Here is a 57,671-nt window from a genome sequence, read left to right on the forward strand (position 1 = left end):
TCCGAAGTTTATCGTTCTTTTCACGGGTCTTTTCACGGGCAATGACGTAGATAGCATAAGCATTCGCTGCAAGCAGGGGTTGACGTTTAGAATTAACCGTTTTGTTGCCTTTTTCTAAAAATTTATCTAACTGATTAGCCACAGCTTGATCAGAATCAGATAAGTCTTCCCCATTTCTAATTTTTTGATACACTTCTAGATAGCTCGCGTTTTGTGTATCGGCAAACTGGTTGATATAATTAACAATCAACAAATCTGCCGTATAAGCCCTAGAGGTTGCGCTAGCTTGTGCATAGTTTTGTTTAACCGACATCGGTAAAGTTGAACCGAAAATAATTGTATCTAAATCGGTTAAATCATCCCAATTAGACACAGGTTCACTGGCACGAACAAAAGCAAACGTTTTTAATAACTCTCTCTGTTCTTCCCGATTTAACTCGGATTGCTCTAGAGCCTTTCTCAGAGATTGTTCAATTCCCACAATAGAATTATTTTCACTCGCAATTTTATAACGTGCTTTAATTTCTTCGCTCAGTTTAGAAGACTGAACAACATAATCTAATAACTCTAGGGCGGCTGTATCGTCACAGTATTGACAATCTCGGATATTTTTATAAACTTTTCTGAGGCGATTTATACTTGAATTTTTTTGATGTTTAATCCATTTCGCTTTTTCTATCTCTTGGAAGATTTTATTATGAATTTCTGAATCTGGATCATATAAAGTGTGAACCTCAAGCTTACCATCGTGTTGAGAGTTATCGAGGCTTGAAAAGCGAATTCTTTGATTTTCTGCTACCTGTTTAGGGATAAAAATAGAAATAATTTCACCCGAACGCAAGATCAGTTCTTGTGTCCCTCCCATTTTGGCAATTTTATAGGGAACAAAAACAGGATAAACGTCAGGTGTATTTTTGAGATTAGATGAGGGGAGATTCCCTGTTTCTCCCTCAGCTATAGCTAAAGGAAAAGCTGGCGACATTTGCCAGCTTAGAGAAATTAAGCCTATACCTGCTAAAAAACGACGACGATTCAGGAAAACTAGACTAGCTTGATTTTGCTGAGAATCTTGCATCATAAAACCTGCTCTCTTTCTTAGGGTTCTACATTCCTATCCAAAGATCCTAGCCCAGTTAATCGGGATTGAAAAGTCAAGAATTATCAAGTTTTATTTTTTTTTGATTACAAATATTTAGTTGTGTTAAGTGTTTTTTCGAGTTTGTAAAAAAACTCAGAAAGAGAAATAAGGTCTGATTTTATATCTTATTCCTCTTCTGTCACTCTGGAAGATTTTACCGAATCTTCACCATCACAGCCAACGAGAGAATCAGGGTTTGAACCTGATCTGACAGAAGAGGGATATACTGTATGTGATCGAGAAAAGGGAGTCAAAACCGTGATCATTAAAAGTAAAGATCCCATTGATGCTCAAATTCAACAACTCGAAAAAATCAAACAACAAACGAATCTCTCCCCAGAACAGCTAAAAAAAGTTGAGCGAGAATTAAAGTTTTTACGGTCAGGGAATCAGGGGGAACAAAACTCCGCTTATTTTATCGACTTTTATTATAAGGATAATCCCCACTGGCTTGTTATTCATGATCTTAGATTGGAATATGATGGGTTAGTCGCACAAATTGATCACCTCTTAATCAACCGTTTTCTAGATTTTTATGTCTTAGAAAGCAAAAACTATGCTCAGGGGATTAAAATTACAGAAGAGGGGGAATTTTTAGTCTGGTTCAATAATCACTACAACGCCATTGAATCACCCATTGAACAAAATGCCAGACATATTAAAGTCCTCGAAAAATTATTACGAGGGGAGGACTTATTACCCAAACGTCTAGGCTTTTCCTTGCCGCCTAACTTTTTATCCTATATCTTAGTTTCCCCAAAATCGAGGGTTATTCGACCTGATTCTACTGTTTTTAACACTGAATCCGTAATGAAGGCGGATGTTTTTCATCGTAGAGTTCAACAAGACATTGAACAGGAGAATCCGGTTGCTGCTTTGGGTTCATTAGCTAAGTTTTTGACCAAGGATATGATTGAAGAACTAGCCCATACTCTAGTTAATTATCATAAACCTTTTGTGATTAATTATTATCAAAAATTTGGTATTTCTGAGAAAAAAGAACGTCCGATTCCAAAGGTCATTCCATCTAAACCGAAACCTCTAGTTAAACCCCAAGTTAAAGCGAAAGTCAAACCTGAAGTCAAACCTAAAGTAGAACTTCATAAAACCATGCCAGATCATCTCGTACAATCTTCTTATTATTGCTATAATTGTAAGGCTACTATTTCAGAAAAAGTGGCGACTTTCTGTTTTAATAATAAGGATCGTTTTGGAGGGAAAGCCTATTGCTACACTTGTCAAAGAAAGCCACCGTTTAGTAAGAGTTAAGAAACTTCTAGCTAAAAGACTACTATCTGACCTTAAATAATTATCAATTTTTGATAATTAATGTTCATATTTGGTGTTCGAGTTTAAATTGACCTCAGCACCTCCTATAAGGGTTCCTGATTCATCTGTTTCCTTATCATCATGGCGATTTTTAGTTCAGATTAGGCACAAAATACCATGCAAAAACAGGGGAGTATTTCAACCCTTCAATTTAACCATGTTACCTATAGTTACCCCGGCAGTTTTACCACTGCTTTAGATGATGTATCTTTATCTATTGGGGGTGATCAAGTCTCTATTTTCATTGGACGGAATGGGTGCGGAAAAACGACTTTATTCTGTTTAGCTAATGGCTTATTTCGTCCCCAAAAGGGCAAGATTGAGGCTTTTGGGAAACCTTTGGGGTATGATCACCAGTCTTTAAACCAACTGCGGCAAAATGTGGGGTTTGTGTTCCAAAATCCTGAATATCAGTTAGTGGCGGCTACGGTGGAAGAGGATTTATCCTATGGATTGTTCAATTTTGGCTATAGTGAGGGGGAAGTGCGCGATCGCGTCCAACAAGCCCTAGTAGACTTTGATCTAGTCCAGTTAGCGGATACACCCATCCATCATCTCAGTTTAGGGCAGAAAAAAAGAGTTGCGATCGCCGATGTGATGATCCTACAGCCACAACTCCTCCTATTAGACGAACCGACAGCCTATCTCGATCCTTACCAAACCCGCAACCTTATCCATCTTTTACAACAAATTCGCGCCACCGGAACCGCGATTGCTATTGCCACCCACAACCTTGATTTTGCCTATACTTACGGTGACTGGTTATTTGTTTTAGATCAGGGAAAGTTAGTCACCCAAGGCACTCCCCAAACCGTGTTTAACGAGTCCCCAGTGATGGAGGGTTTAAAGTTAGGTCGTCCCCTAATTTTAGATGTATTAGACCTCCTAGAAGAACCGGAAAAATCCAGAATTATGAGACAATTTATTCAGGGTTGCCAGATAACAATATAAGCAAACTTTAAGGTTGTCCAGCAACCCTTAGAGTTATTGCCCTGCCCACTATCTACTGAAGAGCCATAAATATTGAACAGATCATCTCATCATTCTAGGTTAAAATAGCGATAACCCCGACAATCGCACATGAACTAACATGGACATTTATGGTGGTCAAGATCCTCGGAACATCCCCATCTATTCGGCTGGAGATGCAGGTCGCTATCTCAAAATTCCCCCCTCCACAGTTCGCGCTTGGACAGTGGGTTATCGTTATGCCGTTACGGCGGGTTCTCGGACATTCCAGCCTATCATAGAAACTCAGATGAAAAACCCCCTGCGGTTGAGTTTTATAAACTTAATTGAAATTCATGTTTTAAGGGCAATTCGTAAACATCATAAACTTGATTTAACAAAAGTTAGAACAGCATTAGACTATATTAATCAAGTCTTTGCAACCCCTCACCCCCTTGCCCAACGTGAATTTTATACGGATGGAGTGGATTTATTTATCAAACAATATGGTGTATCAATTAACGCATCAAGTCAGGGAAAAACAACTTTAAAAAATCTCTTAAATACCCACCTAGAACGAATAGAACCAGATGATAAAGGATTAGCATTAAAGCTCTATCCTTTTACTAGAAACCAAGAAGAAAATAACCCTCGTTTGGTAGTGGTTGATCCTTATGTTTCTTTTGGTCGTATGGTTATTACAGGAACAGGTATCCCCACATCAATTATTACCGAACGCTTCCACGCTGGAGATTCTCCTGAACAAATAGCTAAGGATTATGAATGTGATATTGAGAAGATACAGGAGGCTATTCGCTGTGAAACTCGTGCCATCATGTTATGAAGTTTAAGCGCTCTACAACAGTTTTTTTTCTGGATCGCTGTTTGGGAAAACATCCTATTATTGAAATACTCCGCTCAACAGGTGTTGCTGTTGAAGTTCATGATGATCATTTTCCTCAAAATGCCCAAGATGTAGAATGGATTCCAGAAATTGGGAGAAAAGGCTGGGTCGTTTTAACCAAAGATGAAAGAATTGCCCGAAACCTAATAGAAAGAAGGGCTATAGCTTATGCAAACATTAGAATGTTTACTCTTGTTTCTAAACAATTATCCGGTGAAGAAACAGCAATTGCATTCCAAGATGCTCTTCAATCTATGTTGAAATTTATTGAAAAAAATAAAGCCCCTTTTATTGCAAAAGTTTATAAAACTGGAAAAGTACAAGCTTGGAAAAAAGCAAAAGAACTACAAAAGGAAATCAGCCTATAGCTTAGTGAAGAGTAGCTTGAAGTTTTTACTATTTCCGAACTGAGGGGATTCATCCCATTGATACAGTTTAGGGGAGAAAACGCGGCCGCGTTTTCTCCCCGAATTGAACCCAATCCACCCCTTTCAAGAATCAGAAAGAATGCTCAAACGAACTGTTGAATTGTTTTGTAAAGGCCGTTCACTATTGACCACAAAGCGCTCCCCCGGTTGTAAACCGGAGAGAATTTCCACCTTGCCATCCCGGCGATCGCCTAAAAAGACCTGACGGGATTCTACCGTTGCCCGGTCATCTGTTCCCATGTCACGCAGAACAAATAATTCCCCCCGTTGCTCATCCTCTTGACCATTGCCTCCATTGCCTAACGCCCCTTCAGGAACAACCACCCGCGGGCGTTGGCTGGCTTCAAAGGTTACTCTTGCTAATAATCCACTACCAATTTGTCCCGAAGCATTGGGGATGATCACCTCCACCGGAACTTGACGGGAGGTGGGATCTGCCATAGGGGAAATCCGCCCCAAACGTCCCACAAACGGTTCATTGGGGAAAGCATCCAAACTCACTCGCACCAGTTGCCCCAGTTGCAATTTCCCTAAATCTAACTCTGAAACAGGGACAACAATCCTCACCTGACTAAAATCCCCCAACTTCAACACCTGACCTCCGGCTGAAACCAGATCCCCCGGTTCACTAATGCGTTCTAAAACTACCCCAGTAATGGGAGAAGTCAGTTGAGCAAAAGACTGTCTTTGCTGTTGTTGAGCTACAACCGAACGCTGGGCTCCCACCCGTCCTAGGGCAGATTCAACCGCCTTTTCCTCCGTGCGTATCCGTTCTTGAGCCGACCGTACCGCCTGCTGGGCTACTGCTACCGCCGTTTGGGCTGTTTCGGCCTCCCGTTGGGCGATCGCGCCCTCCTTGGCCAACCCGGCAAAACGTGCGGCATCATTTTCAGCCTGTTGCAGTTCGATTTTAGCCCGTTCCAGAGCGGTGCGCGCATCACCGACTTTTGACCGTTCGAGTTCAATTTGCGCCTCTAGAGAGGCTAACTCGGCTTGAGCTTGATTGACGCTAGTGATCAGGATACTATCATCCAATCGAACGAGGGGTTGGCCTTGAGTCACGCGATCGCCAACATCTGCATTGAGGCTTAACAGTCGTCCCTCCACTTGAGAACGCAGAGAAACCACCCTCAACGGTTGCGTCGTCCCCGTATATTCCACCGGAGTTTCCAGATTTCCCGTCCGTGCCGTAGCAATATTAACCGCAATGGGTTGATCTTGTCCCATCTGAGCAGAAGCCGGAGCAACAGACTGAGAGCGACTGTCACTGGAACTACATCCTACCGAGGGAATGACCAACAGAAGGGCGGTGAGAACAACGGGAACTCGCCAGTACCTTAAATAAGACATAACTCTTTGATGAATGGGCATTTAGAAAAGCATTCTAACGGGAGCGCTCTTGCTCTCCATTTTGGCTCAAGATGGGCAGATTTGGGTAATAGGGAACGGCGAACAGGGGGAGCAGGGGAGAGGCAATCTCCCGATTCCCGACTCCTGACTCCCGACTCCCAACTCCCGATTCCCTGTTCCCTGTTCCCTGTTCCCTGTTCCCTGTTCCCTCAACTTCTAGACTTTGGGTCTTAACTTGTCAAGATTGCCTCTTGCCTATTCCCTTCGATCCAGTGCCAAAGAAACTCGACTTCCCCCCACTTCCCCCATTTTTAATAATAATTGCGCCACTAAGCCATAATCCAATTGACGATCCGCCTTTAAAATCACCTCTCCCTCCGGGGCATTTTCTAGAAATACCCGCATTTCCTCCAACATTTCCCCCTCCGAGACAGGGCTTTGAGCGAGAATGATTTCCCCTTGCCGATTGAGGCCAATCACCAACTGAGTGGGATTTCCCGTCGTGATTTCCCCTCCTTCCCCCGTAGTGCTGGGTAACTCTACATTACTCACACGCTGGGCTGTAAAGGTCAACGACACCACAATAAAAAAGGTCAAAACCGACATCATAACATCCAACATCGGGACTAAATTCACCTCCGTTGAAGCCGTTGGTTTTTGTTGTTTAAAGCGCATTTCCTTCTCTCCTACCTCTGTTGTCGGAACGCTCCGTTATAGTCTCAACAGGTGGAAAAGAGGGAGAATAGACCTCCTGAGTGGGTTCGTACCAAATTTGACGATAAATTAACTCCAACTCGCTCCCCACTTGGGAAAAATAATCAATTTGCTGGGCTTGTAAAGTTACTGAAAGACGAAACACCAACAAGGCCATAATGGCCACAATCATCCCGGCCGCGGTGGTGATTAAGGCCTCACTAATCCCGGCTGCCGCTTGAGTTGCTTCGGCTGTAGTGCCACCACTGCCGATATTGAGATTATCAAAGGTTTGAATTAATCCGGTCACAGTGCCTAATAGTCCTAATAAGGGAGCCACAGCGACCACCGTTTCTAAGAATTTGTCCCCCTTGCGCATCTTGACAAATTCTTTATCTCCTGCTGCTTCTAATGCCAAGCGAAAGGTTTCCGGTGTAGCTTTTTTGAGGGATAAAGGGGCAAATAAAAAACGACCAATCGGTAAATAATTGGCAAACTGGGCAATTTCTGCGGCCTGTTGGAGATTGGTGCGGGCAGCTGCTAAAACATCATGGACAATCCGATCTTCTTGGGTTAATAAGCGCAGCCAAAACCAAGCCCGATCTAAGGTACAAGCCACGGTGAAAACAGAGAGTATGAGCAGGGGGTACATAATAAACCCCCCTTTCAAGAATAAATCGTAGAGACGAAGCATCTGGGCTGTTAGTAGGATAAAGAACAGGTGGGCGATTCAGTTATAACAGAAGACGCTCCTTTATTCTCACTAGGGACGAACTGGATCAGGAGAGAACAGAGATTCTTTTTTTATCTAGATGATTATATAGCAATCTAAATAGTGGTAGAGGGAATTGATGAATTCCTCCTACAACAGGGGTTATAGTTCCAGTCAACTGCCCCACTCCACTTGCGGGATGGGGCTTGTAACTAACCCACAAGGGCTGTCACATCTGGCAGATAAAACTGGCACAAGTGCCTATTCCCGACTCCCGACTCCTGATTACCGAATTCTTCGACTTATTCAGCAAACCTTACTTAGTTAGCAGTTCCCTGAAGCCTGTGTCAAGATAGTGTAGTGGAAATTGTTCAACGAGAGAATTTGTTGTGAGTTGTAACGCTCTGATGACTAGACATCTCCGATAATGAGGCTCAATTGCCTATTCTATCGTTCCGAAAAGGGGGTTTTAGGAGATGTTCACTAGAATCCTAAAAAATCATGGGTGCAATTCAAAAAGTCCTACTGTGGTTTTACCTATCCTTAACAATGGCAATCAACCAATCCAAGCCATTCGCATCCAGACATCGAGGTTTTATGAAATTCGGTGACAAAACTCGTATTGCTATTATTGCCATAGCTCTAGCCCTAACGCTGGGAATTATTACAGGGATTGTCTATAGTGTGCGCGGGGGGATGTTTGCGGCCTTTGCAACTCTGACTATGGTGTTGAGTTATAAGTATCCTCGTCTTGCCTTGTGGTCTTTTCTGATTTATCTCCCTTTTGGTGGGACGTTAACTTACTATTTGGGCGCTCATCCTCTCCTGCATTTAGTGAAGGATTTGTTCTATTTTCCGGCTTTGGTGGGATTAGTGAGACAACCATCTTTTCGCCGCCAAATTCGGCAGGATATTAGACCTCATCTAAAACGGCTGAAGATCCCCCTTTTGTTGGTGCTAGTGGTCAGTTTCGGGACTTTGCTGTTGGTGAATGGTTGGCAGGAGATTCAAAGTTCGGGGGGAGATAATCCTCTGTTAATTGGTTTGGTGGGTGTAAAGGTGTTATTCGGTTATATTCCTTTGGTGATCTGTGCGCCCTATTTAGTCCGCGATCGCAAAGATTTAGAATTTTTCCTCCGTCTCCATATCCTGATCATCATTATCTGCTGTAGTCTCTGCCTCCTTCAGTATGGCTTACTCGCTGCCCAATTTTGCCCCGGTAGTGAAGGACTCACTGGACTAGCTAACGATCGTGCTTCTTTGGATGCACGATGTTTTGTCGGTGGGGCATTACTCTACAATCCCTCCCGAGATCTAATCCGTCTGCCCGGTACTTTCGTTTCTCCTTGGCAATGGGCTTGGTTTTTGATTTCCGCTTCCTTTTTGGCGTACATCGGCTATATGAGCGACTCAGACAAACGCTGGCGCATGGGAGGATTAGTGGCGATCGCCTATATTTTTACGGCCGTTGTTCTTTCGGGTCAGCGCTTGGCGATGGCCTTAGTTCCCTTGATTATTTTCACTCTCGCTTTTCTAACCAAACGGCGTAAATTTTGGCTGTTTGTCGAAATGGGAGTTGGCGGATTTGTCAGTTTACTCTTGTTGGCCAACTTAATCGATTTGCGCGACCCTATCCGAAGTTTTATTGACCGTTGGAGTGCTTCCCCTCCCCATGATTTTGTGGTGGATCAAATGATTTGGAGTGTAGAAAAACAAGGGGATATTTGGGGGGCTGGTTTAGGTCGTGCCACGAATGCCGCCCGTTTTCTCGGTAATACCAGTTTAGTGGAAACCTACTATGCTAAGTTAATCTATGAGGTGGGTGTCCTGGGTTTTCTCGCCTTTTTTGTCTTTCTATCTGCCCTAGTTTGGGTGACGTTTAAGGCCTATCGTTCTCTCCACCATCCAACCTTAAAAAATGTGGGACTTTGTTTGTGGATCTATCTCGTCCTGATTAGCTACAACACTTTTTATTATCCCCTTGATGTGGATCCTGTTGCTGTTTATTACTGGTTTTTAGCTGGGGTATTATTACAATTGCCCCAGATGCCCCAAGAAAAACGAGCGAGGCAACAGCTATCCCCCCCCTCAGAAGCAATTAGCCCCCCTCTCCCGGTCTTGGAGGAGCATCCCGAGTCTGTCATCAATAGAAGTTAAGGGAACAGGGAACGGGGAACGGGGAACAGGGGAGTCGGGAGTCGGGAATAGGTAATAGGTAATAGGTAATAGGTAATAGGTGATAGGGAATAATTATCAATTCTCCCCTGCTCCCCTGCTCCCCTGCTCCTCCGAGAGTAGCGGTTGCCACCAGTCAGGGTGATCTAAATACCATTGCACGGTAGCGCGTAGACCTTCGGCTAGGGTAACGGAAGGAGTCCAATGGAGTTGGGTAGCGATTTTTTGGGCGTTGATGGCGTAGCGACGATCATGGCCGGGGCGGTCTTTGACGAAGGTGATCAGTTCCTTGGAAGGACGCACAGGCAAACTGGGGGCGAGTTCATCCATCCGTTCACAGATCATCTGCACTAAATCCAGATTTTTCACTTCGTTGTTGCCGCCGATATTGTAGGTTTCGCCCGGTTTGCCTTGCTGAATCACGCGGTCAAGGGCGCTACAGTGATCCAAGACATAGAGCCAGTCGCGGACATTTTGACCATCGCCGTAGATGGGTAAGGGTTTCCCCAGCAGGATGTTGATACAAATGAGGGGAATGAGTTTTTCGGGGAAGTGATAGGGGCCGTAATTGTTGGAACAGTTGGTGATGAGGGTGGGGAGTTGATAGGTGTGGTAATAGGCGCGGACAAGGTGATCACTGCCCGCTTTTGAGGCGGAATAGGGGCTGTTGGGGGCGTAGGGGGTGGTTTCACTAAAGGGGGGGTCATGGGGTTCTAAACTGCCATAAACTTCGTCTGTGGAGACGTGGAGGAAGCGGTAGTGGTCGGGGGTGTTGTGTTCGACCCAATGATGGCGGAAGGCTTCAAGGAGGGTGAAGGTGCCGTTAATGTTGGTTTGAATGAAGGTGTCGGGGGCGAGGATGGAACGGTCTACGTGGGATTCGGCGGCGAGATGGGCGAGGGTGTCGATTTGTTCGCTGGCGAGAAGTTGGTCTAGGAGGGGGCGATCGCGAATATTGCCCTGTACAAAGCGATAATTAGGGTGGGTGTTGAGATCCTTGAGATTATCGAGGTTTCCGGCGTAGGTGAGGGCATCGAGAACAATCACGCGATCGCCCGGATAGGTTTTACACCAATAATGAACAAAGTTCGAGCCAATAAAACCGGCCCCGCCAGTAATAAGAAGAGTACGAGTCATGAGAGATTTCATGTTTGAACGCTTTTTAGGGTACAGCAGAGCGGCTTTTTAAAGCATCTCACCGGGAGAATCCCCCACCCCCCCAATTGATGCCCCGTTTGTCGCTAAACTAGAACTGTTGAAAAACCTGCATAACCAGCAATCAGCCCTGATGAGTGAAATTGAAGCGCAACTAACCCAACTGAAACAAGAAGCCACCGCCGCGATCGCCGCCGTCACCACCCTCGACGCTCTAGAACAACTGCGCGTCAATTATCTAGGGAAAAAAGGGCAACTGTCCCAAATCCTGCGCGGCATGGGCAAACTATCCGCCGAAGAACGCCCCCGCATTGGTGCGATCGCCAACGAAGTCAAAGAAGCCCTACAATACAGCCTTGACCAAGCCAACAGCCACCTTGAAAGCGCCCAAATTGCCGCCCAACTCGCCGCCGAAACCCTTGATGTCACCATGCCCGGTGTGAGTCGTCCCCTCGGTCGGATTCACCCCCTCAACAGCATCATTGACCGCGTGATAGAAATCTTTCTCGGTCTAGGCTACACCGTCGCCGAAGGCCCCGAAATTGAGAGCGACTACTACAACTTTGAAGCCCTCAACACCCCCCCTGACCACCCCGCCCGGGATATGCAGGACACCTTCTATCTGCCCCATGATCAACTCCTGCTGCGCACACACACCTCCTCCGTCCAAATCCGCTACATGGAACAGCATGATCCCCCCATTCGAGTGATTGCCCCCGGCCGCGTTTATCGTCGGGACACCGTAGACGCGACCCACTCCGCCGTTTTCCATCAAGTGGAATTATTAGCCATTGACCGAGGATTAACCTTTACCGACCTCAAAGGCACCCTGAAAGAGTTTGTTCGGCAAATGTTCGGCGAAGACCTCCCCATGCGCTTCCGCGCCAGTTATTTCCCCTTCACAGAACCTTCTGCGGAGGTTGATGTGCAGTGGAAAGGCAAATGGTTAGAGGTCTTAGGTTGTGGCATGGTAGACCCCAATGTATTAAAAGCCGTGGGCTATGATCCAGAAGTCTACACCGGATTTGCGGCCGGATTAGGGGTAGAACGCTTTGCGATGGTACTCCATCAATTTGATGATATTCGCCGTCTCTACAGTAGTGATTTGCGCCTCTTGCAACAGTTCTAAATTGATACTCTCACCGCCAAGCTATGCTGTGGCGGTAGATTTTTGAGAATTGACAATTATCAATTCCCCTGCTCCCTTCTTGGGTCTAGCGTCTGGTGTTTTTCAGCCAGCCCGAACAACTCACGCTTCAGCCGTTGCTTGAACGGGTAGGGGAGGGGTTCGGACTCTGTGACGCAAGACTTCTGGGTTGAAACGATACCCGACATTGCGCACGGTTTGGATGATGTTGGGGCGACGAGGATGAGCTTCTAGTTTCTTGCGCAGGGAAAGAACGTGGGTGTCAATGGTGCGGGGATTGTCGATGGCATTGGGCCAAGCGCGTTCTAGGAGTTCTGAACGGGTTAGGGCGTCTCCTTCGGCTTGGGCTAAAATGTAGAGCAGGCTAAATTCTTGGGGGGTTAGCTCAATAATTTCTTCTTCAAATTCGACGCGGCGCTGGACTAAATCAATGCGCAGATCCCCATAAATTAGGTAAAGCGGCACGGAAGACAAACGCAGACGACGACAAAGCGCATCCACCCGCGCCATAAATTCCTGCACTCCAAAGGGCTTAACAAGGTAGTCATCGGCTCCGGCTTTTAATCCGGCGACTATATCGCTCTGGGTGTTGCGAGCGGAGAGCATTAAGGTCAAGGATTGTTTCCGTCGGTACAACCAACGGCACATTTCTAGTCCGTCTCCGTCAGGGAGATCAGAATCAATCACGACTAAGGTGGGCTGACGATCTCTCAGAATGATTCTGGCTTGGGCAATTCCAGTCGCTTGTTGTACCCAATACCCGGCTTGTTGTAAATGCCAACCTAAGAGCGATCGCAGATGAGGGTTTCCCTCAATAATCAAAATCTTAGCTAAACCCACGTTACCTTGTTTTGTCCTTTTTCTAGGAGTGGACTACAATCTACCTTAGCTTATGTCATGATTTTGTAACGTCCGCTACTGAGGGAAAATGAGGTCGCCTGCACAATGACTGCCAAATCTTAAAATCTGCGAGGGGGTTAGTCGGTAAGATAAACTATAGATATAACAAAACTGGAGATATAACAAGACTATCGTTATACCTCTCAAAACCTCAGAGTATTCTGAAAACCCTTGACAACCTTGTAGTTTAATACACCGAACTCAACCTAACCGAACAGACTTCAGGTAACGGACTTCAGATCAAGGTACTTTAACTGGGACTTGATCTGAATGGACTTCTAACCAGTCACCCGGTTTACTGTAGTTGATTCTCTGAACTGATTCTCTGAACTTAGTTTCCTGTACTGACTCCTACTGTTGATTTCAATTTAAGATCATGTTGACTGATACCCGTTCCGTCCGCTATTACCAACGCCTTACCGATGCTCTCGTGGAACTGTGGCGTAGGGGCAACCGTTTTAGTGAACTGCAACTCTATATGGATGGCTATTTAGCTTGCCTGCGTCAGAGTAACGCTTTGGAGCCTTACCTTGTCCATCGGTTGGAGGAGGAAGTGTTCCGCTTCTTAAGGGATCCGTCTAATTTTGAGTTGGCTATGGTTCAACCCCAAACAGAACCGGATTATTATTAGCGATCGCCAACCTCCACCCAACCCCTTAACTTTAGACTGGAAATCCAGACCAAATCGCCCATAGATCCCAAGTAGAGCAGACAAAACCCTCTAAAAATTACCGTTCATTTCTCCCGGTTTCAGAGCTTCCCCAGTCCCCTCGGATTGGCAATCTCCCTCACGACAACTCAGCATTGTAGCATAAGTTTTGCCAAATGCCCGAAAAATTCTCTGATTTTTTTGAGATTTCCTCAAGCCCTCCCGAGGGCTCTTGAACCGCACAAACAAGGGGACTGGAAGTGATCCAGTCCCCTCTCCTTGTGAATCCTCTTCTGTCACTCTGGAAGATTTTGACGAATCTTCGCCATCACAGCCAACGAGAGAATCAGGATTTGAACCTGATCTGACAGAAGAGAGTTAATCTGAATGTTAATCCAACTCCAACCACTAGGACGCGAGGGCAACCTCTACCACTTCTTGCAGTTCGCCATTTTGATAGAGTTCAATCATAATATCTGACCCCCCAATAAACTCCCCATTGATATAGACTTGGGGAATGGTTGGCCAGTTGGAATACTCCTTAATCCCTTGGCGAATGTCGTAATCGGACAAGACATCAAAGGTTTCAAAGGGAACCCCTAAAGTTCCTAAAATTTGCACCACATTATTAGAGAAACCACACTGGGGCATGAGTTTAGACCCCTTCATAAAGACAACAATTTTATCTTTTTTGACAATGCTTTCAATGCGTTCTTTTACTTCTGGTGTCATGGTTCTCCTCTAAAATTTTTTTTGACAAATAGATTGTTTTATGGTAGGGGAAAATTTGAATTTTTGGCAATTTTTCCCGACTATCCATTAAACTAGACTCAACAAGGCGGGATTCATCCGAAGTCTAACGGAGTGACGCGGACCTCTTACCATTTAACTAATGGCCTTCCAAGCTTCAGGGGTATAAGTTTTGAGGGCGAGGGCGTGAATAGCTTCTGAGGCCATAGCGTCTTTCAGTGCGCCATAGACCATCTGGTGCTGTTTGACCCGAGTTTGCCCCTCAAAGGCGGCGGAAACAACAGTTGCTTGTAGATGATCTCCACCCCCGGTCAAATCTTCAACCTTGACGTGAGCATCGGGCAACTGTTGTTTAATCATGGTTTCCACTTGCTCTAGGCTAACCATCCCAACTCCCAAAAAATAACAAAACTAGGTTTTATTGTATCGGGTTTGGTAGTCTCCCTACCGTTGATTCTATCTAGAGGTAGAGGGAAATTGAGGTTGAATCAAGAGAGGGAGTCACAGGAAATGGCAACAAATCCGTTCAGGATTTCGTCTTAACTCAGTAGTAAATTGATCTGAACTGTTCTATTGTTTCGCAACCTCCCATCATGTTTAAGCAACTCTCCCACTGGCTTTGGCGCTCTAAACCCCGTTGGTTGTATGGTGTCTTAACCCTCGTGACAGCATTCAGCTTATGGGTGATCACTCCTCAAGCGGTACAAGCGCGCTCTTGGCTAGAATTATTAATCCGAGGGGCGCAAGTCTTGCAACTCTCCAATATATCCGATCGTCAAGAGGTGGCGATTGGACAACAAATCAACGAGCAACTGGGGGTTCAACTGCGCCGTCGTGGTACCCCTTTAATAGCAAACAATCGAATGCTCAACGCCTATGTGAATGAGTTGGGCAACACTTTAGTCCAAGGCAGTGAACGGCCGAATATTCCCTATACGTTCCAAGTGGTGGCCGATCGAGATGTGAATGCTTTTGCCACGATGGGAGGGTTTGTTTATCTCAATGCGGGATTGTTATTGCTGGCGGATAATGAGGCGGAATTAGCCAGTGTTGTGGCTCACGAAATTGGTCATATTACAGCCCGTCATGCCATTCGACAAATGCGATCGCAAGCCATTACTCAAGGGTTACTCTCTGCGGCAGGTTTACAGCAAGATCAGGCGGTACAAATCGGGGTAGAGTTGGCACTGAATCGCCCCAATAGCCGAGAGGATGAACTGGAGGCGGATCGTTTAGGTTTAGCCATGTTGCGTCGTGCCAATTATGAACCTACGGCGATGATTTCCTTTATGCAGAAGTTACAGCGACAAGGGGGACAGATTCCCACCTTTTTGAGTACCCACCCGGCAACAGGCGATCGCATTCGTCTGTTACAGGAAATGCTCCGACAAAACCCACCCACAGAAACCGAAGTCCGAGGAGTGGCAACAGAACCCTATCAAGCCACGATTCGTCAATTACTGCGCTAATTCTGTTTTTCTTCTCAATCCAATCACCCGGTTTTTAGGGAGTTCATTCCCCCCGCAAAACCGGGTTTTTCCAATCGTGACATCCTCCCGACACCCACCCTAGGGGTACGGTGCGGGCTTCCCCATATCACTATATTGTTGGTTAATTTTCGGGGCATCGAACCCCTCAATTAACCGTCTTTCATCCCGACACTGAGCTAAATTTCAGAGTCTAGCAACCTTGCCTTTTTACCACTAAGATGTTATAATCCCCTGCAATAAGCAAGTCAGCCTAGTTCACAACCTTTTCTAGGAAAAACTTCTAGTGAAACGCTTTGCAAAAAAGCACTTGTGAAACGGAGGAACCAAACCCTGGGGCGTAAGCTTAGAAAGACTAATCCGGCTATATTACGGGGGTTCTTGCTTTTAGGGTTCGTCAGAATTCAGCAAGACGACTTACCACAAACATCTAGCCCGATTGAGGATTTAAGCGGGACATCTCTCAGTCCTAGCCCGTCAGCTAACTTCGTAGGCATTGAGAGGAGACTGAAAAGACAGCATTTTGAGTAAAAAACCTGCAAAGGTTTTTTCAATCAAATGATGAACTGATCAGTGAGTTATCTCCTCGTTTTTGGTTGGTACTTAAATCAACGGCTTGCCCGTACCCGCCTTAACTCTCAAAACAGTTCAATGCAAATCAATTCACAGAAGAGCCATCCATTTAGGATAATTTAGGACTCCTTCCATCATTATTGGCTTTCTAGAGCATTTCAGCCTCTAGAAATCCTGCCAGTATTGCCTCAAGTTTTGCGGGGATTATTCCTAATCGAAATCGGTTTTCATTAGGATAAACCCCATTTTTTCCAGCAAACTGGGCAGGAGTAACAGGACATTTGTCCAATGCAGATTAGACACAGCTTCTGAAAGTAGTGCCTAGCATCCCATGGGCAAAAATAGCGTCATTCCTATAATTTACATTCAAAACATTACACTCAAAAAATATGGACAATCTTCACGCTTTAATCACAACTAGCACCTTTTTTATTGTCATTTTGGCGATTGTATCCGAAAAACTTCACCTAATGATTGCCGCCTTTTTAGGCGCATTAGTGTTAGTTTTTACCCATGTTATGACCTTAACCGAAGCCATCGGCTATATTAGTCATAGCTACTCAACTCTTGCCTTATTTTTTGGCATTATGGTTTTAGTCCGCGCCTTTGAACCGACCCAAATTTTTAGTTACTTAGCCGGACAAATGGTTAAACTTTCCCGGGGAAGTGGCAAGCTTTTACTCCTCGGAATTGTCGCCATTACTACTCCCATTTGTGCGGTTTTACCCAATGCTACAACCGTGATGTTACTCGCTCCACTCATTCCACCTCTTGCCCAAGATATTGGCGTTGATTTTGTTCCCCTACTGATTTTAATGGTGCTAGTGTCGAATAGTGCAGGACTGCTAACACTCATTGGAGATCCCGCAACCTTTATTGTCGGCGATGGTATTAATATTACCTTTGTTCAATATCTCCAGCGTTTGAGTTTAGGGGGAGTCCTGGCTGTCTTAACTATTACTTGTTTACTACCCGTTTTATTTCCTAAAATTTGGAAGGCTCAATTTAAAGGACATGAAACCCTCAAACTTCCCACGATTAATCATCCTAAAGTTTTAGCGGTTGGTTCGGTGATTGTGGTCTTCGTGTTAACCTTATTCGTTATCGGTGAGTCTTTGCCCATTCCCATGCAGCCCGCCGCCGTGGCGTTATTAGGGGCAGGATTGGCACTATTGCTCGCCCATCAGACGAAAATTGACACGGTAAATAATATTATGAAAGATGTCGATTGGACAACTTTGATTTTTTTTATGTCTACCTTTGTCTTGATTGGAGGGTTAGAAAAAACCGGAGTAGTGCGACACATTTCTCTGCTTTTGGCAGCGATTTTAGGGCAAAATATTGTTTTAGGGTGTCTTTTATTGATGATCTTAGTGGCGCTGCTGTCTAGTGTTGTGCCGAATATTCCCCTAGTAGTAGCGATGGTTCCCTTGCTAAAAGAATATTTATTTAATATTGATTTGATCTCAGCCGATATGCTCAATCCGAACTTTTCAGGTCAACTGCCTCCTGTGGTTTTGCCTCTGTTTTATGCCATGATGTTTGGGGCAACCTTGGGGGGGAATGGAACCTTAGTCGGGGCTTCCGCCAATATTGTGGGGGCAGGTGTGGCAGAATTGCATGGGGGGAAAATCTCCTTTCACCGCTTTTTACGCTACGGAATGCCTGTCATGGCTGTGCAGGTGATGGTGAGTCTGGTGTTTATTGTGGTGGTGTTTTTGCGCTGAGTGGGAGGGGTGAAATGAAACGGACTCCCTGACGATTAGGGAGTCCGTTTGATCAGGAATTCTGAGAGTTAATAGTGATCCAACTGGTTCACTAAATCAAGGCACTTCTTCCATGTTTCCATTTCAAGAATCCAGTTTTCTCGTTCGCGGATGAGTTTGGTTTTATCCCCGACATAACTTTCTAGGATTAACCGCTTGCGTTCGAGTTGATATTCTAGTCTGTTAACCTCTGCCTGAATTTTGCCTTTGAGTTCCGAAACGTGCATGAGACTGTATCCTTTGGGCTTGTTTGTGGTAAAAGTGCTTTAATCTACCCCACAGAATATCACTTTGGAGGATGGATTCGCTGTCGCTCAGTAGATTGCTGGGTTGCTATCCATCCCCTCCCTGCAAGCGAGGAAGGGGAATTCCGCAACATTTTTGTTAAAGCAGGGGGGTTATTTCGGCTCGAAGTTCAAAGCGGCCGAGTTCATGCAGTAACGCTGTCCGGTGGGGGCGGGGCCGTCATCGAACACATGGCCGAGGTGAGCATCACAGGTGGCACAAAGGACTTCTGTCCGTACCATGAATAAACTGCGATCGCTCTCATAGGCAACATGATCCTCGGCAATGGGTGCATAAAAGCTCGGCCAGCCAGTCCCTGACTCGTACTTTGTCTCGGAGCTAAATAGTTCTGTCCCACAACAGACACATTTATAAATCCCGGCCTGCTTATTGTCATAATACTGCCCGGTAAAGGCTCGCTCTGTGCCTTTCTTGCGCGTCACCTTGAACTGTTCAGGGGTGAGTTGCTGTTTCCACTCAGACTCGGTTTTTTGAATTTTCTGCACCATATCTTGTTAATTTGAGGTTATTTTACGAAATGTTAAGTTTTTCTAACCCAAATTCTAACAAGAAGTTGCTGAGTAGGGGGAACAATCTCAATTAGGGAATGGGGAACAGGGGAGAGGGGGAGCAGGGGAGCAGGGGAGCAGGGGAGAGAGGGAGAATTGATAACTATTCCCTACTCCCTATTCCCTATTCCCTACTCCCTATTCCCTATTCCCTATTCCCGACTCCCGACTCCCGACTCCCGACTCCCCATTCCCGACTCCCGACTCCCCATTCCCGACTCCCGACTCCCGACTCCCCATTCCCGACTCCCTGTTCCCCGTTCCCTATTCCCTATTCCCTGTTCCCTATTTCTCGACTACAACGCCTTGTCCCTTCTCTCACAAGGATTATAGGCTTATAAGGCTTTATGAATAAAGTGTGAAGTTGTACTCAAATTTACAAAACTTCTCCATTCTCGGTGCTAGAAAGTGTCATGCCTGCCTACAAGCACAAGTCTTACACAACCGACTCTTCCGAGGGGTAGGGTGTAGGACGGGGGGATTCATCCTCTCAAACAATGATACAATCAAAGTCGGTTTGAATCTCCAAGGTGGGCAGTAGTGAGGCGACCTAAAATCCTTTTTAGAGTCAGCATCCTAGTCTCTGAAAGTAGAGTGCAGTCTGCCAACAGAGGCGGGGAAATCTCTTTAAAAGCTTAGGTGCTTCGATGGGGGACAAACCCAGAAAACCAGAACCTTTAAAAGTGAAACGCTGTAGGGCGGGACGCGCCCAAACAGGGTAAAAACAAGCCTGTGGAGACTGTGCCTCTGGGGTCTAAATGCCCAAACGAAGAGTTGCCCTTGCGGTGCAAATTCTCCGAGAGGGGACGGGAAAGAACTTCCCCTTTTAGATTTTAGGCAAAGTCGCTCAAGCAGGAATCTAACAGAGTGCATCTGTTGGAACGTCCAAACTGTACAGAGACAGACCACAAGATTTTTAAAGAGGAGTTGAACCCTTGAAGAAGGTAGAAGCTATTATCCGACCCTTTAAGCTTGATGAGGTTAAGATTGCTCTCGTCAATGCCGGAATCGTAGGGATGACTGTTTCTGAAGTCCGAGGTTTTGGACGGCAGAAGGGGCAAACCGAGCGCTATCGCGGTTCTGAGTACACGGTTGAGTTCTTACAAAAGCTAAAAGTGGAAATTGTGGTTGAAGATAGCCAAGTTGATATGGTCGTGGAAAAAATCGTTGCTGCCGCTAAGACGGGCGAAATCGGCGATGGTAAAATCTTTGTCACTCCGGTGGAACAAATTATTAGAATCCGCACGGGAGAGAAGGATTTAGAGGCCGTTTAGCGATCGCTCACCACTTCAGGATAACAAGGGGGACTGGGTTAAAACCTGTCCCCCTTTTACATACCCACCCACCCCTCTTGATTGACTACCAAATAGTACAAAAAGCCTAAAAGTCGCTAAAATAGAAAATCCTACTAAAATCAATGAAGAAAAGCGACCTGTTGCAATTTGGAAAAATACGATGAAACTGGGCAGTCATTATCTTGGTCATCAAAGTTGTCAATTTAGGGTGTGGTCGCCAACCAGAAAACAAGTCTCGGTGCATCTCCTCTCCCCTGAAGATCGATTAGTCCCCCTCACGCTGGGGGAAAATGGCTATTGGGAGGCCACAGTGGAAGGGGTTTCTCCCGGTACATACTATCAATATCAACTAGATGGGGATTTAGAGCGGCCGGATCCTGCGTCCCACAGTCAACCCCAAGGGGTTCACGGTCCATCGGAAGTTATCGACCAAAGCGCCTTTCTCTGGCAGGATACAGCATGGCGCGGTCTTCCCCTCTCCCAATATGTGATTTATGAACTCCATGTGGGGACATTCACCCCAGAAGGCACCTTTGAAGCCATTATTGACCGATTACCGGATCTCGTCGATTTAGGGATTAATGCTATTGAAATCATGCCTGTGGCTCAATTTCCGGGAAGTCGAAATTGGGGGTATGATGGCACCTTTATTTATGGGGTGCAAAATTCCTATGGGGGGGTGAACGGTCTAAAAAAATTGGTCAATGCTTGTCATCAAGCGGAAGTAGCGGTCATTTTAGATGTGGTGTATAACCATTTTGGCCCGGAAGGGAATTATTTATGGGCTTATGCACCCTATTTTACCGACCGCTATAAAACCCCTTGGGGAGATGCGGTGAATTTTGATCAAGGGGACTCTAATGAAGTACGAGAGTTTTTTATTCAAAATGCCCTTTATTGGCTAGAAACCTATCATATTGATGCTTTACGTTTAGATGCTGTTCACGCTATTTATGATTTAAGCGCCCAGCCTTTTTTACAACAGTTGGGGGCGGCTGTTGAAGGGTTTAATGAAAGCGCCGCTTATCCCCGCTATTTAATCGCTGAAAGTGATCTAAATGATGTGCGGGTGCTTCAGTCGCGGGAAACCGGGGGATTTGGTCATGCTAGCCAATGGTGTGATGACTTTCATCATGGGTTACATACCATTTTGACGGGGGAACGTTCCGGTTATTACTGCGATTTCGGTTCAATTGAACAACTGGCGAAGAGTTTTAAACAGGGGTATATCTACACCGGAGAATATTCGCCCCATCGTCGCCGCAATCATGGCAATGTGCCGAAAAATACGACGGGGGAAAATTTCGTGGTTTGTATTCAAAATCACGACCAAATCGGCAACCGTTTACTGGGGGATCGTTTAAGTACGTTAGTGGATTTTGAACGGTTGAAATTAGCGGCCGCGACGGTTTTATTGTCGCCCTTTGTCCCGATGTTATTTATGGGGGAAGAATACGGAGAAAAAGCCCCGTTTCAGTATTTTGTCAGTCACAGTGATCCGGGATTAATTGAAGGAGTGCGTCAGGGAAGGGCAGAGGAATTTAAGTCTTTTGGCTGGGAAAACGAGGTACCGGATCCCCAAGGTGAGGCAGTTTTTGAAGAGTCTAAACTCAACTGGGGACAAGGTTTTACGGGGGAAGGGCAGGTTTTGCGATCGCTCTATAAAACCCTCATCGCACTCCGAAAACAAAAACCCGCCTTATCCTCCTTAGATTTATCCCCAGTTCAAGTTCTCACCGTCTCCCCCAAAAACGTGCTATCTGTACAGCGCCAATCCGATCAAGGTTGTATCTTAGTGATATTCAACTACGAGGAATCTAACCTAGATTTTAACCCCAAATGCTCCCATTTAGCTTGGCACAAAATCCTAGAATCCACAGCCATCCAATGGCAAGGTTCCGGTTATAGTTACCCCGAAACCTTACCCGAAACCCTTTCCCTCGCCCCCCTAAGTTTTGTTGTGTATGAACAGCAATAAACAAGGTTAAAGTCGTTTTAAATTAGCTATCCAGTCGGTCTACTTTTTGACTCTCTTGGTTCACTATTCCCAAAGTTGGATGATTTCCTATGATGCAGTTTCCCTTAGCAACCTATCGCCTTCAATTTACCCCTAGCTTTGACTTCAAATCCGCCAAAGCTATTGTTCCCTATTTAGCAGAATTGGGGGTTTCTTACCTCTACGCCTCGCCCATTTTTAAAGCGCGTCAAGGCAGCACCCACGGTTATGATGCGGTTGATCCAAATATTATTAACCCCGAACTGGGAGGGATTGAAAAGTTTAATGATTTAGTGGAAAAACTGCACGAACACAATCTAAAATGGCTACAGGATATTGTCCCCAATCACATGGCCTTTGATAGTCAAAATACCATGCTTGTAGATCTGCTAGAAAATGGCTCAGATTCACAGTTTTATGGCTTTTTTGATATCAACTGGCATCATCCCTATGAGGGAATTCGCGGGCGGGTTTTAGCTCCCTTTTTGGGGCGTTTTTATGGGGACTGTTTAGAACATGGGGAGCTTAAGTTACAGTATGAGGAACAAGGACTCAGTGTTAACTATTACTCCCTAAAGTTTCCCATTCGGATTGAGTCTTACACCAAAGTTTTAACCTATGATTTGGGACGATTACGACAAAAACTAGGGCGCAGAAATCCAGATTTTGTTAAGTTTTTAGGGATTCTCTATGGGTTAAAATACATTCCTTCAGGAGAAGAAGGCAGCGAGCGCTATGATCAAATCTTCTTCATTAAAAGTATGTTATGGGAACTGTGGAATGATAACCCAGACATTCGCCAATTTATAGAGGAAAACATCGAAACCTTTAACGGAATCGTTGGCAAACCGGAAAGCTTCAATTTACTAGAAAACTTGTTAGATGAACAATTCTTTCGTCTCGCTTTTTGGAAAGTGGGGAATGAAGAGTTGAACTATCGGCGTTTCTTTACCGTCAATGATTTAATTTCCTTGCGTATTGAAGATCCCAATGTATTTGATACCACCCACTCCCTGCTGTTGCAATTGGTGGAAGAAGGAAAAATACAGGGGTTACGGATTGATCATATTGACGGACTTTATGATCCCGCAACCTATTTATTTCGTCTGCGAGATCGGGCAAATCATGCCTATGTGGTGATTGAGAAGATCCTAGAACCTCAAGAAGAACTCCCCATTAACTGGCCGATTCAAGGGACTACTGGCTATGATTACTTAAACATGGCGAATGGGGTATTTTGCTACAAAGAAAATGAGGCTAAATTTAACAAAATATATCACAGTTTTACTCGCTCAATTGTGAACTGTGAACAATTAATTGATGAGAAAAAACGCCTAATTGTCGGGAAACACTTAGCGGGGGATATAGATAATCTTGCCCACTTCCTCAAACAAATTTCTAGTCATTATCGCTACGCCAGTGACTTTACCATTTATGGGTTAAAAGGGGCGTTAGTTGAAGTAATGACGGCGTTTCCGGTCTATCGGACTTATATTAATAATGAGGAAGTCAGCACCTCGGATCGGAACTACATTAAACAAGTCATTGCCAAAGCTAAGGAAACCATGCCAATTTTCTTAAATGAGTTGGCATTTATTGAGAAGTTTCTGTTACTAGAGTTTGATGATTACTTAACTCAGGAAGAAAAAGAGCAATGGCTACATTTTGTTATGCGCTTACAACAGTTTACGGGGCCTTTGATGGCGAAGGGGGTCGAAGATACGGTTTTATATATCTACAACCGTTTGTTGTCACTCAATGAAGTCGGTTCTCATCCTACCCATTTTGGGGTGTCGATTGAGGAGTTTCACCAATTTAATCACCATCAAATGGCTTATTGGCCCCATAGCATGAATGCCAGTGCAACTCATGACACTAAACGGGGGGAAGATGTGCGCAGTCGGATTAATGTGTTGTCGGAAATTCCCGAGGAGTGGGAGGCAAAATTAAAAGAGTGGCGAGAGATTAACGCCGCACAAAAGGGGTGTGTTGAGGGAATTGATGTTCCGGATCCCAATGATGAATATTTCCTCTATCAAACCCTATTGGGAACGTTCCCCTTTTATGAGGAAGAATATCCGGTTTTTGTTGAGCGAATCAAGGAATATATTATTAAGGCAATTCGGGAGGCTAAGGTTTACACAGCATGGCTCAAACCGGACACGGGGTATGAGGAAGGATTTACCAGTTTTGCGGAACGATTGCTTAAGGATTCACCGAATAATGAGTTTTTAAACGCCTTTCGACCCTTTCAGCGTAAGATACAACACTATGGGGTGTTTAATTCTCTCTCCCAAACCTTGTTAAAGTTTACGGTGCCTGGACTGCCTGATATTTATCAGGGAACGGAATTATGGGATTTGAGTTTGGTGGATCCAGATAATCGTCGTCCGGTAGATTTTAAGGTGCGGAATAAGTTCCTCAAGAGTATCAAACGGGGGATTGAGAAAAATCCCTTGGCACTGGTGGAGGAGTTGTTAGCCCATCCCGAAGATGGACGGATTAAGTTGTTCTTGATCTATCAATTGCTGCAAACGCGACAGGAGTATAGTGAGTTATTCCAACGGGGAGACTATCAAAAGTTAACGGTGATGGGGAGTTGGCAGGATCATGCGGTGGTGTTTTCTCGCACTTGGGGAGATCATACGGTGATTGCGATCGCACCTCGTCTCTTCACCAGTTTAATGAAAGAGGACGAACTCCCCCTAGGAGAACAAGTCTGGCAAGAAACGCGCATCTCCCTCCCCCCCGGATCCCCCACCCACTGGCAGAATAGGATTACTGGGGAAGAGATCAAGGGAGAAGATGCACTCTTTCTGCGGGATATTCTGCAACATTTCCCGGTAGCACTTTTAATTAGTGTGCTACCCCAAGCGGAAAAGCCCCTCAGTGATGGTGTAAAGGCTCTAGAAGAGGGTTCTAAAAGTAAAAACCGCAAAAAAGACCTAGCGGCTTGATTCGGGCTGGCTGAGAAAGTCTAAGCAGAGAGAATAAGCAACCTTGACAAGTTAAGGTTGCTTATTCCCTGACTGTAACTCATCCAAACTCGCCAAAACCTCCGTGCTATGAATCGCAGGTTGTACCCCGAGGAACACCTTGCGCAACAGACCGTCCGGGTCAATTAAATAGGTGTGTCGTAGAGACATATAACCCAACCAAGACCCATAGATTTTACTCACCGTCCCATCCGTATCCGCCAAAAGCGGGAACTTCAACCCTTGGGAGTCGCAGAATTCCCGATGGGAGTCTACATCATCCACACTCACCCCTAAAATTTGGGCGTTGCGCTGTTGGTATTTGGGAAAATCTTGCTGAAAACGCTTGGCCTCCAACGTACAACCCGGGGTGAAGTCCTTGGGGTAAAAATATAATACTACCCACTGCCCTCGATAGTCCGAGAGGGCAATGCTCCCATCCCCGGTGTTGGTGGGTAAGCTAAAATCTGGGGCAGGTTGATTTAAACTGGGTTGCGGCCCCCCTAATGCCCAAGCTGGGATCACATGAACCCCGTTGATTAACAAGGCCAAACCCATAACACAAAGGAATTTTAGAAAATGACGGCGTACCATAGTTAACTGGTTCTTATGTTCTAAGAAATTATTATCCTGAAACGCTATAGTATAATAGCAAAAAGAGGCAAAGCCTAATTTTTTGTATTTCTTCCACCAAACACTGATTTACAATTCAAATATTTTAATTTTACAATGGTATTTTTTTAATCTTTTGCACAAATTCTTTCATATTTTAAGTGTTCTATCTTAACGACTCATCCTAAAACCCCCAAGATTGATGGAATTCTCAACAATTGGACTAATTGCCCTAGGACTATCGGCGGATGCCTTTGCTGTGTCTATTTCTAGTGGTTTATTTATTCGGAACATTAAAGTTAATAAAGCGCTGAAAATCGCCTTATTTTTCGGTGGACTCCAGATGATAATGCCCTTAGTCGGCTGGGAGATAGCGCGTAATTTTCGGGAATTCTTCAGCTATTTTAGCCCTTGGATTGCTTTTATCCTGTTGTCTTTTATCGGATCTAAAATGGTCTATGAGGCTTTAGCAAAAGTCCAAGAAGAAGAGAAAAAGTTTAACCCTCTAGATAACTATACTTTGCTAATTTTAGCTATTGCTACGAGCATTGATGCTCTAGTGGCGGGGGTTAGTTTTTCTCTGTTGGAAGTTGCCCTAATTCCAGTGGTGACAATTATTGGCATGACTACTTTTTCCCTGTGTTTTTGTGGGGTATTAATTGGGCATCATTGCGGGGATTTATTCCGCTCTAAGGTGGAACTTATTGGCGGTTTGTTGTTAATTGCTATTGGGGTGAAGATATTGCTTGAAAATATTTGGGTAGTGGGGGGGTAAACCCCCCAGTTTTCTCTGGGAGAAGCAGGGGGGCGGGATTTCCCCCTAGAAAGCCAAGGATAAGGATTTCTAGGGGGAATATCTTGCCGGAAATATGGCGAGGGAATGCTCCCTCTAAGGAGTTCGTCAAAGCAGAAGCGTCAGAAAATTACTGTGTCCTTCTGATTCCACGTAGACGGTCCAACGCCCTCGTCTCGCTAAGTTAGGAGAAAAGGTATATTCTCCCTGAGCGTTGAGGACTCCGGTTCTCCAAGGATTGGCAGAATCCCCCGGAGCAAAGATGCTAATGCGTCCATGAGCCATAGCTTCACCTGTGCTGTAGCGCACGGTGATGGTAATGCTTGTCACCTGAGCATTCCGAGGTAATGTGCTGTCGGAATAGGTGACGAGATTGCCGTTGCGGGTACGGACTTGAATGGCAGCACGCATCCCCACTTCATGGGCGCTGGCGCTTAGGGGGATTAGAAGAGCAATCAACAGAGACAAAAGGCGAATCTTAACAGAGTTGATCATCTCCTTAATCGCAAGCGGTTACACCTTCGGCACAATAGAGACTCCACCAAGGATTAAGTTCTAGGGCATCGGGTTCGGCTAGACTCATGCCTAGTAATTCTTGGAAGTTGGTGTCTGCTCCTCCATAACGAACGTGCATATGAATGGGGTCGCCGTGGGGCGCTCGTAGGGCAACATACTTAAAGGCGCTACAGGTGGGATCTTCAGAGGTGAGTTCAAACAGATCCCAGATTGAGCTTTGATATTCGGGATAGTAGAAAGGATCTGGTAAAGCGCCCTGATAGGAATAAGTGCAATTTTGGGCGATGGGATCGTTTCCGCTTAAATCCCGATAAAAGGAGAACCGTTCCATGCGTTCAAAGACAATCCGCCCGGGATTACGGGGATCATGGAGTGAGTTGGGGACGCTCGTATCTAGGGTAAAGACTCCATTCACGCCTAAATATTCGACGTTGGCATTGGGGGATTTGAAATCCGAGGCTTCTAGAGGAGAAGCCCCAATCAAACTAATAGCGATCGCACTGGTAAGAGCCAAGCTAGATCGTTTCATGAATCACACACTCCTTAACCATAATGTAAAGTTAACCCTGATGTTGGGTTATCGCTCATTAGGTTACTAAGCGCGGACTTCGTTTTCTATGCCCTGAACCGGGATGGGGGATAGCTAAAATCCCAACTCACCGAGCAAATTTTGAGCGGCCGAGGGAAAATGGAGGGCGGGATCTTGGGCAACCCAACCGATGGGGGACTGGGAACGGACTTCAAAATGTAAATGAGGCTGGTCAATATCGGGGCGACCGCTATTGCCTACGGTGCCGAGGGTGTCCCCGGTGTTCACCCGTTGCCCGGTGCTGACGAAAATCTCCCCGAGATGGGCGTAACGGGTTTGTAGATTGCCCTCATGGTTAATAATGACCACGTTTCCATAGTTGCCCTGTTGTCCGGCAAAGACCACCACCCCCTGATCGGCGGCTAAAACGGGGGTATTGAGGGGGGCGAGGAGATCCAGCCCACTGTGAAAGGTGGATTGTTGGGTTTCGGGGTTTTCTCGCCAACCGTAGGCTAAACCGAGGGTGAGGGGTTGGGGGAGGGGAAACCCGGCTAGTCCGGTGTAGTTGGGGGTTGGGTCGTTGGAGTCTGCCCAGTTGATGCCGGGGATAAAGACGGTTTCGCTGGGGGGTTGACAGCCGTTCATTTCAAATAATACATCGGCGCGAACTCCATAGGATTGGGCGATACTTTCCCAAGTGGCTCCGCGGGGGGGGGTGATGGAGATGCCGTTGAGGGGGGGAATCAGCAGTTCTTGTCCGACGGGTAAGCGTCCCTGACGGAGGCTGGGGTTGAAGTAGATAATGACATCAGAGAGGATTCTGTATTGTTGTGCGATCGCCTCTAAACTATCTTGAGCCGTCACAGTATGGCGACGCAACCGGGAGAGAACTGGTTCAGGACAGACAGACTCTTGCGCCAAACTGGGAGAGGGGAGTAAGAGAAACGGTAGAGCAAGGAGAGCAGAGAGAGAGGCATTCCAGTAAGATGACATGAAAATTCAGGTTAAACAACAACGTCCTCCCCTAGTGTAGTCCGTTCGTAGTTGGGCTTCAGCCCCCAATTGGTTCGTAGTTGGGCTTCAGCCCCCAATTGGTTCGTAGTTAGACTTCAGCCCCCAATTGGTTCGTAGTTAGACTTCAGCCCCCACTACCCCATAATCAACTCAGACGCAGGACTTGGCACATCAGAACGCCACAACTGCTCCAATTCCGTCGCAGGCATGGTTAAATACAACACATCATTTTCCTGTAACGGTGTTTCCAATAATCCCCAGCCGTGAATGGTTTGGCCTTGAGATTCCAGGTAAAGGGGGACAAAATCCGCATGAACGGCCGCCTCTTGAACCGTTTTGCCATAGAAAGGATGATGAGCGGTAATCAACGTGGCCAAGGCGACCCAGAGTAAATCATCGGTGATGCCATTGCCCAGAATCCGCCCCCCCAAAGCCGCAGCCGCAAAGGAAGGCGTAGCCAATTCTGTGGGACAGAGAACACTTTCAAACTCAAAAACCTGCTGAACCGAAACCGAAAACTGTACATCATGATTGCGCACCACTACGGCAATCCGGGGGGAAATCGCCTTAGCACAGAGGGCAATTTCCACATTCACCATGTCATCACTGGTGACGGCTAAAAGGGCGCGGGCTTTGTGTACGTTGGCTTCTCTCAAACTGTTGGAAATGCTGGCATCTTCAATAATGACGGGAACACCGAGAGAGCGGGCGGTGTGTAAATAACGATTGTTGGCATCCCGTTCAATGACTACCACATCATGGCCTTGATTAAGCAGTTGTTGAACAATGCGCACCCCGATTCCTCCTAAACCACAAACAACGTAGTGATTGCCCGAGGGAACTTGGGTCACTGCCCAAAATTGCCGTAAACGGGAGCCGAGAATAAAATCATTGATCAAGGCGTAACAAATACCAATCACCCCGGCCCCGACAATCATCATGACGGAGGTGAAAATCTTGATGCTGTCGGGGGCATTTTCGGCCACTTCTTCCTTACCCCCGGCTCCGGTAATCATGCCTACGGAGAAGTATAGAGCATCGACAATAGACACCTGAAAGTTAATACTGACATAGGTCAAGGTGGCCAAGAAAATCGTTAAGAGGAGGGCCAGGGTGACAAGGGCGACGGGGCGGCCATATTCTTGGAATTTGCGGAGATTGGCGATCGCCTTGAGCCATTGTTTCACCCAAGAACGGCGACTATTGCGCACAGTTGGCTGAGTTCCCACAATTAAATGATCTCCTACTTCTAGGGGTTTTCCTTCCATCACGGCTGAGACTAAATCCACTTCATCCCGAGTCGGGAGAAAATAGATCAACATCCGAGAGCGACTTTCCCAGAGATCACTTAAGCTGCGCCCTAACCAAGGGTGATTTTCATGGATAATTTCTTCATGGATCGGCCAAGTTTGGTTAAACAGCCGTAACTGTCCAATGGCTTTATTCCCCAAGGCCGCAAAGGTAAAAATCGGCGCGGCTAATTCCGCTACACTCATGCTCACATGATCCACTACGGTCTGATCCAACCGTTCCCCAAGGGTATGATTCAATAAACGGTTAATAATGCGAATCTTGTGATTAATTACTTTCGCTTGGGTCAAAATGGCCAAATTTAAAGCATCATCATTTCCAGCCAGTACAAGAGTATGGGCTTCTCGAATCCCGGCGGTGATCAGGGTCGAAGCGGAGCGCAAATCCCCGATAATAATATGATTCATGGTTTCTCCCGGAATGGGGCGATCGCTCACACCCACCACATCCGCTCCCTGTTGTCGAAGCAGATTAAAAATCCGGTATCCTGTACGACCGAGGCCACAAACAATAATGCGCGGTTTCATGGAAGACAGAGGCGCAGTCTCCTGAGCAGAATGATAAGAATTTTTCTATTTTCACTGAACTGGTACTTCAGAAGTGTAGCCTTAGACACGATCCTATGGGAATCCAGAGAATAGAGTATTGACCTTTGGACACAACCACATTTTCCCTCTTGTCCGTCAGGAGTATGTAACAATTGGTTTGATCCCTTTCGGTGGCGTAGAGGATTGAAAACATTGGATAAAGTGAGGATGGGACAGGAAAAGTTACAAATTCCCAATTGGGACGAAATTCCCGTAGCCCAACGGGAGAACCAAACGGTAGAACCCAAGGGAGGCGGGGTTCTCTGGCTGATGGTGGGGGGAATAGTCGGTTTAGGTGCGATCGCCGCCCTCGGATTTTACCTCTTCACCCTAGAGGGTTCTCCTTTAGTCCAATCTCAACCCGACAAAGTAGAAACCCCCTCTGAAGTGGCAGAACGTCAAGAATTAGCCGTTGAAAATGTTTTAGGCCATCTGCCTTATCAGGAAGCCTCCCCCGACGATCTCGAACCCATTACCCGGGATGGTCGTATCCGTCTCCGTCGGAGTGCCGCCCAACAGTACCGAGCCATGGAGGCCGCCGCACGAGGGGATGGGGTGATTTTAAGCGCGATTTCCGGCTTTCGCACCGTGGAGGAGCAGCAATATCTCTTTTTTGGCGTGAAGCAGCAACGCAATCAAGGGGCAGCACAACGGGCAGAAGTGAGCGCGCCTCCGGGATATAGTGAACATCACACAGGCTATGCAGTTGATATTGGGGACGGTCGCGCTCCGGCGACAAATTTAAGTGTTAACTTTGAAAATACGGCGGCGTTCCGTTGGTTAGAACAAAATGCCTCTCGTTTTAGTTTTGAGCTATCGTTTCCCCAAGATAACCCCCAAGGCATCGCCTATGAACCTTGGCATTGGCGTTTTGTGGGAGATATTGAGAGTTTAGAAACCTTCTATCGGGCGCAAAATCTCCGGCGGGAGTAGAGCCATGGAACAAATTTTAGGCGGGAGTAAAAAGTATGACAAATTATCAAATTGAAAGCCGAGAATGGTGGGTGGAGCGCTGGTTAGAGTTACTGGACTCCTACCGTTTTAAAAAGCGTTTAGAACGGGCGCGCAAGTATTCTATGGAAGGGAATGTCTTGTCCATTGAGTTTAAGGGGGCGAAGGTCTTGGCTAAGGTGCAGGGGAGCGAGGTAGATCCCTATCAGGTGTCTCTCTCCTTAACGCCTTTTTCTAATGAGGACTGGAGTTATGTGATTGAAACCATGTCGGAAAAGGCCATCTATGCGGCGCAGTTGTTGGCGGGGGAAATGCCAGCCAATATTGAGGAAGTATTTACCGCCAATGGTTTAAGTTTGTTTCCCTTCACCTTGTCGGATATTCATTCCCGTTGTACTTGTCCCGATCCAGCGAACCCCTGTAAGCATATTGGGGCCGTGTACTATGAGTTAGGCGATCGCTTTAGTGAAGATCCCTTTGTCCTCTTCCAGTTGCGGGGACGTACCAAGGGGCAGATTTTAGACGCTTTGCGTCAAGTGCGGGCAAGATCGGTTAAGGATAGTGGCAAGCGCAACAATAAGGAAAATGGCAAGGGCTCCAAGAAGAAAGCCCCGAAACCGAAAAACACTCAAACCGCCCTCAATCCCGAACTATTCTGGGAGTACGAGGAACCCTTAGATTCTTCCTTAGTGGCGATCCCTTCGGGACGCTCCGCGAACGCATCGACTCCCGAAAGTAAGGGCATCTTAGAACTACTGGGCAATCCTCCCCTCCCCTCCCATGATGCCGCTATGGTGCGTCAAGCCCTCGAACAAGCCTATCCCATCGCCAGTCAACGAGCGATCGCTACCGCACTTAATCGAGAAACCTCCAGCAGTTAAGCTAACTTCTCGGCAATACATTGAAACATCTCATCCACAGCCTCCCCCGTTTTGGCAGAGGTAACGTAAGTCTCGACAATTTGCGCCTGTTCAAAAGGGTACTGTATGACTAACCGTTCTAACTGAGATGGACTCAATAAATCGGACTTATTAAAAGCCACTAAAATCCAACCTTGAGGATTAACCGTAAAAAATAAATCTAAGTGTTTTTCCACATTAACAATTGTGTCCTGACGCTTGACATCCGCCACAATAATAGCCGCCTTTGCCCCTTGTAAATAACTGCGCGCCACATGGCGAAACGACGTATGGCCTTCTATATCCCAGATTAACAATTCCACATGGTGTTTCCCTTCCGGCAAAAGTACCACTTTGCGCGAGATTTTAACCCCAACCGTAGACAAATACTGATCACTAAACTGTCCGTCCACAAAACGACGAATTAAGCTGGTTTTTCCGACACAAAAATCTCCCAGCAAACAAATTTTTTTCGAGACAACATTCATAATTAGGGGGCAGGAAGGGAAGATGCGGAGGGGGCAGGCATTAACTCGAAACGCACAACCCGACTGCGATCCGCCGAATCATTAGTTTCTACTTCTGGAGGCGGTTCAGCCGTGCCGTTAATCGCTAAACGTTCTGGATCAAGTCCTTGAGACAGTAACACACTTTGGACATTTTTCGCCCGTTCCATCGCTAATTCTTGGTTACTCTGAGCCGGTCCAGAACCATCAGCATGACCGACAATTCTTAAACCAATCTCAGGATATTCCGCTAAAAAGTTCCGGATTTGATTCACTCTGGCATTAGACAAACTGCCAAAAGGAACCCGAGATGATCCCATCTCAAAAAACACCCGTTCCCGCAAAAATTCTGGTAACAGTTGGGCTGTATTGACTGTTTCAATCCCCGGAATCTGGTCAAAGGACTCTACAATCAATTTATAATCTTCTGGATTATTAAAGTTCCCCCGTAAAATAACCGTTCCGGGTTGATACCCTGCTGTCAGATTAATATTATTACTGCGGTTTAAAAGACTGGCAACCACGGCCACCGTATTCGCTACATTGGCGGGATCTGGGGGAATTTGTACCACAATAATCTGATTGTCTACTTCCAAATTTGAATTAATTCCCGCCACCATTTTCTCCGCATCCGCTTTCACTTGTTCGAGGGGAACTCGTCCCGATAGAATCACCCGTTTTCCGTTAACGGTGGGAGTGAGTTGGGAATAGGAGGCATTTTCTAAATCTGTGAGGGCGGACTCAATACGAGATTCTAAACGACGGTCTAAAAAGCCTCGAACTTGGAAATAACTCCAAGGTAAAACCACCACAATCAACAGAATCACCAACAGGGTCAGTAAGGCCGAGGGGGATTTTTGTTGTCCGCTTTTTTTCAGCTTCTGTGCCAGTTGTTCCAAGGCTTGGGTGACAGTATCCGGCACCCCAGCGCGATCGCCATCATACTGTTCAATCAGTTGACCATGTTTTTGGGTAATTTCCCCGAGAGTGCGGCGCAGATGTTTCACCACTACTGTGGAGGGATTCCCTTCTACCGCCACCGCTAAATAACAATAACCCGCCACTTCCAAAATAATCCGCGAGTTCCCATACTCAATTTCGTTGAGTTCGGCAATTTTCCCAGATTCAGCAATACAATCATTGACAAAACTGCGAATAGCTGTAAGCATCCCGGCAATCATATTTGATTCTAGACGCTGCTCCCCATGAGGCTGGACTTCCGCAATCACCAAACCCGAGGCCTTATGGATTAAGAAAAGGGCTTGAACCTTAACCGGAGAGGCTTCTTGTAGGATTAACTCCGCTTCCGATACCCCTTGAATTTTCGCCTTGATTTTCCGTTGCACCCCGGAAATACTCAGGGTTTGATCCACCTTCTCATTAATCGAGGCCACCAGTTCACCCATGTACTTGGAAATGGTATTCCCCACAACGGGATAGAGAGCATCCACCATCGCATCCCGTTCTAGTTCGATTTGGGCTTTAATGGCTCTACCCATGGCTGGGCCTAGGGCTTCGGGGATAGCATCCCGTTCCAGTTTGTTTTGCTCTTGCAGGGCGGCGGCAATTTCAGGGGCTATTGCTCGGGCTATTGCCCGAGGGGAGCGTTGGATTTCCCGTTCAATGGCCAAGGGTAACACTTGGGCGAGTGCTTGACTCATGGCGGCCTGATCTTGAGTTGCTCGTTGTTGGATGATGTCGTCAATGATGGGAACTAACAACTCCGCGATCGCCTCTTGAGAAATCCCCACCTTCATCTTTAACAACTGCACCATCAACGGCACCAGAGGATTAATCACCTCCGTTGGCTCATAGACCTGATTTTCCAAAGAAGAGAGCTTGGTTTCCAACTGACCAATTAACTGGCGCACCTGAGCAAAATCTGTCTCGTTTAGTTCCTCTTTGAGCGCGCCATCCCCCGGAAGGTTGCCCTGATTGATCCGCTCTAATTGCTGCTGAATCGCTTCTACAACCTCCTCAGCCTTGGGGGACGGGGTAGCCGTCGTTTGAGGGGGTTCTACGACCTCAGAAGCAGTATAAACCGCCTCTGAGAGGTTCTCTGGAGGGATAACCTGCTCAGAGACTGATTCAGTCTCGGTCTGGGGTTCAAGTTCATCTTCGAGGACTACCTCCTGATGGCTAACCGTGGCGGGTTCATGAATGGGCGTTTCTGCTATCCTTTCGTGATCCTGCACCGGAGGTGTAATGTCCTCAGTTTCCTCGACCCGAGGAGTCAGTTCTTCCTTTTCCTGCACCGGAGGTGTAATGTCCTCAGTTTCCTCGACCCGAGGAGCCGGAGGGGTCAGTTCTTCCTCTCGTTCTTCCCCAGGAGGGCTAACGGCGGCTTTCTGTTCCGCAGCAATCCCCTGATGTTCTTCGGCCCAGCCTTGGAGTTGTTTTAAAGAGGCTTCCAATAATAAATCAGGAGTTTCTAAGAGATTCTCCTCTTCTTCCTCTTCCGAGGGTGGGGGTGGGGTGGGGGAGAGGAGCAAATCGCGAAAACTCTGGAGGGGATCTTCTTTTTTCTTGGCTTGGGAACGTGGAAAGGGTTTAGTGCCACGGCGTACTGTCCGGGTGGGTTTCCCTTTGCCGTTTTGATCTGAACCCTTACGAGAACCATTACTGGTCTGGGAATTCGCCCCATTTTGGCTTACTGGGGCTGGGGGTTTATGCTCCTCAACCGTCTTTTTCGGTGGGGGTGGGGGAGGAGTGCGGAAGGGACTGGCTGCATTAGAGGGCGAGGCGGCCATTGTTTCCGAGGGCAGGTGAACCTGGTCTTCTCCCCATTCTTCTTGGGCTGGGCTAGGTTTTTCGGGTTCAGGGGTTGGCTCTTCTGTGAGGGGAAACACGGCCTCTAGTAAGGTATCTAGTCTCGATGGGACCTCGGTTGAGGAGATGGGGTTTTCGGCGGATTCGAGTTCAGGGGAAACAACAGTTTCCGGGGTTGGGGTTTCTGGTTCTCGGGATTTTTGTTGGAAGGGGATGACCTTTTCCGGTGGGGGGGTTTGCTCTTGAACGGGAATCAGGTTTTCGCTTTTGGCTTCCGGTTCGGCTTGGGAGGGGAAGGGGAGCAGGGTTTCTCCTTCCCCCATTGGCTGGGAGGGGGGAGAGTCTGGGGTGAAGGTCTTCAGGGGGTCTTGCGGTTGGCTGGGGGCTGTCTCCCCTTTGCGGGAGGAGAGAAAAGACGCGATCGCCGCGAGATCAATCGGTGGTGGGGTTTCGGTGGATTGACGGCTAGGACTAGGTGTAACCGAGATGGCTTCAACAGGGGGGTCAGCCTGTCCTGATTCCGCCCAAGAGGGGGATTCAGCGACGGCTGGGCTTTCGGAGGGGGATACTTGTTCTGAGGGAACTTGGGACTGGGAAAGCTCAACCTCATCCTCGTCTAGGCCCGGTTGAAACTTATGGATTTTCTGAGTAAGGTCAAGGGTGGGAGAGAGCGATCGCGCTTTATCCTGCTCGGTCATGGTTGGTGCGGGTTGAGTTTGGCTAGAGGAGGGCTTTTGGGATAACAGTTCCTGTAAATCTTCTAGCACCCCCGCTAACTTATCATCCTGAGCGGGATGACCTCCGGAGAATTTACTCTGGGGACTTTGTTCTGAGGGCGGCACTTGATCAAAATTTTCTTCACGATTGCCCGCATCTGACCAAAAGTCAAATGCCTCATCTTGATTCCACGGATCCGGAACAGCCGGAGGAGTTCCCCCATTCTGTCCGTTGCGCTTCAATTTCGGTTCTGCTGACCCTTGATTCTGTTTTGACGATGCCATAGACCACCATCCCTATAGTTCACAGCCAGCCGAGGTGAAGTTCTCCCGAATCTAACCCCAGCCTACTACCAGTTAATAGTAGATGTTAGTGGAGAATCTGACCGACAGACAAGTATCGGGGAAATCAATAATTCGGGTCGGCTCAATTCAACCAGACACTAGACTCAACAAGAGAACAGAAAACAGACAATAGGCAACCTTTTTTCACGACCCCCCCGTTCCCTGTTCCCTTAACTTGTCAAGATTGGGCAAATAGGCAGCGACTCTTCCCTACAGCCCCAATTTCTCTAAGAAAACTTGGGTTTTGACAACATGACGATGTAAGCCTAACGCTTGGGGTGCAATGCCAAGGGCTAAACCCACTAACTGGGGCAGATGGAGAATAGGAATATTTAAGGACTGTCCCAAAACCTTGGCAATTTCCGGTTGTCGAGAATCGAGATTTAAGTGACAGAGGGGGCAAGGTGTGACTAAACAATCAGCCCCTTGTGCGATCGCCTCCTGCAAATGTCCTCCTGCCATCTGGAACGCCTGTTCTGTGGCATAACTGGATAAAGGCCACCCACAGCATTGAGTGCGGCCCCGATAATAGACTGGACTCGCCCCCACCGCCCGAAACAGATTTTCCATCGATTCCGGTTGATAGGGATCATCAAAGGGTAAATGTTTCTGCGCCCGCAATAAGTAACAACCATAAAACGCCGCACAGTTCAACCCCGTCAGAGGACGAGTCACCTTAGCTTTTAGAGTATCTAAACCATAATCTCCCACCAAAGCCCAGAGTAAATGCTTGACCTCCGTTGTCCCCTGATAGGGAGAACAACCTTGTTGAGTTAAAAACCCATTCACCTGCTCCAAATACTCCGGATGCTTAACCTGCGCTTCCTTCAGGCGTTCATCCACATGACCGATCACACCTTGACAGGTGCTACAATGGGTCAGTAACGGTAAATTCAGTCCCTCTGCCAAGGCAATATTCCGAGCATTGACCGTATCTTCTAACAACTGAGAATCTTCCTTATAGGTTCCCGATCCGCAACAAGTCGCCTTTTTCAGTTCTACTAACTCAATCCCTAACACCGTCGTCAGTGCTGCCGTCGATTGGTAGAGTTCCCGACAAGCCCCTTGAGCAACACAACCCGGAAAATAAGCGTATCGTAGCGATTGGGGGATAGCTTGAGTTTGTCCAGTCATCAGCCTTTACTCTATTAAGCATCAAAAATCTAGGAACAGAAACCCCACCCAGCCGAGTCAGCAAGATGAAGGTTGCCCTCCCCTTTCCATCTTGCCCTAGGGAAGTCACCGAGGCGAAAAACTATCGAAATTCTTCACCTGTGCCGGGCTGTATCGAAACAGACAGAGAAAGAAGCGCCCACCACTTTACTGGAGTGTCCCTCTTTCCGATAAGATGAAGAATGCTGACAATTTTATTAAGTCGTAAAAAATCTGAATTCTAACAAAAGGGTTGAGGACACATTAAATGAATCAAGACGTGTTTGAGAAAGTCAAAAAAATCGTCATGGAGCAGTTGGAGATTGACGACGAGGGAAAAATCACGCCTGAAGCCAGTTTTGCCAATGATCTTAATGCGGATTCTCTGGATACGGTAGAACTGGTTATGGCTTTAGAAGAAGAGTTTGACATTGAAATTCCCGATGAAGTAGCCGAACAAATTGATACGGTGGGTAAAGCCGTAGACCATATAAGTGATAAGGTGGCCGCCTCCGCCTAAGTCAAGGCTATTCCGTGTTTTTTCAGACACCCTGAGGTTAGGACACCCCTAACCTGATCTGCACCGTCTCACCCATCTGCATTCTGGGTTCAAAAGCCCCTATCCATCAAGAGTCATGACAAATTTGCAACGAAACAGAGTTGTTATCACAGGTCTCGGCGCAATCACGCCCATCGGAAACACTCTCGCAGAATACTGGGAGGGATTAATGATGGGGCGGAACGGGATTGGTGAAATTACTTTCTTTGATGCCTCCAAACACGCCTGTCGTATCGCAGGTGAGGTCAAGGGATTTGACCCCCATCAGTACCTAGAACGCAAAGAAGCCAAGCGCATGGATCGCTTCTCGCAATTTGCGGTATCGGCCAGTAAACAAGCGCTGGCCGATGCCAAATTAGTGATTGATGAGTTGAATGCAGAGCGAGTGGGAGTGCTAATCGGGACTGGCGTAGGTGGCCTGAAGGTCATGGAAGACCAACAGGAAATCTATCTGTCAAAAGGCCCTTCTCGCTGTAGTCCCTTTATGATCCCCATGATGATTGCGAATATGGCGGCGGGATTGACAGCGATTCACACCGGAGCCAAGGGACCGAATTCTTGTACGGTAACGGCCTGTGCGGCGGGATCTAATGCCATTGGGGATGCGTTCCGATTGGTGCAAAATGGCTATGCTAAGGTGATGATTTGCGGGGGAACAGAGGCGGCCGTTACACCTTTGTCTGTGGCGGGTTTTGCCTCGGCTAAGGCCCTATCGACTCGCAATGATCCCGAATCAGCCTGTCGTCCCTTTGATAGGGATCGGGATGGCTTTGTGATGGGGGAAGGAGCGGGAATTTTGATTCTAGAGGAGTTAGAACACGCCCTCGCCCGAGGGGCCAAGATTTACGGGGAAATGGTGGGCTATGGCATGACCTGCGATGCTTACCATATTACCTCTCCGGTGCCAGGGGGACAGGGTGCGACCCGGGCGATGGAATTGGCTCTAGCGGATGGGGATCTGAAACCCGAGGATGTGGATTATGTGAACGCCCACGGGACTAGCACCCCAGCCAATGATGTGACGGAAACCCATGCCATTAAGAAAGCGTTGGGAGAACGAGCGAAGCAGATTGTAGTCAGTTCTACCAAGTCCATGACGGGGCATCTGTTGGGCGGTTCCGGGGGAATTGAGGCGGTGGCCACGGTGATGGCGATCGCACAAGATCGAGTTCCACCCACCATTCACCTAGAAAACCCAGATCCTGAATGTGATCTCGATTATGTCCCCGATCAGTCTCGGGCGGTTCCGGTCAATGTAGCCTTATCCAATTCTTTTGGTTTTGGTGGGCATAATGTGACCTTAGCCTTTAAGAAATATTTGTGAGGAATCTGGCACGGTATCCAATCTTCTGAATCCCCCGGCAGAATCTTTGATTTGCCGGGAGAGAACGTCAGGACGAGCTTGGATTATTTCGCCGATGGATCGAAGTCCCCTTAGCGTTTCGCTAACTTCTTCGCCTTCATCTTCCGTAAACGAATGGATTCTGGCGTAACTTCTACCAACTCATCGGGGCCAATATACTCCAGCGCCCGTTCTAAACTCATTTCTATGGGGGTCTGTAACTGTACTAACTCATCCCCCGTCGCGGAACGATGGTTCGTTAACTGCTTGGTTTTACAGACATTTAAATCCAAATCTTGCGGCCGATTGTGTTCGCCGACAATCATTCCTTTGTAGACTTTTGTTCCGGGTGAGATAAAGAAAGATCCCCGGTCTTCCGCTTGTTTGAGGGCGTAGAATGTGGCCACCCCTTCCTCAAAGGCAATCATCACGCCATTGTAACGGGTTTCGAGTTCCCCAATTAACGGACGATACTCTAAGAAACTGTGGTTCATAATGCCTTCCCCACGAGTCAGACGGATAAACTCCCCTCGGAAACCAATTAAACCCCGCGCTGGGATGACAAACTCTAATTGAGTCCGTCCATTCGCCCCGACCTGCATATCCTGCATTTCGCCCTTGCGTTGGCCTAAACGCTCAATACAAGACCCTACCGCGTCTTCTTGAACGTCTAACACCAAATACTCGAAGGGTTCACAGGGTTGGCCGTTGACTTCCCGATAAATTACTTGAGGCTGAGACACTTGGAACTCGTAGCCTTCCCGACGCATGGTTTCAATTAAAATCCCCAGATGGAGTTCTCCCCGACCGGAAACCATGAATTTTTCGGCGGAGTCGGTTTCTTCGACTCGTAGGGCGACGTTGGTTTCTAACTCCCGGTACAGGCGATCGCGCAGTTGGCGAGAGGTCACATATTGGCCTTCCTGTCCGGCAAAGGGAGAGTCATTCACCGAGAAGGTCATTTGTAATGTCGGTTCATCTACCCGGATTAAGGGCAAAGCTTGGGGGTTTTCAGGACAACTAATGGTTTCCCCAATATTGGCATCGGCAAAACCCGCTACGGCGACAATATTTCCGGCGGACGCTTCGGCAATCTCAATCCGACTTAAGCCCTCAAAGCCCAATAATTTACTAACTTTCCCCTTGACAATTGAGCCATCATCTTTATAGAGAACCGCCTGTTGACCCGCTTGAATGACCCCATTATGAATCCGACCAATGACAATCCGACCCAGATAATCGGAATAATCTAGGGTCGTCACCTGTAACTGTAAGGGTTTCTTGGGATCTCCGGCCGGGGGCGGAACATGGTGCAGAATGGCTTCAAACAGGGGCTGCATATCTACCCCTTCGTCATCGATGGCGGCCTTGGTGAAACCTTGTAAACCGGAGGCGTACAGGGTGGTAAAGTCGCATTGGTCATCATCAGCCCCCAACTCAACAAAGAGGTCAAAGACTTTATCAATGGCTATGTCGGGGTCAGCGTTGGGACGGTCGATTTTATTCACCACCACAATGGGACGCAGGCCTTTTTCTAGGGCTTTTTTCAGGACAAAGCGGGTCTGAGGCATGGGGCCTTCATTGGCATCCACGATTAAAATACAACCGTCTACCATGCCTAACACCCGTTCCACTTCGCCGCCGAAATCGGCGTGTCCGGGGGTGTCTACAATATTGATCAGGGTTTCTTTGTAGCGAACGGCGGTATTTTTGGAGAGGATGGTAATGCCCCGTTCCCGTTCTAGGGCGTTGGAGTCCATCACACAGTCCGGGATATCTTCCCCTTCTCGGAAAATCCCCGATTGTTTAAGCAGTGCATCAACGAGTGTTGTTTTGCCGTGGTCAACGTGGGCAATAATCGCAACGTTACGAATGGGAAGAGACATATAGACTGTGTGCGGATTCAATAAGATGACTAAGGGATGAGATCAATTATCTCAAAATTTCTTAAATAATTGTAACAAATTTTGGCTCCCAGCGTGTCACAAGAACTGGATTGCTAGGGGGATCAATCTATGCAAGGATTTAGGGGGTAACTACAGGAGCAATGTGTCATGAGTGATGCGGTTAAGGTGATGAAACAAGAAGTGGGCAAAGCGGCCGCCCAGCGTGTGGAGTCTGGGATGATTGTGGGACTAGGTACGGGGTCCACGACGGCCTGTGCCATTGAGTCTATTGGCGATCGCCTAAAAAAAGGCGAAATCTCCAACATTGTGGGAGTCCCCACGTCCTTCCAAGCGGAAGTCTTAGCCAAACAGTATGGGATACCCCTAACGACTCTGGATGCCATTGATCATATTGACGTAGCCATTGACGGGGCCGACGAAGTAGACCCCCAGAAGAACCTGATTAAAGGGGGAGGCGCTGCCCACACCAGGGAAAAAGTGGTGGATTATTTGGCCAAAACCTTTATTGTGGTGGTGGATGAGGGGAAATTAGTAGACAAGTTGGGGTCTACGTTTAAAGTCCCGGTGGAAGTGATCCCAATGGCCATTAGCCCTGTTATGCGCGCTTTAGAAGCTTTGGGGGGTCAGCCTGAATTGCGCATGGGGATTAAAAAAGCAGGGCCTGTGGTGACAGACCAAGGAAATCTAGTGATTGATGTGAAGTTTGACGATATCCCCAATCCGGTGGAGTTAGAACAAAAAATTAATAACATCCCCGGCGTACTAGAAAATGGCGTATTTGTCAACTGTGTAAATACGGTTTTAGTGGGTGAAATTAAAGACGGCCAGCCCGGTGTGCGGGAATTTTAGGCCGGGAGTCGGGGAATAGGGAACAGGGAGTCGGGAATCGGGAATAGTCAAGAGTTTTGGCTATTCCCCTGCTCCCCTGCTCCCCCTCTCCTAAACATTATGAGGAAATCTGGGGTTTACCATTCTTGTAGATAGGCTTCTAACTGTTCTGTGCGACGTTGGGTTAAATCATTAACACACATGGCGTAAATCATGGGCATGATGGTTCCCCCATCGTAGCGACGGCGGGAAAATTCACAATCTTTATCGCGGAAATCAATCCAAGCTTTTTCCGCTTCAATGAGACGGTTTTCTTGGGGCGTTCCGGCGACTTTTGCCCGCAGTTGGCGATAGACTTCATTTAAGCGGACATCGGCTTCTTTTGCCCCTTGATCTGCACAGACATTCATTTCCCATTGACTGGTTGGATTCTCACAGTTTAACTCCTCCTCTACCTCTGTATCGGGGGCTTGGGCGACGATAGAAGGGGAGGGGGAGGCAATGGCGGCACGGGAGGGGGAGGAGAAAGTCGGGGTGGGTGACTCCCTATATTGTTGTTCGGTGGGAGGAGTTTGAGGGGTGGGATCTGTGGCTTGGGTTTGTTCGGGGGTGGAACAACCAGAAAAGATGACGAGGGCGAGGGTAGCTGTAAAAACGATTAGGTGTTTAGCGGTTTTCATAACAGTCGTTCGTATTCTGTAATTGAGAGGGTTGTTGCTGCCAGACTTGGATTATAAGGGGTTTAGCGGTTGGGCGTAAAACACCTAGGCGAGTAGACAGGCTAGGGGAAATAGAAGATATTCCAAGAAAAAGAGTTTCCAGATGAACTGATAAAACTGCGCGATCGCCCGTTTCTGACTCAGTTGGATCTTCTGACTCCGCCACCAGAGCAAAATCAGCAGGATAACATGGCTACTGAGCAAAAACTCTGCATTCACTGGAGCAATTCTAGCAACTGCAATCAGTATCATGCCTAAATAGCAGAGGGTGATCACCAACAGGGACAGTTTTAAAATTGCCGCTTTGCCTAAAATGAGGGTAAAGGTCTGAATATTGTATTGTTTATCCCCTTCTAAGTCGGGAACATCTTTAAACAGCGCGATCGCCACCGTAAACAGGACAATAAACCCCGTCAACACCCACACCGTCAGGGGAATCCCCAGCACACCGCCCAATTGACCGTTAAAGTGGAGGAATAACCCCAAATTCACCACCACCCCCCGCACTGTGAAAATACAAAAAGCGGCCCAAAAGGGAAATCGTTTCAGACGCACCGGAGGTAAAGAATAAGCCGTTCCGATGGCTAAACTAATCCCCACCGTCGCCAAGAGCCAAACACCCCCCCACGCCGCCCCTAGCAGTGCCAGAACGCCTGTTAGCTGCACAATAGCAACCCCGTCTTGTCGGGAGAATTCCCCAGAAGCGAGGGGAAGATGGGGTTTATTAATGCGGTCAATCTCGATGTCTTCCAGTTGATTGAGGCCGACAATGTAAACATTACCACAGAGACAGGCCAAGAGCGTCAACAGTAGCCCCCCAAGGCTTTCCGGTGTCGGAACCGTTTGGTGATGGGCCAGGGCGATCGCATAAATGGCCAACACACTCAAGGTTGTGCCGATAATGGTATGAGGGCGGGAGAATTGCCAAAAGGCATCCAGTTTGAAATCAGTCATGAGTTTTGGGCTGGAGTCTACAGGAAATTTTCGCTCATTCTCCCACTTTCTGGAATGCAGCGAAGAACCATAAAAACGACACATTAAAAATGAAGCCTTGCGGATATTGTCGTTGGGAACTAGCGATACGGCCTGGGGAGGGAACGTAAGACAACCTGGCAAGATTTCGGTTTTGCTAGATGCTTTTCCCATTGAATCAGGAAGCCCCATCCTCGCGCCTCGGCAGGGTGGGGTAGTTCACACTATGACCCGGAGGAACTGGAGCGCGATCTCGAAACCCTTGGAGAGTTGAAATCATGACTTGTATTGTGGCAGACACTTCTCCCATCTGCTATCTGTTATGTATTGATAAAATTGATTTGCTACCACGGTTATATGAAACGGTGATAATCCCTCAAACAGTTCGGGACGAACTGGAGGCTGTTGGGTCGCCTGTGGTTGTTCAGGACTGGATCAAGCAACCTCCTGAATGGCTGGAAATTCGTGTCGTTGCTGTGGGTTTAGATCCGGCTTTGGAATCGCTCGATCCGGGGGAGCGAGAAGCGATTTTATTAGCTGAAAAACTCATGGCAGATTGGGTCATACTCGATGACAAAGCGGCTCGGCAGATGGCCTCAGTATTCTGCCGCCTCCACCATGAAATCAGCCAATTCAGGAGTTCAGCGAGGTACTGCTTGGGGAATTGGTCGTGGATCAAACGAGTCACGGGGGGATTTTAGCAAAAGGCGACGGTTATTCTCCCCCATGAGAACTAATGATGTATCGTGGGTTGCCCTAGCCTTCTAATATGCAGAAAATTCATTGAAAATATGCAATATATTCATATTCGCTTAATATTTTGTAACTGAGAATACAAATTCCCTTCAAGAATATTCTTAGTCTAAAGCAGAATTACACGGTGAAAAGTGCAAAAGCACCCCCGATTCTTGGCTAGATTAACGAACTTAAAGGAATCAATCCATAACGTCTCCCGAGTTCTAAATATCTAGCCTAACCCTGAACTGCAAACCCCACAAACATAAGCGTTGTTGAATCGCTTAGGATTACCGTTCTTACCTAGTAAATTATGAGTGTTGCTACAGAAAAGACTAAAACAAAGCCAGCCTTGAACTGGACTGAATTTTTGGGCAGAAATGGAGAAAACATTATTTTTCCGGCCTTGGGATTTTTTGCGTTAATTATTGTTTGGAGTATTCTCGCCAAGTTAACCGAAGGGAAGATTAGTGAACTGCCCAATCCGTCTCGCACCTTTGACGATAGTTTGCCCTATCTCCGGAACTTTTTCTCACAAACCCAAGGAGATGAAGGGATCTTTTTCCTCACCCTTTACAGTTTAGTGCGGGTTGCCTTTGGGTTTGTGATTGCGATGGCGATCGCAATTCCCCTCGGTTTTCTCATTGGCACCTCTCGCCAAGCCGCTAAAATGATCAATCCTCTCATTCAACTCGGCAAACCCATTTCCCCCCTAGCATGGCTCCCTGTAGGCATCGTGCTATTTACCGCCCTCCTCGAAGGTGCGCCCCGTGTAATAGCCCAAAACGCCCCCGCAATCTTCGTGATTGTTGTCACCTCCCTCTGGCCGACTTTAATTAACACCGCCTTGGGGGTAAAAAGTATTCCTAAAGATTACTGGAATGTCTCCAAAGTTCTCAAACTTTCTAAACAACAAGTCGTGACAGAAATCATGATTCCCTCCACATTACCCTATATCTTTACCGGAATGCGCTTGAGTTTAGGGATTGCTTGGTTAGTTATTGTAGCCGCAGAAATGCTAACTGGAGCAACTGGAATCGGCTTCTTTGTTTGGGATACATACAATACTGGAGAAATTAGCTTAGTCATTCTTTCCCTCTTTGTGATTGGAATAGTTGGATTACTCCTAGATCAATTAGTGGCTGTTGTAGAGCGTTTTGTGGTGGGTAAAGCTCAATTACAAAGTTAGTAATTTCCCTAAAAAGCATTACCCATCAGACAAACTGAGTCCATCGCTGAACCCAACATTGATCAATCGTTAATGATCACTTCCCTCGCCTCTTTTTAACCGTCAATCTTACCCAAAACTCAGGAAAACATGGATCGTCGCAAATTTCTTAAATACTCTAGCCTCGCTGCTGCCGGATTCACCTTTGCTGCTTGTGCCAACAATACAACGAATACAACCCCTAGCAGTCCCACCAGAGGGGGAGAGACTGCCGGGAGTCCTGCCGTTGATTTCGGCACCCTAGAAAAACCCAACCTCACCCTAGGAATTATTCCCCTCACCGACTGCGCCCCCCTGGTTATTGGCAAAGAAAAGGGAATTTATGAAAAATATGGCCTCAACGTAACTATCAGTAAAGAGGCCAGTTGGGCAACCGTGCGGGATGGTTTATTACAAGGCCGTTTAGATGCCTCCCATGCCGTTTGTGGGATGCCTTTATTGACCCAATTGGGGCCGGAAAAAGCCCCCATGCGTTCCCTAATGATGTTGGATGTCAACGGTAACGCCATGACCCTTTCTCGTAGGGCATGGGAGGCAGGAATTCGGCCACTACCGGACTACAGTAACTTTGATGAATTTGGCACCGCTTATCGGCAATACATTCAAGGTCAAAATGAACCCCCTTCCTTTGCCGTAGTGTTCCCCTCCTCAATGCACAATTACAACACGCGCTACTGGCTGAGTGCCATGGGAATTGACCCAGAAAGAGATGTGAAAATCATTATCATTCCCCCGCCCCAGATGGTGGAAAATATGCGCGCTGGGACGATGGATGGTTACTGTGTGGGAGAACCTTGGAATCAACGGGCTGTGTTTGATAATGTAGGCTTTACGGGGACAGTGGACCGGGATGTATGGCAAGGACACCCGGAAAAAGTGTTAGCCACCATGCAGGCCTGGATTGACGCAAATCCAAACACAGCAAGGGCGTTAGTAGCGGCAACGATTGAAGCTTGTCAATATTGTGATGTGCCGGAAAATCGTCTAGAAGTGGTGGAAATTATCTCCCGTCGTCCCTATGTGAATGCCCGAGTTGACTATGCTAAAGCTTCCATGACAGGGACTTATGATTATGGCGGTTTTGATCAGGAAGATCGGGTGTTAGACATCCCTGATTTTAACTTGTTCAACTTCATGGAAACGGACTATATGCAGCGTCCTGATAATGCGAATTATCCCTATGCGTCTCATGGGATTTGGTTATTAACTCAAATGATTCGCTGGAATCAATTACCGGATATGAAGGAGTATCCCAGTGATGCGGATGAGATTATCCAACGGGTTTATCCGACGGCTATTTATGAAGATGCGGCTAAGGCCATGAATATTGAATTACCTAGTGATGGGATGAGGGTAGAACCTCCCGAGGTATTTATTGACAATCGAGGGTTTGATCCCAGTGATCCGGTGGCTTATTTAAATGGTTTTGATATTCGGGTAGGTCGCGGCAAGATTTTCAGTTTTAGCTGACGAACGGTAAAGGGTTTTAACGGCAACTCTTTCATCCCCCCTAGCCCCCCTTTTTAAGGGGGGGAAAGAAGGAAAAAGTCCCCCTTTGAAAGGGGGATTTAGGGGGATAATTCCCACCTCGGATGAAGGGTTAACTGTTTTAACTGCAACTTTTCATCCCCCCTAGCCCCCCTTCGTAAGGGGGGGAAAGAAAGGAAAAAGTCCCCCTTTCAAAGGGGGATTTAGGAGGATAATTCCCACCTCATACCTACTCATTAACTCCAAAAAAAAATTATGGCATCCTTTCTAGAAGTTGATCACGTTGACCGTGTTTTTAACCTCCCCAATGGAGGACGATATATTGCGATTAAAAACGTTCATTTAGAAATCCAAGCGGGGGAATTTGTCTCTCTTTTAGGACATTCTGGTTGTGGAAAATCAACGTTACTCAATATTGTAGCCGGTTTAGACCAACCGAGTCAGGGGGGGGTGGTTTTAGAAGGACGAGAAATTACGGAACCTGGGCCGGATCGGATGGTGGTTTTTCAAAATTATTCTCTCCTGCCTTGGAAAACCGTTTGGGATAATGTGGCTTTAGCTGTAGATACGGTGATGAAAGATATCTCGGCTACAGAAAGACAAGAAATTGTCCAGCATCATATTGAAATGGTGGGATTGCGGGGGGCGGCGAAAAAGTACCCCGCCCAACTGTCTGGGGGGATGAAACAACGAGTTGCGATCGCCCGCGCTTTAGCCATTCGCCCGAAACTCCTCCTCCTCGATGAACCCTTTGGGGCTTTAGATGCCCTTACCCGGGGCAATTTACAGGAACAGTTAATGAAAATTTGTCAAGATAATCAAGTTAGCTGTTTGATGGTAACTCATGATCCCGATGAGGCGTTATTACTCTCCGATCGGATTGTCATGTTAACCAATGGTCCGGAAGCCCATATTGGTCAAATTCTAGAGGTCAAAATTCCCCGGCCACGTCATCGTTTAGAGGTGGTGAATCATCCCAGTTACTACGCTTTACGCAATGAGATTGTTTACTTCTTAAACCAACAAAAACGAGCGAAAAAACGTCAAGCTTCTGCCCCCTCTATTATTGCAGGCAATGGGTTAGAAAAAATCAATCTGGAGTTAGGCTTTATTCCCCTCACCGATTGCGCCCCTCTCGTCGTCGCACAGGAAAAAGGATTCTTTGCCGAAGAAGGTCTAGAACAGGTCAATTTAAGCCGAGAGGCTAGTTGGAAAACCATTGCTGAGGGGGTGGTCAGTGGGCGTTTAGATGCGGCTCAAATGGTCACAGGGATGCCTCTGGGGATTACTTTGGGCATGGGAGACAATACACCGACTCCCATTGTTTCAGCCATTACTTTATCCCGGAATGGTAACGCCATTACCTTGAGTAAAAAGCTCTATGAACAAGGGGTCAAGACCTTAGAAGATTTCCGGCAAGTTGTCGCACAAACGCCGGATAACGTGCATAACTTAGGCATGGTACACCCAGCTTCAATGCACAATATTCTCCTCCGCTATTGGTTGGCATCAGGAGGAATTGATCCTGATCGAGATGTTAATTTAACGATGATTCCTCCCCCGCAAATGTTGTCTAATTTGAAGGCAGGCAATATTACGGGGTACTGTGTAGGTGAACCTTGGAATTCCCATGCTGTCCATGAAGAGGTGGGCTTTGTTATTGCTTCGGATATGGAACTTTATCCGGGTCATGTGGAGAAGGTTTTAGGGGTACGAGAAGACTGGGCGAATCAATATCCGGCGACCCATCAAGCCTTATTACGGGCTTTATTAAGGGCTTGTGAGTATTGTGATGATCGGCGCAATCGAGAGGAAATTTTAGAGCTACTTTGTCAACCTCAATATGTGGGTTCTGCGGCTATTTATACTCGTCCGGGCTTTATTGATTCCTATGATTATGGGACGGAATATGAACCGGTTCAACATCTCCGTTACAATCAATTTTTTGTGGATAAAACTAATGCGCCCAGTGCGATAGAATCTCTATGGATGATGGCTCAAATGGCACGCTGGGGACTCATTCCGTTCCCGAAAAACTGGGTCGGAATTACGGAACGCATTAATCGGATGGATTTATTTGGTGAGGCGGCAAGGTCTTTAGATTTACCGGATACTCCTCGTGATCGCGCTTCGATTAAACTATTTGATGAAGTGGTCTTTAATCCTGATGAACCGTTAGCTTACCTTAAAGGTTTGAAAATCAAGCGAGATATTCGGGTGGAAGAAATTTTTCTAGATAATCTCGTCAATGTGTAGAGGCGGTTTGTAAAACTGAGAGCAAATTATGGATGACCAAGATTTAGACAACCGTCAAACAACTGTTAAACCTGATTTATCGTCTTTTTCAAAAAATATGCAAATTTTATCGAGTCCTGTTAATTCTGCTATTTCATCTGACCGTGATTCTTTTCTGGTGATTCGGGATGTTTCTAAAATTTATCCCACACCGGGCGGGGATTTTGTGGCCCTAGATGGGGTCAATTTAACGGTCAAGGAGGGCGAGTTTATCTGTTTAATTGGTCACTCTGGGTGTGGGAAGTCCACGCTGTTAAATATGGTGGCGGGATTCCATCAACCTAGTGCCGGGACAATTACACTCCATCAACAGCCGATTACAGAACCGGGGCCGGATCGGATGGTGGTGTTCCAAAATTATTCGCTCTTGCCTTGGAAAACGGTTTTTGAGAATGTGTATTTAGCCGTTGATGCGGTCTATAAAGACAAGTCGAAAGCGGAGAAAAAAGCCATTACTCAAGAACATCTGGAGTTAGTGGGATTGACGGAAGCGGCGGATAAAAGACCGGGGGAAATTTCCGGGGGGATGAAACAACGAGTTTCGATTGCTCGGGCTTTAGCCATTCGTCCTGAAATGTTGATTTTAGATGAACCCTTTGGGGCGTTAGATCCCATTACGCGGGAGGAATTACAGGAAGAATTGTTGAGTATTTGGCGAGAACATCGGGTGACGGTTTTAATGATTACTCATGATATTGATGAAGCGTTATTTTTAGCCGATCGGTTGGTGATGATGACCAATGGCCCGGCGGCCAAAGTGGGGGAAATTTTAGAGATTCCTTTTAGTCGTCCTCGGGTGCGTTCTCGTTTGATGGAAGATCCTCGTTATTACGAGTTACGCAATGAGGCGTTAGATTTCCTCTATCGTCGTTTTGCTCATGATGAGATTGAGGAGTGAACCTATTATGAAGTCGCTTAAAACCCTTTGTCCTTATTGTGGGGTGGGGTGTGGTTTGGAGGTGGTTCATAATCCCTCGGATACCAGTGAGGCCATTGTAGATAATTGGAAAGTCCGGGGCGATCGCACTCACCCTTCTAGTCAGGGTATGGTTTGCGTGAAAGGCGCGACCATTATTGAATCTATCGATCGGGGACGCTTGTTATATCCGATGTTTCGGGAGTCCTTAGATCAACCCTTTCGACCCATCAGTTGGGAGGAGGCATTGGGGCGAATAGTGGCGGAAATCGAACGGGTGCGGGGGGATTACGGGGTCGATAGTATCTGTATGTACGGTTCCGGGCAGTTTCTGACGGAAGATTACTATACGGCGCAAAAGTTGATAAAAGGCTGTTTGGGAACCAATAATTTTGATGCCAATTCCCGCCTTTGTATGTCTTCGGCCGTGTCGGGGTATAAGTTGAGTTTAGGTTCCGATGGCCCCCCCGCTTGTTATGAGGATTTGGAGTTAACCGATTGTGCCTTTTTTGTAGGCAGTAATGCGGCGGAATGCCATCCCATTGTGTTTAATCGCTTCCAGAAGTACCGGAAACGCCATCCCGACGTGAAATTAGTTGTGGTGGACCCGCGCAAAACCCCCACGGCTGAAAGTGCCGATCTCCATCTGGGGATTACACCGGGGAGCGATGTAGACTTGTTTCATGCGATCGCCTACCTCCTCATTCAATGGGGTCAATTAGACCGAGACTTCATTAAAACCGCGACCAACAACTTTGCTGAATACGTCGCCCTGATTCAACAATATCCCCCGGAAAGTGTCGCTCCCCGTTGTGGGGTATCGGTGGCGGAAATTGAACAAGCGGCGCGCTATTGGGCAGAATCTCAACGGGTACTCTCCCTCTGGTCAATGGGCTTAAATCAGTCCTCAGAAGGCACCGCCAAAGTCCAGAGTTTAATTAATCTCCACCTCCTCACCGGACAAATCGGTAAACCGGGGGCTGGCCCCTTTTCCCTCACCGGACAACCCAATGCAATGGGAGGACGGGAAGCGGGAGGACTGGCCCACCTCCTCCCCGGATATCGTAGCGTCACCAATGCTCAAGACCGGGCCGAAGTAGAACAGTTTTGGGGCCTTCCTCCCGGCCAAATTTCCCCCCACATCGGCCGCACGGTCTGGGACATGATCACCGGACTAGAAGAAGGCCACGTTCAACTCCTCTGGATTGCCGCGACCAATCCTCTGGTCAGTTTACCGGACTTAGAACGGACGCGCCAAGCCTTGGCTAAATCCCCCTTTACCATCTACCAAGAGGCCTATTCCCCCACCGAAACGACCGACTATGCCCATCTTTTGTTACCCGCCACCCAATGGAGCGAGAAAACCGGGGTAATGACCAACTCAGAACGCCGTGTCACCTACTGTCCGGCCTTCCATACCCCGGCCGGAGAAGCGCGGGAGGATTGGGTTATTTTCGCCGAAGTGGGGCGACGTTTGGGCTACGAGGCGCAATTTCCCTTTACCTCAGCGGCCGAAGTCTACGCCGAATTTGCCCAACTGACGGCCGGGCGAGTCTGTGATCTAAGTGGATTAAGCCATGAAATCCTCGCCCAATTCGGCCCCCAACAGTGGCCCTTTCCCCAAGGCACTACTCCCACCTCAACCGCAAAACGTTTGTACTTAGATCATCATTTCCCGACCCCCAATGGGCGGGCAAACTTCGCCCCAGTCCACCCGAGGGGACTCGCCGAACCCCCTGATTTAGACTATCCTTTTGTTTTGACTACCGGGAGGCTTTACGGCCACTGGCACACCCAAACCCGCACCGGACGCATTCCGAAAATTCAACAGATGCACCCAGAGCCCTTTTTAGAACTGCATCCGCGAGATGCCCAAAAATTGGGGGTGAGTGAGGGGGAATGGGTGCGGGTGGAATCGAGACGGGGGGCTTGTCGTTTGCAGGTCAAGGTAACAAAGGCGATCGCACCAGGAACCGTTTTTGTCCCCATGCACTGGGGGAGTCTCTGGGCCCAGGATGCCGAAGTCAACCAACTCACCCACCCGGCCGCTTGTCCCATTTCTGGGCAACCGGAATTAAAAGCCAGTGCCGTGAAAATCATCGTTGAGCGGAACTAAATCCGCGCCCCCGTCCTCTTGTTTGCTACAGTGGAAATCCAACGGGGCAAATCAGAATCCAGAAACGATGATCGAAGTTGAACATCTGAGTAAACACTATGGCTCAACCTTAGCCATTGAAGATATAGTTTTTTCCGTTCAAGCGGGGGAAATTCTCGGGTTTCTCGGACCCAATGGTGCAGGGAAAACGACCACGATGCGCATTCTCTCCGGTTATTTACCCGCCACCACCGGCACCGCGAGAATTGCCGGGTTTGATGTCCATGAGGAATCCATGGAGGTGCGGCGACGGATTGGCTATTTACCCGAAACCCCACCCCTTTATGAGGGGATGACCGTTGAGGGGTTTTTAGACTTTGTAGCGCGCATTAAAGGGGTGTCCCCAGGCGATCGCACCTCCCGCCTCGATTGGGCGATTAAACGCTGTAATTTAGAGGAAAAACGCAAGGTTCTGATTCGCAAACTCTCCAAAGGATTTCGCCAACGAGTCGGCATTGCTCAAGCCCTCGTTCACAATCCCCCCGTGATTATCTTAGATGAACCCACCGTCGGCCTCGACCCCCGCCAAATTAACGAAGTGCGCCACCTGATCAAAAGTTTAGCCGGGGATCATACGATTATCCTCTCTAGCCATATCTTGCCCGAAGTCAGCATGACCTGCGATCGCGTCACCATCATCAATCGCGGCAAAGTCGTTGCTACTAACACCCCTGACCGACTTCTCGCCCAACTCGGAGAAGGAGAAGGCTACGAAATTGAAGTACAAGGAGATGCTACCCTCGTCCAACCCCTCCTACAAGTTGTTCCTGGAGTCCAATCCGTCAACGTCACCTACCCCATGACCTCCCAAACCACCTTAGAGGGAAAAATACAGCAACTTGATTCTCGCGCCAACACCCTACGCGAACGCAGCTTAATTAAGATCACCTGTACCCCCAACGCCGAACCCGGCCGCCACCTCGCCAAAGTCATCGTCGAAACCGGATTAGGATTGTGTGAAATGCGCCGTAGTCGTCCGACCCTTGAGGATGTATTCTTAGAACTAACCACCCAAGAGGACAGTTTTTCTCCTAGCGAGGACACAGAATCCATCACCTCTGAACCGCTGTCCGACGAGACAGAGGAAGAGTAGACACAGCCCATAAACCATGAGTAATAGCGGCACAAAAACAAGGTTGTTTTGTTCCTTTTCCGTTTAGCTGTTGCTCATCTTCTCAGAGAGAGATCACAGTTAGTTTACAACTGTAAATTATTGCCCAGTTACCGTTAACAAATTGCCAAAAAAGTGATTATTATTGCTAATATTTTTGCCATTTTTCGCAAAGAATTACAAGGTTATTTCGCCTCTCCTTTAGCCTATATCGTGGCTGGAGTATTTTGGTTACTCTGCGGCTTTGTTTTTTGGGTCTTACTCCTCAGTCCGACAGGTCTTGTCCAAGAAGTCCAAGCCGGTGATGCCAGAGGCTTAATCACCGGATCAACCGACGTAGCTTATATTTTTTTAGTGCAATTTCTTAGCGTCATTGGCTCAATTACTTCCTTTATATTACCCATCCTCTCAATGGGACTTTATGCCGAAGAACGAAAAAGTCGAACCCTTGAACTTCTCGCCACTTCTCCCCTCACTAATTGGGTTGTTGCTGTAGGCAAATTATGCGGAGTTTTAACCTTTTATACGGTTTTGCTAATCCCTCTCTTTATTTATCAAATTACTATTTTTAGTACCGCTTCTCCCCCCGTTCCCCCCGCCGTTCCCCTACTAGCCCATTTAGGTTTAATCCTCCTAGCCGCTTCTATTCTATCCTTGGGAATGTTCCTTTCTTCCCTGACCAACAACTCCATTATTGCCGCCATTCTCACCTTCGCCCTAGTCATTTTCCTCAGTGTACTAGACCTAATCGCCAATCAAATCAGCGAACCCTTCGGCTCAATTTTGCGTTATTTTTCCCCCGTCCAAAACTATGATAAATTTGTTCAGGGTATTTTTGAAACCAGTAGCTTATTCGTCTTCCTAAGCTATATTATTTTAGGCATCTTCTTAACTGCCCAGTCTATCGAAACCTTACGGTTTAATCGTTCCTAGACCGATTCAAGCTAAAAATCCTCCCTTATCTCTGAATCCTTTCAGTCACTGAGTAGCCCAAAAACCTGTGATGAAAAACATCCTTGACCTAGCGATTTTTCCCAAAAAATACCTTAAATATTTGTTTTGGCTCGGTCCATTCTTCGCCGTTGCTGGATTAGTTGCGGGCTTCATTGGTGGAGCATGGTCCTTCTTCCCCATCGTCTTCCTCGTAGTGGGGATTGCTATTATTATCATTCGGGTTGCTACCCTAGGCGGACTCCTACAAAGCCTGCTGCAAATGCGCTCCACCCAGAGTCAAACCAACGCCCTCGTTGCCACCCTTTCCGTGCTAATTATTCTGGGATTAATTAACTTTTTAGTCGGGCGTTATCCCCTGCGGGTTGACCTCACAGAAACCCAACTGTTCACCCTTTCCCCCCAAACCCAGCAACTGGTTCAAAACCTCACCCAACCCATGAAAGTCTGGGTCTTTAGTCCCCAAACTCACCCCACCAATCAAGAACTCCTCAACCGTTATCGGCGTTTAAACGAAACCTATTTTTCCTATAGTTTAGTAGACCCCAGAATTGAAATCGGAGCCGCCGAGCGCTTTGGTGTTAGCAGTGCCGGGGATGTTTATTTAGAGTATCAAGAGAAACAGCAACTGGTTCAATCCTTGGGGCGGGAGGGGATACTCTCAGAAGTGCAACTGACGAACGCCATTGAAAAAATATTGCGCGATCGCCCCCCAAAAGTGTATTTTCTACAAGGACACGGTGAACGCCCCCTAGAATTCGCCGAATTCGGCCTAACCCAAGCCGTAGACACCCTCACCCAACAAGGCTACATCGTCGAACCCCTCAACCTCGCCACCCAAGGCAATATTCCCAACGATGCCACCCTAGTCGTCATTGCCTCCCCAGAACGGCGACTCTTTCAAGCAGAAGTCACAGCACTCAAAGCCTATCTCGAACGTCCCGGCAGTCTAATGATACTCCTCGACCCGAACCGTGAAGCCGGATTAGGCGACTTACTCAGTGATTGGGGACTAGAACTTGATAATCGCGTAATTATCGACGCTTCAGGAGCCGGAAATGTCGTCAATCTAGGCCCTGCTACCCCCATCGTCACCACCTACGAACCCCACCCCATTACCCTAGACTTTGGTCAAGGCATTTCACTGTATCCCTTTTCTGCCCCCATCCTGATTAACGAACAAGAAGACGTAGAAGCTACCCCCATCATCCAAACCAGCGTAGAAAGTTGGGCAGAACAAGATATTCAATCAGAAACCCTTGAATTCAACCCAGAAACCGATTTAGAAGGTCCCCTCAATATTGGCGTAGCTTTAACTCGTCCTGTGGCGCAAAACAACCTCAATTCTGAAGAAGAAGAACGCACATCAGAAGCCCGTTTAGTTGTCTTTGGGAACTCCACCTTTGCCACCAACGGCTGGTTTAATGAACAACTCAATGGGGATGTGTTTATTAACTCCATTAAATGGTTAGCCAATGAAGACGACCAAATTTTATCCATTCGTCCCCGAGAGTTAGCCAATCGCCGCCTTTTATTAGAACCCTCCCAACAAATTTTTATTACTTGGTTAGCCATTGTTATTGTTCCTCTAGGGGGGTTTATTGGAGCGGGAGTGATTTGGTGGGTTCGGAGGTAGGAATATTGTTTATCAAAAAATAGTAATTAAAGCTAACTTAACAGGGTAAAATAAGGAGTTAATCATGAGTGAGAATGCAATTTTAATAGCTGGAGCCAGTCGAGGAGTGGGGCGGGAAATTGTGCAACAGTTGCAGCAACAGGAGAAACCTGTCGTGGCTTTGTTGCGTTCCCCCTCAGCCAGTTCAGAACTGGATAAAATAGGGGTAAAAGTGGCTCAGGGTGACGCTTTTAATCCCTCTGACCTTGCCCAAACCTTTCAACAAAATCCCTCCATTTCTGTTGTGATTAGTACCTTGGGGGGTGTATCTCCTGACGGTAGACGAGTAGATGATGAGGGCAATATTAATCTAATTAATGCAGCCGTTCAAGCGGGAGTGCAGCATTTTATTTTAGTGTCTTCCATTGGTACATCTGAAAGTTCAGTCGCCCTACCCCCCCAAGTTTTAGAAACCTTAAAAGGGGCATTAATTGCCAAAGCTAAAGCAGAACAACATTTAATGAATTCTGGTTTAACCTATACAATTATTCGCCCCGGGGGGTTAAAATCCGAACCAGCCACCCATCAAGCTATTTTAAGCGAAGATTACCGCGTTTCTGGTCTAATTCACCGGGCAGATGTAGCCCGCTTAGTCTGTCAATGTCTGGAGGATGAAAGCCATTTTAATAAGGTATTTTCAGCTATTGATCCTACCCTTGAGATGAGAAGATGAGTTAACTTTTTGGCGAAAAGAAGCCACCTCACAGATGATTAGTATAGCAGGGGAGGTTCAGTGACTGGCTTAGGATTCGAGCCTCCTTAAGAAAGTTTCTAGTCTGTGCTTATCCTCAAAAGTGGCACAAATTGTATCCTGATTACTGTAAGTAATCCTTACTTCAAACTTTGTGAACTTCCCCTGCGGGGTG

At 47.2% G+C, this 57,671-nt stretch carries 51 protein-coding genes, 1 pseudogene and 1 riboswitch (2 of these 53 cut by a window edge); of the genes and pseudogenes, 29 read left to right on the forward strand and 23 right to left on the reverse strand.

All coding sequences use genetic code 11. The annotated features are described in order from the left end of the window. A protein-coding gene (locus tag SPI9445_RS0112255) for a hypothetical protein (protein WP_164674435.1) crosses the window boundary here: on the reverse strand, positions 1–1,078 show its 5' portion. 1,055 nt of this gene lie to the left of the window's left edge; only the first 1,078 of its 2,133 coding nucleotides appear in the window; it begins with the start codon at positions 1,076–1,078; its stop codon lies off the left edge, out of view. Positions 1,079–1,396: 318 nt separating this feature from the next. On the opposite strand from SPI9445_RS0112255, the gene SPI9445_RS0112260 reads away from it, so the two are divergent. The 4 genes from SPI9445_RS0112260 to SPI9445_RS0112275 all read left to right on the forward strand — a co-directional run bounded on the left by SPI9445_RS0112260 (position 1,397) and on the right by SPI9445_RS0112275 (position 4,687). Continuing rightward, positions 1,397–2,407, forward strand: a complete 1,011-nt coding sequence (locus SPI9445_RS0112260) for a nuclease-related domain-containing protein (RefSeq protein ID WP_017305043.1) — start codon at positions 1,397–1,399, stop codon at positions 2,405–2,407. Positions 2,408–2,584: 177 nt separating this feature from the next. Beyond that, positions 2,585–3,418: an energy-coupling factor ABC transporter ATP-binding protein gene (locus tag SPI9445_RS0112265; RefSeq protein WP_017305044.1), complete on the forward strand. Its 834-nt coding sequence runs from the start codon at positions 2,585–2,587 to the stop codon at positions 3,416–3,418. Positions 3,419–3,557: 139 nt separating this feature from the next. Then, positions 3,558–4,259 carry a DUF433 domain-containing protein gene (locus SPI9445_RS0112270; RefSeq protein WP_017305045.1) on the forward strand — a complete coding sequence of 234 codons (702 nt, stop codon included), beginning with the start codon at positions 3,558–3,560 and terminating at the stop codon, positions 4,257–4,259. Further along, positions 4,256–4,687, forward strand: a complete 432-nt coding sequence (locus SPI9445_RS0112275; protein WP_017305046.1) for a PIN-like domain-containing protein — start codon at positions 4,256–4,258, stop codon at positions 4,685–4,687. Before SPI9445_RS0112270 ends, SPI9445_RS0112275 begins: the two co-directional genes overlap by 4 nt. A 123-nt stretch (positions 4,688–4,810) precedes the next feature. Here the strand turns inward: SPI9445_RS0112275 and SPI9445_RS0112280 are convergent, their stop codons facing one another. From SPI9445_RS0112280 to SPI9445_RS0112290, 3 genes are all read right to left on the reverse strand, one after another. Then, entirely contained in the window at positions 4,811–6,097 is a 1,287-nt protein-coding gene (locus SPI9445_RS0112280) for an efflux RND transporter periplasmic adaptor subunit (protein ID WP_164674516.1), read from the reverse strand. 255 nt (positions 6,098–6,352) lie between these two features. Continuing rightward, a complete protein-coding gene (locus tag SPI9445_RS0112285; protein ID WP_017305048.1) occupies positions 6,353–6,772 on the reverse strand; it encodes an ExbD/TolR family protein in 420 nt (139 codons plus the stop codon). Then, positions 6,762–7,484, reverse strand: coding sequence for a MotA/TolQ/ExbB proton channel family protein (locus SPI9445_RS0112290; RefSeq protein WP_017305049.1), 723 nt, complete (start codon positions 7,482–7,484; stop codon positions 6,762–6,764). Before SPI9445_RS0112290 ends, SPI9445_RS0112285 begins: the two co-directional genes overlap by 11 nt. 615 nt (positions 7,485–8,099) lie before the next feature. Between SPI9445_RS0112290 and SPI9445_RS25340 the strand changes: the two genes are divergently transcribed. Next, positions 8,100–9,659: a hypothetical protein gene (locus SPI9445_RS25340; RefSeq protein ID WP_017305050.1), complete on the forward strand. Its 1,560-nt coding sequence runs from the start codon at positions 8,100–8,102 to the stop codon at positions 9,657–9,659. A 96-nt stretch (positions 9,660–9,755) separates the two neighbouring features. Here SPI9445_RS25340 and rfbB read toward each other — a convergent pair whose 3' ends face one another. Further along, complete coding sequence (rfbB, locus tag SPI9445_RS0112300) at positions 9,756–10,814, reverse strand: dTDP-glucose 4,6-dehydratase (RefSeq protein WP_026079745.1); 1,059 nt, start codon at positions 10,812–10,814, stop codon at positions 9,756–9,758. 151 nt (positions 10,815–10,965) lie between these two features. On the opposite strand from rfbB, the gene pheS reads away from it, so the two are divergent. Next, positions 10,966–11,961: a phenylalanine--tRNA ligase subunit alpha gene (pheS, locus tag SPI9445_RS0112305; RefSeq protein ID WP_017305052.1), complete on the forward strand. Its 996-nt coding sequence runs from the start codon at positions 10,966–10,968 to the stop codon at positions 11,959–11,961. A gap of 120 nt (positions 11,962–12,081) precedes the next feature. Here pheS and SPI9445_RS0112310 read toward each other — a convergent pair whose 3' ends face one another. Next, positions 12,082–12,819, reverse strand: coding sequence for a response regulator transcription factor (locus tag SPI9445_RS0112310; RefSeq protein WP_017305053.1), 738 nt, complete (start codon positions 12,817–12,819; stop codon positions 12,082–12,084). A 436-nt stretch (positions 12,820–13,255) separates the two neighbouring features. Here SPI9445_RS0112310 and SPI9445_RS0112315 point away from each other — a divergent pair, with 436 nt between their 5' ends. Next, complete coding sequence (locus SPI9445_RS0112315) at positions 13,256–13,510, forward strand: DUF6761 family protein (protein ID WP_017305054.1); 255 nt, start codon at positions 13,256–13,258, stop codon at positions 13,508–13,510. A 426-nt stretch (positions 13,511–13,936) separates the two neighbouring features. Here SPI9445_RS0112315 and grxD read toward each other — a convergent pair whose 3' ends face one another. After that, positions 13,937–14,260 (reverse strand): Grx4 family monothiol glutaredoxin, encoded by a 324-nt coding sequence (gene grxD / locus SPI9445_RS0112325; protein WP_017305056.1) that lies wholly within the window; start codon positions 14,258–14,260, stop codon positions 13,937–13,939. A gap of 153 nt (positions 14,261–14,413) precedes the next feature. Beyond that, entirely contained in the window at positions 14,414–14,665 is a 252-nt protein-coding gene (locus SPI9445_RS0112330; RefSeq protein ID WP_017305057.1) for a BolA family protein, read from the reverse strand. A gap of 206 nt (positions 14,666–14,871) precedes the next feature. On the opposite strand from SPI9445_RS0112330, the gene SPI9445_RS0112335 reads away from it, so the two are divergent. Next, on the forward strand, positions 14,872–15,747 hold the full coding sequence (locus SPI9445_RS0112335) for a M48 family metallopeptidase (RefSeq protein WP_017305058.1): 876 nt from the start codon (positions 14,872–14,874) through the stop codon (positions 15,745–15,747). Between the two features lie 300 nt (positions 15,748–16,047). Further along, a riboswitch (cyclic di-AMP (ydaO/yuaA leader) is annotated at positions 16,048–16,276 on the forward strand. Between the two features lie 451 nt (positions 16,277–16,727). Beyond that, a complete protein-coding gene (locus tag SPI9445_RS0112340; RefSeq protein ID WP_017305059.1) occupies positions 16,728–18,065 on the forward strand; it encodes an SLC13 family permease in 1,338 nt (445 codons plus the stop codon). 68 nt (positions 18,066–18,133) lie between these two features. On the opposite strand, the gene SPI9445_RS0112345 is transcribed toward SPI9445_RS0112340, so the two are convergent. The 3 genes from SPI9445_RS0112345 to SPI9445_RS28525 all read right to left on the reverse strand — a co-directional run bounded on the left by SPI9445_RS0112345 (position 18,134) and on the right by SPI9445_RS28525 (position 19,198). Beyond that, positions 18,134–18,331 (reverse strand): hypothetical protein, encoded by a 198-nt coding sequence (locus SPI9445_RS0112345; RefSeq protein ID WP_017305060.1) that lies wholly within the window; start codon positions 18,329–18,331, stop codon positions 18,134–18,136. A 171-nt stretch (positions 18,332–18,502) separates the two neighbouring features. Then, positions 18,503–18,898 (reverse strand): peptide-methionine (R)-S-oxide reductase MsrB, encoded by a 396-nt coding sequence (msrB, locus tag SPI9445_RS0112350; RefSeq protein ID WP_017305061.1) that lies wholly within the window; start codon positions 18,896–18,898, stop codon positions 18,503–18,505. 198 nt (positions 18,899–19,096) lie between these two features. After that, a complete protein-coding gene (locus SPI9445_RS28525) occupies positions 19,097–19,198 on the reverse strand; it encodes an AraC family transcriptional regulator (protein ID WP_071525288.1) in 102 nt (33 codons plus the stop codon). Positions 19,199–19,893: 695 nt separating this feature from the next. On the opposite strand from SPI9445_RS28525, the gene SPI9445_RS0112355 reads away from it, so the two are divergent. The 3 genes from SPI9445_RS0112355 to treY all read left to right on the forward strand — a co-directional run bounded on the left by SPI9445_RS0112355 (position 19,894) and on the right by treY (position 25,206). Next, positions 19,894–20,232, forward strand: a complete 339-nt coding sequence (locus SPI9445_RS0112355) for a P-II family nitrogen regulator (protein WP_017305062.1) — start codon at positions 19,894–19,896, stop codon at positions 20,230–20,232. Positions 20,233–20,413: 181 nt separating this feature from the next. After that, on the forward strand, positions 20,414–22,231 hold the full coding sequence (gene treZ / locus SPI9445_RS0112360; RefSeq protein WP_017305063.1) for a malto-oligosyltrehalose trehalohydrolase: 1,818 nt from the start codon (positions 20,414–20,416) through the stop codon (positions 22,229–22,231). 92 nt (positions 22,232–22,323) lie between these two features. Then, the gene (gene treY, locus SPI9445_RS0112365) at positions 22,324–25,206 is read left to right on the forward strand and encodes a malto-oligosyltrehalose synthase (RefSeq protein ID WP_017305064.1); all 2,883 of its coding nucleotides are present in this window, start codon (positions 22,324–22,326) and stop codon (positions 25,204–25,206) included. A 51-nt stretch (positions 25,207–25,257) separates the two neighbouring features. On the opposite strand, the gene SPI9445_RS0112370 is transcribed toward treY, so the two are convergent. Beyond that, positions 25,258–25,818: a redoxin domain-containing protein gene (locus SPI9445_RS0112370; protein WP_026079747.1), complete on the reverse strand. Its 561-nt coding sequence runs from the start codon at positions 25,816–25,818 to the stop codon at positions 25,258–25,260. Between the two features lie 220 nt (positions 25,819–26,038). Between SPI9445_RS0112370 and SPI9445_RS0112375 the strand changes: the two genes are divergently transcribed. Then, a complete protein-coding gene (locus SPI9445_RS0112375) occupies positions 26,039–26,611 on the forward strand; it encodes a manganese efflux pump MntP (RefSeq protein WP_017305066.1) in 573 nt (190 codons plus the stop codon). Between the two features lie 126 nt (positions 26,612–26,737). Here SPI9445_RS0112375 and SPI9445_RS27600 read toward each other — a convergent pair whose 3' ends face one another. The 4 genes from SPI9445_RS27600 to SPI9445_RS0112395 all read right to left on the reverse strand — a co-directional run bounded on the left by SPI9445_RS27600 (position 26,738) and on the right by SPI9445_RS0112395 (position 30,526). Next, positions 26,738–27,124 (reverse strand): peptidase associated/transthyretin-like domain-containing protein, encoded by a 387-nt coding sequence (locus tag SPI9445_RS27600; protein ID WP_017305067.1) that lies wholly within the window; start codon positions 27,122–27,124, stop codon positions 26,738–26,740. Between the two features lie 4 nt (positions 27,125–27,128). Then, a complete protein-coding gene (locus SPI9445_RS0112385; RefSeq protein ID WP_017305068.1) occupies positions 27,129–27,674 on the reverse strand; it encodes a hypothetical protein in 546 nt (181 codons plus the stop codon). 114 nt (positions 27,675–27,788) lie between these two features. Further along, positions 27,789–28,667, reverse strand: a complete 879-nt coding sequence (locus tag SPI9445_RS0112390) for a peptidoglycan DD-metalloendopeptidase family protein (protein ID WP_017305069.1) — start codon at positions 28,665–28,667, stop codon at positions 27,789–27,791. A 155-nt stretch (positions 28,668–28,822) separates the two neighbouring features. After that, positions 28,823–30,526: a potassium channel family protein gene (locus tag SPI9445_RS0112395; RefSeq protein ID WP_017305070.1), complete on the reverse strand. Its 1,704-nt coding sequence runs from the start codon at positions 30,524–30,526 to the stop codon at positions 28,823–28,825. A 228-nt stretch (positions 30,527–30,754) separates the two neighbouring features. Between SPI9445_RS0112395 and SPI9445_RS0112400 the strand changes: the two genes are divergently transcribed. Continuing rightward, positions 30,755–31,519 (forward strand): M15 family metallopeptidase, encoded by a 765-nt coding sequence (locus tag SPI9445_RS0112400; RefSeq protein ID WP_017305071.1) that lies wholly within the window; start codon positions 30,755–30,757, stop codon positions 31,517–31,519. A gap of 35 nt (positions 31,520–31,554) precedes the next feature. Further along, positions 31,555–32,418: an SWIM zinc finger family protein gene (locus tag SPI9445_RS0112405; protein WP_017305072.1), complete on the forward strand. Its 864-nt coding sequence runs from the start codon at positions 31,555–31,557 to the stop codon at positions 32,416–32,418. Here the strand turns inward: SPI9445_RS0112405 and SPI9445_RS0112410 are convergent. From SPI9445_RS0112410 to SPI9445_RS0112420, 3 genes are all read right to left on the reverse strand, one after another. Further along, the gene (locus SPI9445_RS0112410; RefSeq protein WP_017305073.1) at positions 32,415–32,924 is read right to left on the reverse strand and encodes a Rab family GTPase; all 510 of its coding nucleotides are present in this window, start codon (positions 32,922–32,924) and stop codon (positions 32,415–32,417) included. The two genes, SPI9445_RS0112405 and SPI9445_RS0112410, sit on opposite strands and share 4 nt — an antisense overlap. 2 nt (positions 32,925–32,926) lie before the next feature. Next, positions 32,927–36,712 carry an OmpA family protein gene (locus SPI9445_RS29260; RefSeq protein WP_017305074.1) on the reverse strand — a complete coding sequence of 1,262 codons (3,786 nt, stop codon included), beginning with the start codon at positions 36,710–36,712 and terminating at the stop codon, positions 32,927–32,929. A 270-nt stretch (positions 36,713–36,982) separates the two neighbouring features. After that, on the reverse strand, positions 36,983–37,906 hold the full coding sequence (locus SPI9445_RS0112420) for a CoB--CoM heterodisulfide reductase iron-sulfur subunit B family protein (protein WP_017305075.1): 924 nt from the start codon (positions 37,904–37,906) through the stop codon (positions 36,983–36,985). Between the two features lie 286 nt (positions 37,907–38,192). On the opposite strand from SPI9445_RS0112420, the gene acpP reads away from it, so the two are divergent. Both acpP and fabF read left to right on the forward strand, forming a co-directional pair. Further along, complete coding sequence (acpP, locus tag SPI9445_RS0112425) at positions 38,193–38,444, forward strand: acyl carrier protein (protein ID WP_017305076.1); 252 nt, start codon at positions 38,193–38,195, stop codon at positions 38,442–38,444. A 115-nt stretch (positions 38,445–38,559) separates the two neighbouring features. Further along, positions 38,560–39,807 (forward strand): beta-ketoacyl-ACP synthase II, encoded by a 1,248-nt coding sequence (gene fabF, locus SPI9445_RS0112430; RefSeq protein ID WP_017305077.1) that lies wholly within the window; start codon positions 38,560–38,562, stop codon positions 39,805–39,807. Between the two features lie 110 nt (positions 39,808–39,917). On the opposite strand, the gene typA is transcribed toward fabF, so the two are convergent. Continuing rightward, positions 39,918–41,711 (reverse strand): translational GTPase TypA, encoded by a 1,794-nt coding sequence (typA, locus tag SPI9445_RS0112435; RefSeq protein WP_017305078.1) that lies wholly within the window; start codon positions 41,709–41,711, stop codon positions 39,918–39,920. Positions 41,712–41,879: 168 nt separating this feature from the next. Between typA and rpiA the strand changes: the two genes are divergently transcribed. Then, the gene (gene rpiA, locus SPI9445_RS0112440; RefSeq protein WP_017305079.1) at positions 41,880–42,581 is read left to right on the forward strand and encodes a ribose-5-phosphate isomerase RpiA; all 702 of its coding nucleotides are present in this window, start codon (positions 41,880–41,882) and stop codon (positions 42,579–42,581) included. A gap of 116 nt (positions 42,582–42,697) precedes the next feature. Here the strand turns inward: rpiA and SPI9445_RS25355 are convergent, their stop codons facing one another. Further along, complete coding sequence (locus SPI9445_RS25355; RefSeq protein WP_017305080.1) at positions 42,698–43,240, reverse strand: lysozyme inhibitor LprI family protein; 543 nt, start codon at positions 43,238–43,240, stop codon at positions 42,698–42,700. Positions 43,241–43,324: 84 nt separating this feature from the next. After that, positions 43,325–44,233, reverse strand: a complete 909-nt coding sequence (locus SPI9445_RS0112450) for a homogentisate phytyltransferase (RefSeq protein WP_017305081.1) — start codon at positions 44,231–44,233, stop codon at positions 43,325–43,327. A gap of 76 nt (positions 44,234–44,309) precedes the next feature. On the opposite strand from SPI9445_RS0112450, the pseudogene SPI9445_RS32110 reads away from it, so the two are divergent. From SPI9445_RS32110 to SPI9445_RS0112500, 11 genes and pseudogenes are all read left to right on the forward strand, one after another. Next, a pseudogene (locus tag SPI9445_RS32110) lies at positions 44,310–44,525 on the forward strand (hypothetical protein); the annotation flags it as partial. A 4-nt stretch (positions 44,526–44,529) separates the two neighbouring features. Then, entirely contained in the window at positions 44,530–44,952 is a 423-nt protein-coding gene (locus SPI9445_RS25360) for a PIN domain-containing protein (protein WP_017305082.1), read from the forward strand. 347 nt (positions 44,953–45,299) lie between these two features. Continuing rightward, positions 45,300–46,175: a nitrate ABC transporter permease gene (ntrB, locus tag SPI9445_RS0112460; RefSeq protein ID WP_017305083.1), complete on the forward strand. Its 876-nt coding sequence runs from the start codon at positions 45,300–45,302 to the stop codon at positions 46,173–46,175. 129 nt (positions 46,176–46,304) lie between these two features. Beyond that, the gene (locus tag SPI9445_RS0112465; protein WP_017305084.1) at positions 46,305–47,684 is read left to right on the forward strand and encodes a CmpA/NrtA family ABC transporter substrate-binding protein; all 1,380 of its coding nucleotides are present in this window, start codon (positions 46,305–46,307) and stop codon (positions 47,682–47,684) included. Positions 47,685–47,957: 273 nt separating this feature from the next. Further along, on the forward strand, positions 47,958–49,958 hold the full coding sequence (locus SPI9445_RS0112470; protein ID WP_017305085.1) for an ABC transporter ATP-binding/substrate-binding protein: 2,001 nt from the start codon (positions 47,958–47,960) through the stop codon (positions 49,956–49,958). Between the two features lie 97 nt (positions 49,959–50,055). Further along, the gene (locus SPI9445_RS0112475; RefSeq protein WP_026079748.1) at positions 50,056–50,895 is read left to right on the forward strand and encodes a nitrate ABC transporter ATP-binding protein; all 840 of its coding nucleotides are present in this window, start codon (positions 50,056–50,058) and stop codon (positions 50,893–50,895) included. Positions 50,896–50,902: 7 nt separating this feature from the next. Further along, the gene (locus SPI9445_RS0112480) at positions 50,903–53,029 is read left to right on the forward strand and encodes a molybdopterin oxidoreductase family protein (RefSeq protein WP_017305087.1); all 2,127 of its coding nucleotides are present in this window, start codon (positions 50,903–50,905) and stop codon (positions 53,027–53,029) included. 67 nt (positions 53,030–53,096) lie between these two features. Continuing rightward, a complete protein-coding gene (locus tag SPI9445_RS0112485; RefSeq protein ID WP_017305088.1) occupies positions 53,097–54,161 on the forward strand; it encodes an ABC transporter ATP-binding protein in 1,065 nt (354 codons plus the stop codon). A 153-nt stretch (positions 54,162–54,314) separates the two neighbouring features. Next, positions 54,315–55,112, forward strand: a complete 798-nt coding sequence (locus SPI9445_RS0112490; RefSeq protein ID WP_017305089.1) for an ABC transporter permease — start codon at positions 54,315–54,317, stop codon at positions 55,110–55,112. A 70-nt stretch (positions 55,113–55,182) separates the two neighbouring features. Then, positions 55,183–56,766 carry a GldG family protein gene (locus SPI9445_RS0112495; protein ID WP_017305090.1) on the forward strand — a complete coding sequence of 528 codons (1,584 nt, stop codon included), beginning with the start codon at positions 55,183–55,185 and terminating at the stop codon, positions 56,764–56,766. Positions 56,767–56,830: 64 nt separating this feature from the next. Then, positions 56,831–57,478, forward strand: coding sequence for an SDR family oxidoreductase (locus SPI9445_RS0112500; RefSeq protein ID WP_017305091.1), 648 nt, complete (start codon positions 56,831–56,833; stop codon positions 57,476–57,478). Between the two features lie 69 nt (positions 57,479–57,547). On the opposite strand, the gene SPI9445_RS30565 is transcribed toward SPI9445_RS0112500, so the two are convergent. Further along, positions 57,548–57,671 carry the 3' portion of a hypothetical protein gene (locus SPI9445_RS30565; protein WP_017305092.1) on the reverse strand. Its footprint extends 755 nt past the window's final position, so 124 of the gene's 879 nt are visible here — the last part of the coding sequence; the start codon falls outside the window, past its right edge; its stop codon occupies positions 57,548–57,550.

The organism is Spirulina subsalsa PCC 9445 (assembly GCF_000314005.1).
In the GTDB taxonomy this organism is placed as follows: domain Bacteria; phylum Cyanobacteriota; class Cyanobacteriia; order Cyanobacteriales; family Spirulinaceae; genus Spirulina_A; species Spirulina_A subsalsa.

Bases quoted from the DNA above. Each gene is read 5' to 3' on its own strand.
- SPI9445_RS0112340 (WP_017305059.1), top strand. From the start codon at position 16,728: ATGGACAATCTTCACGCTTTAATCACAACTAGCACCTTTTTTATTGTC.
- SPI9445_RS0112465 (WP_017305084.1), top strand. From the start codon at position 46,305: ATGGATCGTCGCAAATTTCTTAAATACTCTAGCCTCGCTGCTGCCGGA.
- SPI9445_RS28525 (WP_071525288.1), bottom strand. From the start codon at position 19,198: ATGGGGAGTCGGGAGTCGGGAGTCGGGAATGGGGAGTCGGGAGTCGGG.
- SPI9445_RS0112420 (WP_017305075.1), bottom strand. From the start codon at position 37,906: ATGACTGGACAAACTCAAGCTATCCCCCAATCGCTACGATACGCTTAT.
- SPI9445_RS0112275 (WP_017305046.1), top strand. From the start codon at position 4,256: ATGAAGTTTAAGCGCTCTACAACAGTTTTTTTTCTGGATCGCTGTTTG.
- ntrB (WP_017305083.1), top strand. From the start codon at position 45,300: ATGAGTGTTGCTACAGAAAAGACTAAAACAAAGCCAGCCTTGAACTGG.
- SPI9445_RS0112290 (WP_017305049.1), bottom strand. From the start codon at position 7,484: ATGCTTCGTCTCTACGATTTATTCTTGAAAGGGGGGTTTATTATGTAC.
- SPI9445_RS25360 (WP_017305082.1), top strand. From the start codon at position 44,530: ATGACTTGTATTGTGGCAGACACTTCTCCCATCTGCTATCTGTTATGT.
- SPI9445_RS0112335 (WP_017305058.1), top strand. From the start codon at position 14,872: ATGTTTAAGCAACTCTCCCACTGGCTTTGGCGCTCTAAACCCCGTTGG.
- SPI9445_RS27600 (WP_017305067.1), bottom strand. From the start codon at position 27,124: ATGATCAACTCTGTTAAGATTCGCCTTTTGTCTCTGTTGATTGCTCTT.
- fabF (WP_017305077.1), top strand. From the start codon at position 38,560: ATGACAAATTTGCAACGAAACAGAGTTGTTATCACAGGTCTCGGCGCA.
- SPI9445_RS0112390 (WP_017305069.1), bottom strand. From the start codon at position 28,667: ATGTCATCTTACTGGAATGCCTCTCTCTCTGCTCTCCTTGCTCTACCG.
- SPI9445_RS0112345 (WP_017305060.1), bottom strand. From the start codon at position 18,331: ATGCACGTTTCGGAACTCAAAGGCAAAATTCAGGCAGAGGTTAACAGA.
- SPI9445_RS0112480 (WP_017305087.1), top strand. From the start codon at position 50,903: ATGAAGTCGCTTAAAACCCTTTGTCCTTATTGTGGGGTGGGGTGTGGT.
- pheS (WP_017305052.1), top strand. From the start codon at position 10,966: ATGAGTGAAATTGAAGCGCAACTAACCCAACTGAAACAAGAAGCCACC.
- typA (WP_017305078.1), bottom strand. From the start codon at position 41,711: ATGTCTCTTCCCATTCGTAACGTTGCGATTATTGCCCACGTTGACCAC.
- SPI9445_RS0112470 (WP_017305085.1), top strand. From the start codon at position 47,958: ATGGCATCCTTTCTAGAAGTTGATCACGTTGACCGTGTTTTTAACCTC.
- SPI9445_RS0112280 (WP_164674516.1), bottom strand. From the start codon at position 6,097: ATGTCTTATTTAAGGTACTGGCGAGTTCCCGTTGTTCTCACCGCCCTT.
- SPI9445_RS0112400 (WP_017305071.1), top strand. From the start codon at position 30,755: ATGGGACAGGAAAAGTTACAAATTCCCAATTGGGACGAAATTCCCGTA.
- rfbB (WP_026079745.1), bottom strand. From the start codon at position 10,814: ATGACTCGTACTCTTCTTATTACTGGCGGGGCCGGTTTTATTGGCTCG.
- treZ (WP_017305063.1), top strand. From the start codon at position 20,414: ATGAAACTGGGCAGTCATTATCTTGGTCATCAAAGTTGTCAATTTAGG.
- SPI9445_RS0112265 (WP_017305044.1), top strand. From the start codon at position 2,585: ATGCAAAAACAGGGGAGTATTTCAACCCTTCAATTTAACCATGTTACC.
- SPI9445_RS0112395 (WP_017305070.1), bottom strand. From the start codon at position 30,526: ATGAAACCGCGCATTATTGTTTGTGGCCTCGGTCGTACAGGATACCGG.
- SPI9445_RS0112315 (WP_017305054.1), top strand. From the start codon at position 13,256: ATGTTGACTGATACCCGTTCCGTCCGCTATTACCAACGCCTTACCGAT.
- SPI9445_RS29260 (WP_017305074.1), bottom strand. From the start codon at position 36,712: ATGGCATCGTCAAAACAGAATCAAGGGTCAGCAGAACCGAAATTGAAG.
- SPI9445_RS0112485 (WP_017305088.1), top strand. From the start codon at position 53,097: ATGATCGAAGTTGAACATCTGAGTAAACACTATGGCTCAACCTTAGCC.
- SPI9445_RS0112475 (WP_026079748.1), top strand. From the start codon at position 50,056: ATGCAAATTTTATCGAGTCCTGTTAATTCTGCTATTTCATCTGACCGT.
- SPI9445_RS0112375 (WP_017305066.1), top strand. From the start codon at position 26,039: ATGGAATTCTCAACAATTGGACTAATTGCCCTAGGACTATCGGCGGAT.
- SPI9445_RS0112370 (WP_026079747.1), bottom strand. From the start codon at position 25,818: ATGGTACGCCGTCATTTTCTAAAATTCCTTTGTGTTATGGGTTTGGCC.
- grxD (WP_017305056.1), bottom strand. From the start codon at position 14,260: ATGACACCAGAAGTAAAAGAACGCATTGAAAGCATTGTCAAAAAAGAT.
- treY (WP_017305064.1), top strand. From the start codon at position 22,324: ATGCAGTTTCCCTTAGCAACCTATCGCCTTCAATTTACCCCTAGCTTT.
- SPI9445_RS0112270 (WP_017305045.1), top strand. From the start codon at position 3,558: ATGGACATTTATGGTGGTCAAGATCCTCGGAACATCCCCATCTATTCG.
- SPI9445_RS0112285 (WP_017305048.1), bottom strand. From the start codon at position 6,772: ATGCGCTTTAAACAACAAAAACCAACGGCTTCAACGGAGGTGAATTTA.
- acpP (WP_017305076.1), top strand. From the start codon at position 38,193: ATGAATCAAGACGTGTTTGAGAAAGTCAAAAAAATCGTCATGGAGCAG.
- rpiA (WP_017305079.1), top strand. From the start codon at position 41,880: ATGAGTGATGCGGTTAAGGTGATGAAACAAGAAGTGGGCAAAGCGGCC.
- SPI9445_RS0112450 (WP_017305081.1), bottom strand. From the start codon at position 44,233: ATGACTGATTTCAAACTGGATGCCTTTTGGCAATTCTCCCGCCCTCAT.
- SPI9445_RS0112385 (WP_017305068.1), bottom strand. From the start codon at position 27,674: ATGAAACGATCTAGCTTGGCTCTTACCAGTGCGATCGCTATTAGTTTG.
- SPI9445_RS0112330 (WP_017305057.1), bottom strand. From the start codon at position 14,665: ATGGTTAGCCTAGAGCAAGTGGAAACCATGATTAAACAACAGTTGCCC.
- SPI9445_RS25355 (WP_017305080.1), bottom strand. From the start codon at position 43,240: ATGAAAACCGCTAAACACCTAATCGTTTTTACAGCTACCCTCGCCCTC.
- SPI9445_RS0112500 (WP_017305091.1), top strand. From the start codon at position 56,831: ATGAGTGAGAATGCAATTTTAATAGCTGGAGCCAGTCGAGGAGTGGGG.
- SPI9445_RS0112410 (WP_017305073.1), bottom strand. From the start codon at position 32,924: ATGAATGTTGTCTCGAAAAAAATTTGTTTGCTGGGAGATTTTTGTGTC.
- msrB (WP_017305061.1), bottom strand. From the start codon at position 18,898: ATGGTGCAGAAAATTCAAAAAACCGAGTCTGAGTGGAAACAGCAACTC.
- SPI9445_RS25340 (WP_017305050.1), top strand. From the start codon at position 8,100: ATGAAATTCGGTGACAAAACTCGTATTGCTATTATTGCCATAGCTCTA.
- SPI9445_RS0112495 (WP_017305090.1), top strand. From the start codon at position 55,183: ATGAAAAACATCCTTGACCTAGCGATTTTTCCCAAAAAATACCTTAAA.
- SPI9445_RS0112405 (WP_017305072.1), top strand. From the start codon at position 31,555: ATGACAAATTATCAAATTGAAAGCCGAGAATGGTGGGTGGAGCGCTGG.